The organism is Halobacteriovorax sp. HLS (assembly GCF_004006665.1).
Lineage (GTDB): Bacteria > Bdellovibrionota > Bacteriovoracia > Bacteriovoracales > Bacteriovoracaceae > Halobacteriovorax.
Genome location: NZ_QOCL01000001.1, coordinates 1 through 57671 on the forward strand (window position 1 = coordinate 1; position 57671 = coordinate 57671).

At 35.5% G+C, this 57671-nt stretch carries 63 protein-coding genes; 19 read left to right on the forward strand and 44 right to left on the reverse strand.

The window, feature by feature from the left end:
• Positions 1 to 252: 252 nt before the first annotated feature.
• Positions 253 to 2700 (reverse strand): PilZ domain-containing protein, encoded by a 2448-nt coding sequence (locus DPQ89_RS00005; protein ID WP_127713934.1) that lies wholly within the window; start codon positions 2698 to 2700, stop codon positions 253 to 255.
• A gap of 174 nt (positions 2701 to 2874) precedes the next feature.
• Here DPQ89_RS00005 and DPQ89_RS00010 point away from each other — a divergent pair, with 174 nt between their 5' ends.
• Entirely contained in the window at positions 2875 to 3867 is a 993-nt protein-coding gene (locus DPQ89_RS00010; RefSeq protein WP_127713935.1) for a hypothetical protein, read from the forward strand.
• Here DPQ89_RS00010 and DPQ89_RS00015 read toward each other — a convergent pair.
• The 6 genes from DPQ89_RS00015 to DPQ89_RS00040 all read right to left on the reverse strand — a co-directional run bounded on the left by DPQ89_RS00015 (position 3864) and on the right by DPQ89_RS00040 (position 13492).
• Complete coding sequence (locus DPQ89_RS00015) at positions 3864 to 6575, reverse strand: hypothetical protein (RefSeq protein WP_127713936.1); 2712 nt, start codon at positions 6573 to 6575, stop codon at positions 3864 to 3866. The genes DPQ89_RS00010 and DPQ89_RS00015 overlap by 4 nt on opposite strands.
• Positions 6576 to 6710: 135 nt before the next feature.
• Entirely contained in the window at positions 6711 to 8114 is a 1404-nt protein-coding gene (lpdA, locus tag DPQ89_RS00020) for a dihydrolipoyl dehydrogenase (RefSeq protein ID WP_127713937.1), read from the reverse strand.
• A 19-nt stretch (positions 8115 to 8133) separates the two neighbouring features.
• Positions 8134 to 9354, reverse strand: coding sequence for a 2-oxoglutarate dehydrogenase complex dihydrolipoyllysine-residue succinyltransferase (gene odhB, locus DPQ89_RS00025; RefSeq protein WP_127713938.1), 1221 nt, complete (start codon positions 9352 to 9354; stop codon positions 8134 to 8136).
• A 10-nt stretch (positions 9355 to 9364) separates the two neighbouring features.
• A complete protein-coding gene (locus tag DPQ89_RS00030; protein WP_127713939.1) occupies positions 9365 to 12097 on the reverse strand; it encodes a 2-oxoglutarate dehydrogenase E1 component in 2733 nt (910 codons plus the stop codon).
• 136 nt (positions 12098 to 12233) lie between these two features.
• The gene (nqrM, locus tag DPQ89_RS00035) at positions 12234 to 12470 is read right to left on the reverse strand and encodes a (Na+)-NQR maturation NqrM (RefSeq protein ID WP_127713940.1); all 237 of its coding nucleotides are present in this window, start codon (positions 12468 to 12470) and stop codon (positions 12234 to 12236) included.
• An 8-nt stretch (positions 12471 to 12478) separates the two neighbouring features.
• Positions 12479 to 13492 carry an FAD:protein FMN transferase gene (locus DPQ89_RS00040; RefSeq protein WP_127713941.1) on the reverse strand — a complete coding sequence of 338 codons (1014 nt, stop codon included), beginning with the start codon at positions 13490 to 13492 and terminating at the stop codon, positions 12479 to 12481.
• Between the two features lie 122 nt (positions 13493 to 13614).
• Here DPQ89_RS00040 and DPQ89_RS00045 point away from each other — a divergent pair, with 122 nt between their 5' ends.
• Positions 13615 to 15111, forward strand: a complete 1497-nt coding sequence (locus tag DPQ89_RS00045; RefSeq protein ID WP_164848196.1) for an ATP-binding protein — start codon at positions 13615 to 13617, stop codon at positions 15109 to 15111.
• Here DPQ89_RS00045 and DPQ89_RS00050 read toward each other — a convergent pair.
• The 14 genes from DPQ89_RS00050 to DPQ89_RS00115 form a co-directional block, all read right to left on the reverse strand.
• A complete protein-coding gene (locus tag DPQ89_RS00050) occupies positions 15098 to 15718 on the reverse strand; it encodes a hypothetical protein (protein WP_127713943.1) in 621 nt (206 codons plus the stop codon). The two genes, DPQ89_RS00045 and DPQ89_RS00050, sit on opposite strands and share 14 nt — an antisense overlap.
• 19 nt (positions 15719 to 15737) lie before the next feature.
• On the reverse strand, positions 15738 to 16541 hold the full coding sequence (locus tag DPQ89_RS00055) for a M48 family metallopeptidase (RefSeq protein ID WP_127713944.1): 804 nt from the start codon (positions 16539 to 16541) through the stop codon (positions 15738 to 15740).
• On the reverse strand, positions 16531 to 16983 hold the full coding sequence (locus DPQ89_RS00060) for a YbjQ family protein (RefSeq protein ID WP_127713945.1): 453 nt from the start codon (positions 16981 to 16983) through the stop codon (positions 16531 to 16533). The genes DPQ89_RS00055 and DPQ89_RS00060 overlap by 11 nt, the downstream gene beginning before the upstream one ends.
• Position 16984: 1 nt before the next feature.
• The gene (locus tag DPQ89_RS00065; protein ID WP_127713946.1) at positions 16985 to 17299 is read right to left on the reverse strand and encodes a YbjQ family protein; all 315 of its coding nucleotides are present in this window, start codon (positions 17297 to 17299) and stop codon (positions 16985 to 16987) included.
• Between the two features lie 120 nt (positions 17300 to 17419).
• Positions 17420 to 18130, reverse strand: a complete 711-nt coding sequence (locus DPQ89_RS00070; RefSeq protein ID WP_127713947.1) for a hypothetical protein — start codon at positions 18128 to 18130, stop codon at positions 17420 to 17422.
• Positions 18131 to 18283: 153 nt separating this feature from the next.
• Positions 18284 to 19210: a hypothetical protein gene (locus DPQ89_RS00075; protein ID WP_127713948.1), complete on the reverse strand. Its 927-nt coding sequence runs from the start codon at positions 19208 to 19210 to the stop codon at positions 18284 to 18286.
• Positions 19211 to 19264: 54 nt separating this feature from the next.
• Entirely contained in the window at positions 19265 to 20470 is a 1206-nt protein-coding gene (locus DPQ89_RS00080; RefSeq protein ID WP_127713949.1) for a DEAD/DEAH box helicase, read from the reverse strand.
• Between the two features lie 57 nt (positions 20471 to 20527).
• Positions 20528 to 21754, reverse strand: a complete 1227-nt coding sequence (nqrF, locus tag DPQ89_RS00085; protein ID WP_127713950.1) for an NADH:ubiquinone reductase (Na(+)-transporting) subunit F — start codon at positions 21752 to 21754, stop codon at positions 20528 to 20530.
• A gap of 18 nt (positions 21755 to 21772) precedes the next feature.
• The gene (gene nqrE, locus DPQ89_RS00090; protein WP_127713951.1) at positions 21773 to 22384 is read right to left on the reverse strand and encodes an NADH:ubiquinone reductase (Na(+)-transporting) subunit E; all 612 of its coding nucleotides are present in this window, start codon (positions 22382 to 22384) and stop codon (positions 21773 to 21775) included.
• Entirely contained in the window at positions 22385 to 23005 is a 621-nt protein-coding gene (locus DPQ89_RS00095; protein WP_127713952.1) for an NADH:ubiquinone reductase (Na(+)-transporting) subunit D, read from the reverse strand. It lies immediately after the preceding gene.
• Positions 23005 to 23766, reverse strand: a complete 762-nt coding sequence (locus DPQ89_RS00100) for a Na(+)-translocating NADH-quinone reductase subunit C (protein WP_127713953.1) — start codon at positions 23764 to 23766, stop codon at positions 23005 to 23007. The genes DPQ89_RS00095 and DPQ89_RS00100 overlap by 1 nt, the downstream gene beginning before the upstream one ends.
• Positions 23767 to 23775: 9 nt before the next feature.
• A complete protein-coding gene (locus DPQ89_RS00105; RefSeq protein ID WP_127713954.1) occupies positions 23776 to 24981 on the reverse strand; it encodes an NADH:ubiquinone reductase (Na(+)-transporting) subunit B in 1206 nt (401 codons plus the stop codon).
• Complete coding sequence (locus DPQ89_RS00110; protein ID WP_127713955.1) at positions 24982 to 26322, reverse strand: Na(+)-translocating NADH-quinone reductase subunit A; 1341 nt, start codon at positions 26320 to 26322, stop codon at positions 24982 to 24984.
• Between the two features lie 281 nt (positions 26323 to 26603).
• A complete protein-coding gene (locus DPQ89_RS00115; RefSeq protein WP_127713956.1) occupies positions 26604 to 27083 on the reverse strand; it encodes a YchJ family protein in 480 nt (159 codons plus the stop codon).
• 80 nt (positions 27084 to 27163) lie between these two features.
• Between DPQ89_RS00115 and DPQ89_RS00120 the strand changes: the two genes are divergently transcribed.
• On the forward strand, positions 27164 to 28639 hold the full coding sequence (locus DPQ89_RS00120) for a sensor histidine kinase (protein ID WP_127713957.1): 1476 nt from the start codon (positions 27164 to 27166) through the stop codon (positions 28637 to 28639).
• Here DPQ89_RS00120 and DPQ89_RS00125 read toward each other — a convergent pair.
• The 4 genes from DPQ89_RS00125 to DPQ89_RS00140 are packed head-to-tail and all read right to left on the reverse strand — an operon-like array spanning position 28625 to position 31424.
• Complete coding sequence (locus DPQ89_RS00125; RefSeq protein ID WP_127713958.1) at positions 28625 to 29284, reverse strand: class I SAM-dependent methyltransferase; 660 nt, start codon at positions 29282 to 29284, stop codon at positions 28625 to 28627. The two genes, DPQ89_RS00120 and DPQ89_RS00125, sit on opposite strands and share 15 nt — an antisense overlap.
• Positions 29281 to 30588: an MATE family efflux transporter gene (locus DPQ89_RS00130; protein WP_127713959.1), complete on the reverse strand. Its 1308-nt coding sequence runs from the start codon at positions 30586 to 30588 to the stop codon at positions 29281 to 29283. Before DPQ89_RS00130 ends, DPQ89_RS00125 begins: the two co-directional genes overlap by 4 nt.
• Complete coding sequence (locus DPQ89_RS00135) at positions 30588 to 30938, reverse strand: SirB2 family protein (RefSeq protein ID WP_127713960.1); 351 nt, start codon at positions 30936 to 30938, stop codon at positions 30588 to 30590. Before DPQ89_RS00135 ends, DPQ89_RS00130 begins: the two co-directional genes overlap by 1 nt.
• Complete coding sequence (locus tag DPQ89_RS00140) at positions 30939 to 31424, reverse strand: potassium channel family protein (RefSeq protein WP_164848197.1); 486 nt, start codon at positions 31422 to 31424, stop codon at positions 30939 to 30941.
• A 44-nt stretch (positions 31425 to 31468) separates the two neighbouring features.
• On the opposite strand from DPQ89_RS00140, the gene DPQ89_RS00145 reads away from it, so the two are divergent.
• Positions 31469 to 32209: a hypothetical protein gene (locus DPQ89_RS00145; protein ID WP_127713962.1), complete on the forward strand. Its 741-nt coding sequence runs from the start codon at positions 31469 to 31471 to the stop codon at positions 32207 to 32209.
• A gap of 6 nt (positions 32210 to 32215) precedes the next feature.
• On the opposite strand, the gene DPQ89_RS00150 is transcribed toward DPQ89_RS00145, so the two are convergent.
• Both DPQ89_RS00150 and DPQ89_RS00155 read right to left on the reverse strand, forming a co-directional pair.
• Positions 32216 to 32410, reverse strand: coding sequence for a hypothetical protein (locus DPQ89_RS00150; protein ID WP_127713963.1), 195 nt, complete (start codon positions 32408 to 32410; stop codon positions 32216 to 32218).
• A 7-nt stretch (positions 32411 to 32417) separates the two neighbouring features.
• On the reverse strand, positions 32418 to 35309 hold the full coding sequence (locus DPQ89_RS00155) for a helicase C-terminal domain-containing protein (protein ID WP_127713964.1): 2892 nt from the start codon (positions 35307 to 35309) through the stop codon (positions 32418 to 32420).
• A gap of 98 nt (positions 35310 to 35407) precedes the next feature.
• Between DPQ89_RS00155 and DPQ89_RS00160 the strand changes: the two genes are divergently transcribed.
• Genes DPQ89_RS00160 through DPQ89_RS00175 form a run of 4 tightly spaced genes read left to right on the forward strand, consistent with a single transcriptional unit; the run spans position 35408 to position 36684 of the window.
• On the forward strand, positions 35408 to 35791 hold the full coding sequence (locus tag DPQ89_RS00160) for a hypothetical protein (protein ID WP_127713965.1): 384 nt from the start codon (positions 35408 to 35410) through the stop codon (positions 35789 to 35791).
• A gap of 15 nt (positions 35792 to 35806) precedes the next feature.
• Positions 35807 to 36061, forward strand: coding sequence for a BolA/IbaG family iron-sulfur metabolism protein (locus DPQ89_RS00165; RefSeq protein ID WP_127713966.1), 255 nt, complete (start codon positions 35807 to 35809; stop codon positions 36059 to 36061).
• A gap of 23 nt (positions 36062 to 36084) precedes the next feature.
• A complete protein-coding gene (gene grxD / locus DPQ89_RS00170) occupies positions 36085 to 36477 on the forward strand; it encodes a Grx4 family monothiol glutaredoxin (RefSeq protein WP_127713967.1) in 393 nt (130 codons plus the stop codon).
• On the forward strand, positions 36478 to 36684 hold the full coding sequence (locus DPQ89_RS00175) for a hypothetical protein (protein WP_127713968.1): 207 nt from the start codon (positions 36478 to 36480) through the stop codon (positions 36682 to 36684).
• Between the two features lie 37 nt (positions 36685 to 36721).
• Here the strand turns inward: DPQ89_RS00175 and DPQ89_RS00180 are convergent, their stop codons facing one another.
• From DPQ89_RS00180 to DPQ89_RS00190, 3 genes are all read right to left on the reverse strand, one after another.
• Positions 36722 to 37465, reverse strand: coding sequence for a YebC/PmpR family DNA-binding transcriptional regulator (locus DPQ89_RS00180; RefSeq protein ID WP_127713969.1), 744 nt, complete (start codon positions 37463 to 37465; stop codon positions 36722 to 36724).
• A 66-nt stretch (positions 37466 to 37531) separates the two neighbouring features.
• Complete coding sequence (locus tag DPQ89_RS00185; RefSeq protein WP_127713970.1) at positions 37532 to 37921, reverse strand: response regulator; 390 nt, start codon at positions 37919 to 37921, stop codon at positions 37532 to 37534.
• A gap of 13 nt (positions 37922 to 37934) precedes the next feature.
• A complete protein-coding gene (locus tag DPQ89_RS00190; RefSeq protein WP_127713971.1) occupies positions 37935 to 39188 on the reverse strand; it encodes a CFI-box-CTERM domain-containing protein in 1254 nt (417 codons plus the stop codon).
• An 85-nt stretch (positions 39189 to 39273) separates the two neighbouring features.
• Here DPQ89_RS00190 and DPQ89_RS00195 point away from each other — a divergent pair, with 85 nt between their 5' ends.
• The 5 genes from DPQ89_RS00195 to DPQ89_RS00215 all read left to right on the forward strand — a co-directional run bounded on the left by DPQ89_RS00195 (position 39274) and on the right by DPQ89_RS00215 (position 43514).
• The gene (locus tag DPQ89_RS00195; protein ID WP_127713972.1) at positions 39274 to 39774 is read left to right on the forward strand and encodes a rhodanese-like domain-containing protein; all 501 of its coding nucleotides are present in this window, start codon (positions 39274 to 39276) and stop codon (positions 39772 to 39774) included.
• An 89-nt stretch (positions 39775 to 39863) separates the two neighbouring features.
• Entirely contained in the window at positions 39864 to 40628 is a 765-nt protein-coding gene (locus tag DPQ89_RS00200; protein WP_255411283.1) for an aminotransferase class IV, read from the forward strand.
• Positions 40629 to 41276 carry a hypothetical protein gene (locus DPQ89_RS00205; RefSeq protein WP_127713974.1) on the forward strand — a complete coding sequence of 216 codons (648 nt, stop codon included), beginning with the start codon at positions 40629 to 40631 and terminating at the stop codon, positions 41274 to 41276.
• Positions 41273 to 43033 carry an adenine deaminase gene (gene adeD / locus DPQ89_RS00210; RefSeq protein ID WP_370350387.1) on the forward strand — a complete coding sequence of 587 codons (1761 nt, stop codon included), beginning with the start codon at positions 41273 to 41275 and terminating at the stop codon, positions 43031 to 43033. The genes DPQ89_RS00205 and adeD overlap by 4 nt, the downstream gene beginning before the upstream one ends.
• Entirely contained in the window at positions 43026 to 43514 is a 489-nt protein-coding gene (locus tag DPQ89_RS00215) for a DUF4442 domain-containing protein (protein ID WP_127713976.1), read from the forward strand. Before adeD ends, DPQ89_RS00215 begins: the two co-directional genes overlap by 8 nt.
• A 38-nt stretch (positions 43515 to 43552) precedes the next feature.
• Here the strand turns inward: DPQ89_RS00215 and DPQ89_RS00220 are convergent, their stop codons facing one another.
• Positions 43553 to 44074 (reverse strand): hypothetical protein, encoded by a 522-nt coding sequence (locus DPQ89_RS00220; protein WP_127713977.1) that lies wholly within the window; start codon positions 44072 to 44074, stop codon positions 43553 to 43555.
• Between the two features lie 69 nt (positions 44075 to 44143).
• Positions 44144 to 44524: a hypothetical protein gene (locus DPQ89_RS00225; protein WP_127713978.1), complete on the reverse strand. Its 381-nt coding sequence runs from the start codon at positions 44522 to 44524 to the stop codon at positions 44144 to 44146.
• Positions 44525 to 44791: 267 nt separating this feature from the next.
• On the opposite strand from DPQ89_RS00225, the gene rpsD reads away from it, so the two are divergent.
• Positions 44792 to 45418 (forward strand): 30S ribosomal protein S4, encoded by a 627-nt coding sequence (gene rpsD, locus DPQ89_RS00230; RefSeq protein WP_127713979.1) that lies wholly within the window; start codon positions 44792 to 44794, stop codon positions 45416 to 45418.
• A 57-nt stretch (positions 45419 to 45475) separates the two neighbouring features.
• Here rpsD and DPQ89_RS00235 read toward each other — a convergent pair whose 3' ends face one another.
• From DPQ89_RS00235 to rarD, 3 genes are read right to left on the reverse strand one after another with little or no spacing between them, the layout of a single operon-like run.
• The gene (locus DPQ89_RS00235; RefSeq protein ID WP_127713980.1) at positions 45476 to 46297 is read right to left on the reverse strand and encodes a hypothetical protein; all 822 of its coding nucleotides are present in this window, start codon (positions 46295 to 46297) and stop codon (positions 45476 to 45478) included.
• A gap of 28 nt (positions 46298 to 46325) precedes the next feature.
• Complete coding sequence (locus DPQ89_RS00240) at positions 46326 to 47156, reverse strand: hypothetical protein (protein WP_127713981.1); 831 nt, start codon at positions 47154 to 47156, stop codon at positions 46326 to 46328.
• Entirely contained in the window at positions 47146 to 48039 is an 894-nt protein-coding gene (rarD, locus tag DPQ89_RS00245) for an EamA family transporter RarD (protein ID WP_127713982.1), read from the reverse strand. The genes DPQ89_RS00240 and rarD overlap by 11 nt, the downstream gene beginning before the upstream one ends.
• A 109-nt stretch (positions 48040 to 48148) precedes the next feature.
• Here rarD and DPQ89_RS00250 point away from each other — a divergent pair, with 109 nt between their 5' ends.
• Positions 48149 to 48493 carry a hypothetical protein gene (locus DPQ89_RS00250; protein ID WP_127713983.1) on the forward strand — a complete coding sequence of 115 codons (345 nt, stop codon included), beginning with the start codon at positions 48149 to 48151 and terminating at the stop codon, positions 48491 to 48493.
• Between the two features lie 83 nt (positions 48494 to 48576).
• Positions 48577 to 50025, forward strand: coding sequence for a YiiX/YebB-like N1pC/P60 family cysteine hydrolase (locus DPQ89_RS00255; RefSeq protein ID WP_164848198.1), 1449 nt, complete (start codon positions 48577 to 48579; stop codon positions 50023 to 50025).
• A gap of 26 nt (positions 50026 to 50051) precedes the next feature.
• On the opposite strand, the gene DPQ89_RS00260 is transcribed toward DPQ89_RS00255, so the two are convergent.
• From DPQ89_RS00260 to DPQ89_RS00270, 3 genes are all read right to left on the reverse strand, one after another.
• Positions 50052 to 50642, reverse strand: a complete 591-nt coding sequence (locus tag DPQ89_RS00260) for a hypothetical protein (RefSeq protein WP_127713985.1) — start codon at positions 50640 to 50642, stop codon at positions 50052 to 50054.
• Complete coding sequence (locus DPQ89_RS00265; RefSeq protein WP_127713986.1) at positions 50639 to 51010, reverse strand: hypothetical protein; 372 nt, start codon at positions 51008 to 51010, stop codon at positions 50639 to 50641. The genes DPQ89_RS00260 and DPQ89_RS00265 overlap by 4 nt, the downstream gene beginning before the upstream one ends.
• 116 nt (positions 51011 to 51126) lie before the next feature.
• Complete coding sequence (locus tag DPQ89_RS00270) at positions 51127 to 51393, reverse strand: hypothetical protein (RefSeq protein ID WP_127713987.1); 267 nt, start codon at positions 51391 to 51393, stop codon at positions 51127 to 51129.
• A gap of 202 nt (positions 51394 to 51595) precedes the next feature.
• Between DPQ89_RS00270 and DPQ89_RS00275 the strand changes: the two genes are divergently transcribed.
• Complete coding sequence (locus DPQ89_RS00275) at positions 51596 to 51826, forward strand: hypothetical protein (RefSeq protein WP_127713988.1); 231 nt, start codon at positions 51596 to 51598, stop codon at positions 51824 to 51826.
• Here the strand turns inward: DPQ89_RS00275 and dtd are convergent, their stop codons facing one another.
• Both dtd and DPQ89_RS00285 read right to left on the reverse strand, forming a co-directional pair.
• Complete coding sequence (gene dtd / locus DPQ89_RS00280) at positions 51827 to 52261, reverse strand: D-aminoacyl-tRNA deacylase (protein WP_127713989.1); 435 nt, start codon at positions 52259 to 52261, stop codon at positions 51827 to 51829.
• A gap of 2 nt (positions 52262 to 52263) precedes the next feature.
• Positions 52264 to 53223 carry an FHA domain-containing protein gene (locus DPQ89_RS00285; RefSeq protein ID WP_127713990.1) on the reverse strand — a complete coding sequence of 320 codons (960 nt, stop codon included), beginning with the start codon at positions 53221 to 53223 and terminating at the stop codon, positions 52264 to 52266.
• A 185-nt stretch (positions 53224 to 53408) separates the two neighbouring features.
• Here DPQ89_RS00285 and DPQ89_RS00290 point away from each other — a divergent pair, with 185 nt between their 5' ends.
• Both DPQ89_RS00290 and DPQ89_RS00295 read left to right on the forward strand, forming a co-directional pair.
• On the forward strand, positions 53409 to 54395 hold the full coding sequence (locus DPQ89_RS00290) for a FecR domain-containing protein (protein WP_164848199.1): 987 nt from the start codon (positions 53409 to 53411) through the stop codon (positions 54393 to 54395).
• Complete coding sequence (locus tag DPQ89_RS00295) at positions 54385 to 54627, forward strand: hypothetical protein (RefSeq protein WP_127713992.1); 243 nt, start codon at positions 54385 to 54387, stop codon at positions 54625 to 54627. Before DPQ89_RS00290 ends, DPQ89_RS00295 begins: the two co-directional genes overlap by 11 nt.
• Here DPQ89_RS00295 and DPQ89_RS00300 read toward each other — a convergent pair.
• The 4 genes from DPQ89_RS00300 to DPQ89_RS00315 form a co-directional block, all read right to left on the reverse strand.
• Positions 54617 to 55384: a hypothetical protein gene (locus DPQ89_RS00300; RefSeq protein WP_127713993.1), complete on the reverse strand. Its 768-nt coding sequence runs from the start codon at positions 55382 to 55384 to the stop codon at positions 54617 to 54619. The genes DPQ89_RS00295 and DPQ89_RS00300 overlap by 11 nt on opposite strands.
• Positions 55385 to 55475: 91 nt before the next feature.
• Positions 55476 to 56537, reverse strand: a complete 1062-nt coding sequence (locus tag DPQ89_RS00305) for an ABC transporter ATP-binding protein (RefSeq protein ID WP_127713994.1) — start codon at positions 56535 to 56537, stop codon at positions 55476 to 55478.
• Complete coding sequence (locus tag DPQ89_RS00310; RefSeq protein ID WP_127713995.1) at positions 56534 to 57010, reverse strand: YbaK/EbsC family protein; 477 nt, start codon at positions 57008 to 57010, stop codon at positions 56534 to 56536. Before DPQ89_RS00310 ends, DPQ89_RS00305 begins: the two co-directional genes overlap by 4 nt.
• 39 nt (positions 57011 to 57049) lie before the next feature.
• Positions 57050 to 57604, reverse strand: coding sequence for a response regulator (locus DPQ89_RS00315; RefSeq protein ID WP_164848200.1), 555 nt, complete (start codon positions 57602 to 57604; stop codon positions 57050 to 57052).
• Positions 57605 to 57671 lie beyond the last annotated feature (67 nt).

Below are 57671 nucleotides of genomic sequence, written 5' to 3' on the forward strand. Positions count from 1 at the left end.
TCTAGTTTTGGTAATAGTAAAAATTTAGTAAGCTCATTACTGGGCATGAATAATTCCTTTGTTACTAATTAGTTGTGGTAAACCAATTATAAACGATTGAATTTTCATGCCTGTTCTTTAGACTTGTGACGCAGAGAAAACACCATTAAGTGTGTTCATCCTTAAATTATTCTTAGTTTGGTAAGTACTTCTATTTTTTTAACGGAGAATGGAGTCGCGATATTGTTGGGTATATAAAGTAGCGATTCTAACCTAAGCGCTCTTCTTACTTCTATTTAAGTAAGTATTAACGTAATTAAGGATATCTTCTTTGGCAGCTTCAGGCAGATCAATAAACATCAGCCCTATACCTTTTGGTCTTGATTCGGAAACATTCATAATCTGAGCAACACAATTAAATGGTCTATCTATTGCTCCAGCAGGAAAGAGCACTCTTCCCTTATTCTTTACTTTTAAGTCATCACTCTTTACATTTGAGAGTTCGATAAATATTCCACCGGAGCTGATACTAGTACAGTATCCCTTAAACTCATTTCCACCCATCTCAAAAGTTATTAACTCATAATAAGGAACTCGGACAGAGTTTCTCTTAATAAAGAATCTACGATTCTCATCTTCACCGTGAGTGAAAACTCTTGTGGATAGTTCAAAAATATCTGCACAATTCTTAAACCCGTCCCCGGCCTTCTTTACTCTCGTTGTAGGAGTAATCTCCCCTTTTTCTTTCATATCGTAAACAACTGAGAAAGGATGTGGACCTGACTTCATTCCATCTTCAAACTGAACAGTCCAGATCGCATCATTTTCAACTTCGTAAGAGTCTCCAATCAATCTATTAAGCTCATCTTGACTAGAGCTAGAGTCATCTTCAGAGCTACTCTTTACAGACTCGAGTTCAATTTTACTTTCTGACTCTTTTATCTGTTCTAAGTTCTTAGCAAGCTCAAGAGCACGCTTCTTTTCCTTTTCCGCTTGTGACTTATAATCAAGCATCTGGTTAACAAGCTCATCAACCTCTTTTTGCGATTGAACAAGTCCAACTTGTTTTTCATCAGCAAGAGAGCTTAATTTTGAGCTTTGGGCCTGAATCTTCTGTATGGCCTTATTATTCTTTTCAAATAATTTCTTATACTCATCTTTATATGCACTAGAGCGCTTTTCAAGCTCCTCTATTTGAGCGATTAATTTTTGATTTATATTCTTATATTCTTTAATCTCACCTTGCTGAGCTTCAACTCTCTTAGCAAGATCCATTCTCTGTTCAGAAAGTTTCTTAATTTGAGCGCCTAACAGCTCCTTTTCTTTCACATAATTTCTATTAAGAGTTCTTAATTTCTCAACTTCTAGATTATCAATCTCAGTAATTGTGTTCGTAGAACCAGATTGCTGATCATTAATAAGGTTCTTTATCTTGTCATCTTTAAAAGCAAGCATTTGCTCATAATTTTCTACAGACTTTTCAAATCGATCTTTGAGTTCAATAAATTTCGCATCATTTTTCACAGCATCAGTAGTCGGTCTTGAAACTGTGTTAATTAAAGCATCGGACTTCTCATAAGACTTTTCTAACTCAGATTCTAGAGAACTAATTCGTGCTTTAAGTTCACGCTTGTCATTTCCAAGTTCACTAATCTTTACTTGATACCTGCGCTCTAAATCAGTAACTTTTTCTCTATAAAGTTCTTTATCTTCACCGCAAGAGGATGAGAAAGTAGCAATTTTATCCTTATAGAAGTCCTCTTTTTCAAGGAGCTCGCTCTTAAGTGTATTAATCTTCTTATTTAAAGAGATATCTTTTGCAGCAAGCTCTTTATCAAAATCTGCTACTTTCTTTTTAAGGTAGCTGTCTTTTTCATCTAATTCAGCATTTAAAAATTCTATTTTCTTATTTAGTTTTTCAATCTCAAGTTCAGAAGAACCATTTCCAACTGGGCCTTGAATAAAGTAACTAAATGCTTGTTCAAGAACTTTGTCCTTAATTGTATCTTTTTCTTTATGAGAGTTTTGATTATTGAATACATCTTTTAGGTCTTGATATTTTTCTTTTTCTACTCTGAGTGCAAACTTTAAGGATTCAATTTTATAAAGTAAAGACTGAACTTGCATCTTTGATTTAGATGATTCTTCTATATTCTCTTTAAAGTCTTGCCTGTATTGTTCTAACTCTCTATTTGATTTATCAACAGTATCGTTAAGCTCTACTTCTTTTTGCAAGAGTTCATTTTCAAGAGCATTAACTCTATGTTCACTTTTTTGAATATTTGATTTTAACTCATAAAGTAAGTTCTCTAAATCGCCATTCAATTCTTTGTTCACTTGATTTTCGGAATCTAGTTTAGAAATCACTTCATTAAGCTCAACGATAGTACTTTCTAGTTGCATTCTTTCTTTATTATTTTTAACCGAATCATCAGAGTTCTCTAATTGTTCTTTTCGAGACTGAATCTTATTTAAATGATTTAGCAAGTAAAGATAATCACCATTACTAACATCGTAACTAAAGTCTTCAGGTAGTTTATGTGGTGGAATAAATGTAGGTTCATCAAAATTTTCAGAAGCAGAAAATTTGTATCCCGTGTGAACAAGAACATCAATTGCTCTTACTTGGATCCATTGCTTCTTTCTTAACTCGAAGACGTACGAGTTCGCCTGTAGAGTCTTTGACTCTAAAAGAGAAACAATCTCAAAGATATCCAACATCTTTAAGACTTTATTGTCTGTCTGAATTAAGTAAAATTTTGCGATATACTCCTCCAAATAGTATGATCTCAATGTATTTATCGGTATTTGGCACGAGAAACTCAATAGATCGCGTGAAAGTTAATTGCTCAGATAAGTCTCCCAAGCGACCGAAATCATAGGAATCTTTAATTTATGAACAAAAATAACTCATTTTTTTTACAAATTAATAAGCTTAAAGATAAAGAATTTAACGAATTCTGTGACCAATACTTCAATTTTTTACCATCCAAAATCGAGGCCCAGCTTCGCCCCTCAATTGATCAAAGCTCGACTTATGCTGGAGAGAAATTAGAAGATTCTGCACTGAGCACAAGTTGGTATGACTATTATAAAATGATTCTCTTACTTGAAGATAATAGAAAAACAATGGTTGATCTTGGAAGTGCATATTCAAAAGGGTCTATTCTCTGTCATGCTCTTGGATTACAATCAATTAGTTCAATTGAAGTTATAGAACAAAGAGTTGCTTACTCTAAAGGAATTTTAAAAGAATTATCACTAGAGAATAGTTTAATACATCACGAGAATGCACTAACTATGGACCTCTCTCAGTATGATATTTACTTTATCTATCAGCCCGTATCTAATTTCTTAACGTCTCTCTTGGATAAGATTTGCCTTAATACTAAAAAAGTTATCTGGGCAATCGAGTCTCACGGAGATCTTATTTCCAGACTTGAGCTAGACACACGACTTGAAAATGAATCTAAATTAATGGATTTAAATTCACCAAGACATCTTCCCTATTTATTTCAATTTCATATCTGTCATAGTAATAGTAATCAATTAGTCGATATGGAAAGAAGATTATTTGAAGCAAAGTATATTACAATTGAAACTGATCTTTATCGATTTGGAAAAATTAGATGGTGTGTAAAGGTAAAAAACATAGACATAGATTATTTAAATAATGTTCAAAATATCATAATTAATGAGAAGAGATTTTCAGGTCTTGACTTACAAAACAAGATAATTGAAATAAATCCAACATTAAGTGAACAACAAATATATTATCTAGATCAGGAATATCTTACTTTTGAAGGCAAAGAGCAAAAAATACTTAAACATATTCTTTACCCTAAGAATTATGTAGAGCTACTTAGCTCAGGCCTTGTAAAGACCTAAGCCGCCTTTTTCTTTCTATAGTTTTGAAGAAGAGTAACATTCTCTTTTAAAGTACTTACTTCATCTTTTAAATTTTCAATAACTCTATTCTTTTCGTTAATTTCTGAAAACTTTCTAGAGTTCTTTACTGATAATTCATCAATTAAAGACAAATACTTATCTTTAGTCTGACTCAGTTCCTTTAAAATCATGATCTGTTGCTCATGGTCCTCTTTCAAGTTTCGAGATTGACCAGTAAGTCCACCATAGGCCTTCTTCGCCTCATCGAGTTGCTCTCTTTTAAGCGCAATCTCATCCCTTATTTTCTTTACATCAATAGTTGAAGTAATGATCTCTGTATTCGAGTTTTTGAAATGATTTGTGAGACTATCAATTTCATTAGTAAGATCTCTTTCAACTTGTATGAGTTTCTTATGGTCACTTCTTTTCTTTTCAACAAGAGTTTTCCTAGTCTCAATTTGCTCAACAAGCTTATTCTTTTGAGATTCCAATTCAGCAATAATCTTTGATTCATTTCTAAATTTAGCATCACTAATAGTAAACTCTTTATTTAGAAGTGTATTCTTTTCAGTGAGCCTTACAAGATCATTTTGTAATTCACTCTTTTGTCTCTCTACTTTAAGTGTATCAGTTTCGATATTTCTACGTGCAACATAGAGCCGCTCATTTTCTTGCGTAAGCTCTTCTTTTTTATTCTTAGTTGCAATTAGTTCTTCTTCTAGCTGAGTTTTAAACGCTTGAATTTCTTCAATTCTTTGATTAACTTCTCTTACATCTCTTTCACAGTTAGTAACGATCTCCTTCTCACTATAAAGAGAAGAATCTAAACTAGAAACTTGCCCAGTTGCCTTAACAACTTGTTCCTCAAGAGCTAATTTCTCATCTAATAAGGAAATCTTTCTATTCTTCAGTTCTGTAATATTTTGTGTTCTCAGAGTAATTTTATTTGTTAAATTAACAAGATGGTCTTCTGAGGTAGTAATATAAGTACTAAGCTCTCTCTTTTTAGATATAAGTCCTTTGAGTTCGTAAACTTTCTTTGCTAGCTCTGACTCTGTCTTCGCTAATAGTGTTCCAAGGTCTTCTTTCTTTGTTTTTAGTTGAGCGACACTATTACTCTGTCTCAAGAAGTCAGCATCAGCTTTTGATAATTCATCTACCCTTTGCTCATAAGTCGCTGAGTGACGATGAATATCAACTCTTAGTGCTGAGATTTTCTCTAAACTGATCTCTCTTTGTTCAGTAGCATTAGATATTCTATTTTCAAGAGATAAGTTCTCTTTTTTCAAGTCTTCTAATTGCTCCCTAAATGCCTTGATCTCAGCTTGGTAGTTCTTCGTATCAAAATTAAGTCCACTAAGTCGTCTCTCAAGAGCTGTGCTATGCACTTTTAGCTCTTCAATCTCACCTAGGATGACTTCACTATCTCTTTCATACTCGTAGTTACTTGTCTCTAAAGAAGCTATTTTTGACTTTTTAATCTCAAAAACTTTCTGTAACTTTTCGATTTCTCTTTTTCTATTTATAGATAATTCTTTTAGAGAACTATTTTTGCTGGCCTCTAAATTACATTTTTCCTGTAATCTAGAAATTTTTGAATCATAATTAGAAATAAGTTCTGTCTTAGATTCTAATTCAGCCTCGAGTTCTAATCTTGTCTGATCAAGACCAATATAGAGAGATTCATATTCTTGGTACTCAGAAGCAAGTTTCTTACGACTCTCACTTAAGCTAATACTCTTATTTTCTAAAAGCGAGATATTTTCTCTTATTGATAAACTCTTCTCTTTGAGTTTGACCAGATTTTCTTTTTCACATTCAAGCTCTAGCTCAAGTGTTATGACTTCTTGGGAGAGACTTTCTTTCTTCTTAGCAAGCTGTAAAATCTCTTCATTTAATAATTCATTTTCATTATTCTGATTTGATATTTGTTTATTCTTAAATTCTATATCATTTCTAACTGAAGAAATGGTCTCTTTATTTACAATAATTTTCTTTTTTAAATCCTCAATAAGACCTTGATTGGCACTCATTAATGAGATCAGATCATTTCTATCTCTATGAGCACTAGCAAGACTTTGTGCCACTTCACTAGCATTTTTAGAAATATTCTTTAGTGTTTCATCTAAATGATCTCTAGTACCTTCAAGACGAACAAGTTCATTGGTAATACTATCATTCTCAATAGTGAGATCGATACTCTCGCTCTTGCTCTTCTCAATCTGTGAAGTAAGCTCACTTATTTCTCTTTTGATAGAAGTTAGCTTTTCTCTAACCTCAACATTCTTATCTTTTTCAATGTCGATTGTATTTTTTAGCTCTATACCTTTTTCTTGCAACTCAGTAATTGATTTTTTTGACTCAATAAAGATATCCAAGTCACTCTTTCTAGATTTCTTTAGATTCTTAATCTCTGAACTATCTTCTGATATTGATCTTCTAACTATATTGCGATCATTTTCTTGATTTTTCTCAAACTCTTTTTCTATAGAGCTCTGCTCTTTAACTTCAACTTCTTCAACAACAAGATTTTCAAATTTTTCTTTATTAAATTTAGGTGGAACGAGAGAAATAGGACAAGTATTTTGAACTTCTTTAACTCCTTCTATAACTGGAGGATAAATATCTCTTTGGATATCGGCTAGACTTTCATCTGAAGCTGATAGTTCTTTGAGCTTATTTTTTAAATTAAATTTACTATTACTCATATTGTCCTCTGACATAAACTAATTCAGTTAGCTTATCGAGAAAAATGAGAGAAATTTTGAATAATGAAAGGGATTATTACTTGAGAGGATAATTTTTCCGACTAGAGGCCGAGATAATCTCTCGGCCATTCAAGTCTATATGTGAAGAGCTCTGTCTTCAGTTGCCGCGAGGCAAGCTTCTTTAAAGCTTTCTGTATAAGTCGGATGAGCATGACAAATACGAGCTATATCTTCTGCAGATGCACGATACTCCATTGCCACAACGGCTTCTCCGATGAGATCAGCACAACGAGGCCCTATCATATGAACACCAAGAATCTCATCCGTCTCCTTATGCGCAAGTACTTTAATAAGTCCATCAGACTCATTCCCTGCTCTAGCACGACCAGAAGCCTTAAAAGGAAACGAACCTTTTTTATATGGTACTTTATTCGCTTTTAATTGCTCTTCAGTTTGTCCAACACTTGATACTTCTGGCCAAGTATAGACAACCCCTGGAATAAGATCGTAGTTTAGATGAGGTTTTTGGCCTGCCAATAGTTCAGCAACATAAACACCTTCCTCTTCCGCCTTATGTGCTAGCATTACACCTTTAGTAACATCTCCAATTGCGAAAATATTATCAACATTTGTTCTTAAATGTTCATCTGTAATCACTTGTCCACGATCGCTTATGGCCACTCCTGCATTTTCCAGACCTAGACCGTCTGTAAATGGTCTTCTTCCTACTGCAACAAGGCAGTAATCAGCATCAAGTTCAACTACACTTTGATCTTTATTCTTAGTCGCAGTGATTTTAACATTCTTTCCTTTGGCCTCAACAGCTGTTACACCATGACCAGTTAGAAACTCCATGCCCTGCTTCTTTAAAACTCTTTGTAAATTCTTACCTAAATCACCATCCATCATACCAATGATAGTATCCGCATACTCAACCACTGAAACTTTAGATCCTAAACGCAGAAAAACTTGTCCCATTTCTAGACCAATAACTCCTCCACCAATTACCACTAAGTGCTTAGGAACTTCTTCTAACTTTAAAGCTTCTGTTGAAGTAATCACTCTTTTCTTGTCGATATTAATAAAAGGAAGACTAGAGGGCTTTGAACCTGTGGCAAGAACTATATTTTTAGTCTTTATCTCTTCTTGCCCTGACTCACCCTTGATAATAACTGTATTCTTATCTTTTAGAGAGCCATGACCTTTAAAAACTTCAATCTTATTTTTCTTCATAAGAAAATCAATTCCACCGCAAGTGTCAGCAACAACTTTAGCAACTCTTGCACCCATTTTCTTAATATCAAGCTTTATTTTTCCAGTATCAATACCGTGATCAACAAAGTGATGAGAGGCATCGTAGAATCTCTCACTAGACTCTAGCCATGCTTTTGAAGGAATACATCCAACATTAAGGCAAGTTCCACCTAAAGTGTTATATTTCTCAATAATGGCCGTCTTAAAACCTAATTGTGCCATTCTTATTGCACAAACATATCCGCCAGGTCCTGAGCCAATTATAGTAACATCAAATTCTTTCATTCTAACTCCTAAAACTCTATTAGATATCTAGTAACATTCTTGAAGGATCTTCAATGAGCTCTTTTACAGTTTTTAAGAACGTCACTGATTCTTTTCCATCTACAATTCTATGATCATAAGACAGCGCCAAGTACATCACAGGATGAATAACAACTTCACCATTGATTGCGACAGGTCTTTCAACAATATTGTGCATTCCTAAGATAGCTGATTGTGGAATATTTATAATTGGAGTTGATAACATTGATCCAAATACCCCACCATTAGTAATAGTGAAAGTACCACCAGACATTTCATCAACAGTCAGTTTTCCATCTCTCCCCTTAAGAGCAAGACGTCTAATTTCTTTTTCTATTTGCGCTAAAGACATACTCTCTGCATTCTCTACAACTGGAACAACAAGCCCTTTTGGAGTAGAAACGGCAATTCCAACATCTGCATAATCATGATAAACAATAGAGTCACCATCAATCTGAGCATTTACCCCAGGAACTTCCTTAAGGGCCATTGTTACGGCCTTAGTAAAGAAAGACATAAATCCTAATCCGATGTCATGCTTTTCTTTAAAGGCTTCTTTATACTTATTTCTTAACTCCATTACATAGAACATATCAACTTCATTGAAAGTCGTAAGCATTGCTGTAGAGTTCTTTGCTTCCGTTAAACGTGCAGCAATCGTTTTTCTAAGACGAGTCATTTTTTCAACTCTCTTATTTCTACTTACACCACCTGAGAGTTCAACTTTACTCATTTCCTGTGCTGGGGCAGAAGCTGCTTTAGCAGGTGCAGAGCTTGCTCCAAGAGCATCAGTTTTCGTTATACGTCCATCCTTTCCACTGCCTGAAACAGAAGAAGCATCAACACCTTTTTCATCTAAAATTTTCTTCGCAGCAGGAGAAGGATAATTCTTATCTCCACCACTGGCGGCATTTGTCGCAGCAGGTACCGCCTCAGTAGCTGGTGCGGACTCTTGTGCTTTTGGAGTATCTCCTGCCGGAGCAGCAGCACTTGTATCTAATGTCGCAATCACGGCACCAATTTCAAGGTCTGTCCCCTCTTCTACTGTTATTTTAAGAACCCCGCTTGATTCGGCCGGAAGCTCAACTGTTGCTTTATCTGACTCTATCTCACAAAGGATATCACCCTCTTCAACGTAGTCACCATCTGCTTTTACCCAAGCAGCTAGAGTAACTTCTGTAATTGATTCTCCAATACTTGGAATTTTTATTTCAATACTCATAATTAAACCCTTATTTGGCAAAAGCCTTATCTAAAATTACTTCTTGTTCTTTATTATGTACTGCTGCATATCCTGTAGCAGGAGATGCACTTGATTTTCTAGAGATACAAGTTAGATCACTAAACATCTCTCTCCATCTCATTAAGAAAGTCCACGCCCCCATATTCATCGGCTCTTCTTGTACCCACACTTGCTTAGCACCTTTATACTTCTTTAAGACTTTTTCAAGTTGCTTAACAGGAAGTGGATAAAGTTGTTCAAGTCTAACGATGGCGACGTCTTTTCTCTTATCATTTTGCTGCTTTTCAAGTAGATCGTAATAAACCTTTCCTGAACATAGCAGAACTTTTTTAACATCTTTAGCTTTAACCCAAGAGTCATCAATAATCTCCTGCAATCCACCTTTAGAAAAATCATCAACGGATGAAACACATAGAGGATGTCTAAGTAGAGACTTAGGAGTAAACACGATTAGTGGCTTTCTAAACTCCCATTTCAACTGTCTTCTCAGAGCGTGAAACATATTTGCAGGCGTTGTAAAATTACAAACAACCATATTATTTTCTGCACATAATTGTAGGTATCTCTCTGGTCGACACGAAGAATGCTCAGGTCCTGAACCTTCATATCCATGAGGAAGAAGCATGACAATATTACTCATTCTCTGCCACTTACTCTCACCTGCTGAGATAAACTGATCTAAAACAATTTGAGCACCATTTGAAAAGTCACCAAATTGTGCTTCCCAAATATTCAGCGCTCTTGGAGTTGCTTGAGAGTAACCATATTCAAATGCTAATACTGCATACTCTGAAAGTAATGAGTTATATATACTTATCTTACCTTTAGCATTTTCAATGTGAGCAAGTCCGCAGTGAGCAGAGTTAGTCTTCTCATCAAAAACCTTTGCATGTCTATGAGAGAAAGTTCCTCTAATTACATCTTGACCAGTAAAACGAATATTAGCATCTTCTGAGAGCAAAGTTCCATAAGCAAGAAGTTCAGCTAAGGCCCAGTCTATCTTGTCGGCCTTAAACATAGCAGGTCTACTATCAAGAATCTTCTGTGCCTTTCTTAATGTTTTAAAACCCTCTGGTGTAGAAGATACGGCCTTGAGAACTTTTTCTAAATTTGCTTTAGAAACTTTAGTTGCAGGTGAAGACTCAAAGTCTTCATCTTTAGCCCATCTAAGATTTTTCCATTCTTTATGAGGTCCGCTAGACTTCTTAGGAAGTGCATCTTGTTTAACATTATTAAATCTATCGGCCAAAAGAGACTTAAACTTATCTTGCATCTCTTTAGCCAGTTCCTTATTTAAAGACCCACTTTCAAGAAGTCTCTCTAAGTATAACTCTCTTGGATTTTTAACTTTCGCAATCAAACCGTACAAGTGAGGCTGAGTATACTTAGGCTCATCACCTTCATTGTGACCATGCTTACGGTAGCAAACCATATCTATAAAAATATCTTTTTTAAATTTCTGTCTAAACTCAACAGCAAACTCACATGCATAAACAACATGCTCAGGGTAATCACCGTTAACGTGAATAATTGGAATATCTAATGTTTTTGCAACAGAAGTAGAATAGTTAGAAGATCTTGCGTCAGTAAAATCAGTTGTAAAACCGATTTGATTATTTATAACAAAGTGAATTGTCCCACCAGTTCTATAAGCAGGAAGTTCTGACATCTGAAGAGTTTCATAAACAATCCCTTGTCCAGCAACGGCCGCGTCTCCGTGAATAACGACAGGGATAACTTTTGACTCATCAGATTCATATGCGATATCAACCTGGGCCCTAGTGTAACCAGTAACCACAGGAGAAACTGTCTCAAGATGCGAAGGGTTAGGAAGAATTTTTAAAGTAATATCTTTGCCGCAAGTTGACTCTTTAACAGATGTAAATCCCATATGGTATTTAACATCCCCATCACCCATTCCTTGCTTTTGCTCTAAAGAGCTCCCTTCAAATTCAGAAAATACATACTCATAAGTCTTACCAATAATATTTGTAAGAACATTAAGACGACCTCTATGGGCCATTCCAAAAACAACCTCTTTAGCACCAAGCTCACTCGATCTATTTATTATCGCATCAAGACCTGGAATAGTAGATTCTCCACCTTCTAGTGAAAATCTTTTTTGTCCTGTGTACTTCGTTTGTAAAAAGTTTTCGAAAACATTAGCTTCGTTTAACTTTTCCAATATTCTCTTTTTCTTCTCAATTGGATAATCTACAACTAGAGAGCCAGTCTCAAACTTCTCTCTTACCCAACGTCTAATCTCTGTGTCATTACTGTGCATATACTCGATGCCCATCTTCCCACAATATAGACTCTCCATTTTATGGATAATATCTTTTAGCTTGCATGGACCAAGACCCACAAAGTCTCCACAAATGAAAACCTCTTCTAAGTCTTTCGCATTAAGGTCATATTCTGAAAGACCAATCTGAGCATTACGATCTCTTCTTTTACGAATAGGGTTCGTATCTGAAAGTAAGTGCCCTCTCGCTCTATACGATTGGATCAGTCTAAAAACATTAAACTCTTTTCGTAGTCTCGATTCATCGAAGTCTCCTCCTCCACCTGGAGTAGCTCCTGCGGCAAATTCAAAACCTTCGAAAAACTTTTGCCAAGACTCATCAACAGAGGTTGGCTCTTGTTTGTAATCATCGTAAAGATTGTCAATAAATGAAATGTCTGAAGCAGACAGATGTGTGAAGTCAATTGGGTTAGCCATAATTAAAATCCGTTTTTTTTACCCGAGAATTTTTATCAAAATTTATAATTTTATTAATATATTACTATGTTAGCAGTTCGTGAAGTTTCTTTTTCAAAAGGGCAAATACTATCCCTTAACAAAAGAAAACCTAAAATCAGCTGATGCTAAGTTTAACACTTGAGTCTTTTACTTCAAGCTTTACACAGTCTTCTTTGTGCTCTGAAGTCTTGTCGCACTCGTCCTTTTTATCGCAAAACGAACAATCCTCGCCCATCAGCTTTCCTAGACCACCACAAGAACCTTTTAGCTTTCTATTGCTAAAGATCACCCCAACTGCCATTCCTGCAATCGCCGCCATCATTACAATTAACGACACTAAAAACATTTTCATAAGTTCACCTATAAATTTAATTTTCTAAATTCTGTGGTCTGTGCAACAGCAAAAGTACTCATAGAATCTAGTTTATATATAAAGTATGCTGCTATATTTAATTTTTCCGCAATTTCAAATCCCTTCTCATAACCCATGGCCATAAGAGCTGTGGCCCAAGCATCAGCATTCATACAGGACTTACTATCAACGACACTAACACTGGCAAGGGTGTGAGAAACAGGCCTTCCAGTTCTATAATCAATAGTGTGAGAGTAAGTCTTATTCTTCTGTTTGAAAAAATTTCTATAGTTTCCACTTGTGGCCATGGCATGAGAGTTAAGATTAACAAGTCGTTGATATGAATTCTTGCCCTCTTTTTGCGATGGTGATTCTATCGCAATCACCCAAGGTTTACCTGCCTTTGAGCCTCTCGTTCTTACTTCTCCACCAATTTCAACCATGTAATTATTGATTCCCTTACTCTCAAGTAAAGTAGCAATCTTATCAACACCATAACCCTTGGCCAAAGAAGAAAGGTCTACATAAACTGAACCAATACTCTTTTTCCAAGCTTGCTTTTTTAAATCTACTTCAAGCTTATCTAGCCCAACGCTTCTGAGCTTCTTTTCGATTTCGATATCACTCGGAACCTGACGCTGACCACTTGGTCCAAAGCCCCATAAGTTCACAAGTGGACCTATGGTTGGGTCGTAGACCCCATCAGTCTCCCTTCCAACCTTGAGAGCGTGATCTACAACTAGGAGCAACTCTTTTGAAGCTCCTACCCACTCTGTACTAGCACTAGAGTTAAACAGAGAAATTTCTGAATCTGCAATATAAGTAGACATGATCTTATTAAGAGAAATAAGTGTACGATCTGTAGCGAGTTTCAACTCAGCACTATGATCTTTACCACTAAAACTGTACTTAATATGATAAGTGGTTCCCATGGTCTTACCTTCATATTTCAACAACTTAGGTTCATTGGAACAAGAAATAAAGCACACAAGGGCCCATAGGATTAACAGATTAACTTTCATATTTGCTTATTATCAAATTTCTGACTGTTTAGCTATGTAAAATCAAGATTTAAAGAATATACAGAAAAGGATTTGTATAAATAAAAAATATGTGGTCTAACATGATAACGCGGAGAAAACTAATGACGAATGTGGATAATCAAGAAAAGTTATTATTCTTTCTAAATCACCTTGAAGAGTATGTTTTCGAACTTGATCGAAATGGTAAAGTCATTTTTGTAAGTAAGCACTTTGATGATTCAATACTAAAGATCACTGGCTCTTCTCTACATCGCCACCTTCCACCCGAGTCACAACTAGAATTCTTTAAGGCGCTAGATCAATCCTCGACATCTCTTAAGCAAACGAATTTTAACTTTCAAAAAGGATTGTGCCACTACAATATGGCCTTGATTCCAATTCTAGACTCAGACCATATTCTATGTGTCGTAAGAAATATTACTGAGCTATTCAAGCTACAAGAAAATGCACTCAAAGATGAAGCAAGACTCTTAGACGCAGCAGTATTAAATAAGATATCATTTTGGGAATATGAATTTAAAAATAGCCAGTTCCACACATCCGTTGAATTAAATCGAATATTAGACTTACCTGAAAACTTCAAGATACCTTCGGATGATATTCTAAAGTTCATCTCAGCATCGACCTATGCTCAGTATTTAGTTAAATTTGAAGAATGTATCCGGGAAGGAAGTTTTGAGCTCAGCCATGAAGTCACAACTTATAAGAACGAGATCAGATATCTAAAAGTTGTTGGTCGAGTTATTAAAGACAATAAAGGTGTACCTTTATCGATTGTTGGCTCTGCCCTTGATATAACAGATCAGAAAAAAGAGGTTGAAAGCAGATGTGAACTAGATAAAATGGCATCAATTGGAAAATTAGCAGGTAGTATTGGTCACGAAATTAACAATCCTTTGGCTATCATTTCTGGCTTCTCTCAAAAACTCATGAGGCTTTCAAATGAAAATAATATAGATCCAGAAAAGATTAAATACTATGCTAAGAAAATTGAAGATACGACATATAGAGTGAAGAAAATTGTAGATTCATTATCAAAAGTTTCAAGAAATACGCGAGACGAAAATGATCTTAAACAAATAGCTCTTTCTACTGTTATCGAAGACGCATTAATCTTATGTCAAGAAAAGTTTAAATCTGAAGGAATTAGAATACTATCCAATCATTTAACCAAAGATATTGCACTACAAACTAATCCAATTGAAATAACACAAATCTTTCTAAACTTACTAACAAATGCCTATGATGCAATCTATGATTTAGATGAAAGATGGGTAAAGATAATCATAGAAGATAATTATGATTCAGTTTTGATAAGAGTTATCGACTCTGGAAAAGGGATCAGTAACGAGCTAAGTAAGAAAATTCTTGAACCTTTCTTTACGACGAAGCCGATAGGAAAAGGTACAGGACTAGGCCTAAGTATTAGTCGTAATATCATTGAAAAGAATAATGGCTCTATTGAAATCTCTACCTACAAGGGCAATACAAGTTTTGAAATAATACTCCCAACAAAGCAAGCAGAACTAAATGAGGTGTTGCTTACAGGAGGTTACATTCCTTCACGTGAACCAAATTTTGAACCTAGGATTCAGTAAGAATTACGGCCAAGAGTCCATCTCTATACTCGACTTTTCCACCAATCCTAAGTGCGGCTTTATTATGTTCATCGATTTGAACTTCACTTAGCTTAAAATTACATTCTATAGTTAAGTACGAACTTGAGTCTTTCTCAACTTTCTTAACAATAACTTCTTCATTATTTATTGCTGAAAAAACGTTTTTAAAAAGTGGTTTAAGAACATTCTTAAAGAAATACTCTTCATCTACTGTTATCTCATCATCCTCAGAAAGAACACTAAGAGTAAGATCATTCATCAGTATTTCCTGACCAAGGTAGAAAGATAGAAAGCTCTTTACTTTTTTTAGCGTTATTTTATTCTTAGTTCCAAGCTCTACAAATTCATCTCGCGCCTTCTTGTAATTATCAATATACTCAATAACTCTATCGAGAGATTCTTCTATACTTTCAAGAGACTCTTTATAATTTGGACTCTTAGCTTCAAGGGCCTTTTGAACTTCAAAGAAAGCGATCGTAACTGGACTAGATAAATCATGTATTGTTTTAGAAAGAAGCTTGGTTCTTTCTTCGAGAAGAGTTCTTAATTGTTTATTCTCTTGTTTTAATTTCTCTATATCATTCAAATTACGCTCCTATGTGCACCTACTCTTCCAATGAAAAAACGGTTATTTCATTCTTTTCATCTTTATATTTCTTCGCCTGTTGTTCAAAAAGATCTATTCTCTCTTGTGTCGCAGGATGACCTGATAGAAATTTTGCTATACTAGGATATTTATTCTCGATTTTTTCAACATTTCTAAAAAAGGTCAAGGCCCCGTCAAGATGACCATATCTGTTAATCATTAGTTCTATTGCATATTGATCAGCTTCCGTTTCATGATCTCTAGAAACTTTCATCATTCCTAGGAAAAAAACTTTTTCAATTAAGTCTTTCATTGATGGTGTAACAAAATTAAGAATAGAAATAGTAATTATAGGACCAATTCCCTGAAGGTGATGCCTCATTTTATAGTGCCCTAATTCATGAGCAAGGACTAGTGCCAAAGAGTTTTCGGTTTCGATATTTCGAAGCAACTCATCGTAAATTGTAATTCTTCCCCCAATGGATGCCATAGCATTTTGATCTTTAGAAGAGACAATTCTTATTTGGAACTTCTTCTGTTTCATATCAGAGACTTCGATTAAGGAATTTAATAAAGATTGAATATTCTCTTCTTTCTTAGATTGCTTATAGTTCAAATTAAACATATTAAACATCTTATTATGAAGAGTTGACTCTAGTGGATCACTGAAAGAATTAATAATTACAGACGATAGGATACTTATAGTAAAAACAGTAATTAAAATAATAAGTACTGTGCCAAAAAGGTATTTAAAAAAACCAACGAGATCATTTCCCTCAGAGATATTATTGTCTCTTTCAGTATTTGCAGGATTATACTTCATTTACTTTTATGGCCGTTCCATATGCTAAGACTTCAACGCTTCCGACCCCTTTATTCTGCGTTCCTTTTGAAATTGATGATGTTTCAACCTTCACATTAAGAATCATAGAATAACCCTTAGCATCTTTTTTCATTCTAAGTAGAGCTTCTCTACGAGCTCTATCAACTAAAGACTCATAACTTCTAAGACGTCCACCAAAGAGAGATTGAATTCCTGCATACATTAACTTGAAATAATCTATTGAAACAACTGTACTACCCATAACTAATTTTTGATCTTGAATTAAATCATTTGAAATAGGAGGACTCTTAAAACTAACTGCTACAGTATTACGATACTTTTTCTCTCTTGTTCTAATGGACTTATAGTGCTTTTTCTCATTAGAGATTCCAAAGAAATAACCAAGACCAAGCAGAACAGAGAATACAACTAATTGTTCCAAACTATTCTACCTTAACTGCTGTACCATAGCAGTATAACTCAGCGGCCCCTTGGGCCACAGATGAAGTTGAAAAACGAATATTGACGATAGCATTTGCACCTACCTCTTTAGCAGATTCAATCATTCGATTCATAGCTTCTGCTCTTGATTCTTGCAACAATTCACTATAGCCCTTCAACTCTCCCCCAACAATATTCTTTAAACCCGCCATAAAGTCACGCCCAATATGCTTTGCTCTAACGGTAGAGCCTGTGACTAAACCATAATACTCAGTTATGTTTTTTCCTGGAATAGTTTCAATATTAGAAATAAGCATTAGAACTCCTTAAATATGTAATAAAAGGATATAGAACTTTTGAGAGAGAGAATAGATAGAAATTATTGCATTAAAAGTAAAAGGCCTACTAAAATGTAGGCCAAAATTGGGTTCTTAGTCTTAGTCACATTCAATTGGTTGAAAATGTTTCTCCATTGGTATTCTTCTTTTGAACGAACTCTTAGGATTAGCAACAAAGCCAACTTTACTCATATTGATGTCTAAGTAACCATCACAATTATCTTCAGTATCTAGCGACATCATTCCAAAAGCGAGTTCTTCAATTTTATTATCTTCATGAATTATTTTCTTTTTTCCAAAAGAGAACTTACAAAGAGAAAGAGTGACGTTATAACCAATAATCTTTCTTCCATTTTGAACTCTTTCTACCATTAGGATATCTCCTTCGTAGCTCTTACCAAGAAAAGGTCTCTTAGAACTAGACTCTCCTTTCTTGCCTTCATTTGGTAAATTCATCATAAATACCATGCCCGCGGCCTCTATATCAGAGTTCATAGGATCAGCAGCGACAAAGTAAGTTTGATTCTCTTTTAACCTTCCTTTAAATTTCATATCACTTTCACCAAAGAATTCTCCACATTGATGCTTCTGCTTCATTGCTTCGAATAAGGCCATATTCCCTACTTCTTTAGGTAGAACAGATTTAATTTTTGTTAATGACTTAGATAATTCGTCTGATGAATTCTCAAGTTCACTTTCACAATTTGCACAATCAACAGAAGCTATTTCTCGACTATTTTCAAAGAAAATATTTTGGCTTAAAGAAACAAAAGAGATTGCTAGCAAGAGCATAAGTTTTAAAGAATTCATAATTAACTCCAATTTGTATTTGATTACTAATAAGCAAGATGAATACCAAGTCTACATTAGGAATTTTGAGCACTTACAGGCCAAATAAATGTTCTATATATGACAGTGACTAAACTTTAGACATAATGAATTTATTTCTCACTTTTGCTAAGACTAAAAGAAGTAAGTCGCGATAATTGATAATTCATCACTTAGAAAGTAATTGTGTAGCAGACCTGCAGAGAGGTCATTTCTAAAGTTATACTGAAAGGCCAAGAATTGATTCTTCTTTTCTTCTTCTTGTGTATTTATAACACCCTCTCCTAAATTCACTTCAGGTAAAGGACCATTTTCAATCCTTACCCCAAAAGAAAAGGTCGTTTTCTTATATACAAGTGAGCTAGAAAATATTTCTATTTTATCCGTATAATTTGTTCGATTATCAAAAACGGTATAATCAATATTAAATATTCCAAGACTTAAACCAACTGAGTAAGAGTCAACTATAAATACAATAGGAGTTGAAACTCCTCTCCCACTATCAATATCTATACCTTCATCTTTATACTTAGAATAAGCAAAATTTAGGGGTCCTAAACTAGCAGATAAGGCCCCTCCAAAATGGAAATTACCTGAGCTACTAATATATTTTGAAACAGCTCCTATATTCAAAGAGAAAAGCTTACTACTTTTCTTACTTAACAGTGAGAGACCAGCACCAAAGGTGTACTTTTCAAAATCATAACTTTGCAAGGCAACTTTTCTATCAACATATGAGTAGTATTCTTCTTTAGAACTATTTCCAAAGAAAGTATCATCAGTATTAGAACTAGAAGCACCACCTCCTACTCTTCCATTACCTGAAACGATACTTAAATCCAATCCACTCCAAACAATTCCTTCTACTCCAAAGCCTTCCACAGAGCCAAGAGATGATGGCGAAGAAAATGATCGACTAGAGCTAGGTTGACTAGAACCAATACTAGAATTGATACTACTTCCATTATCACAGCTATTAAAAGAAAAGTACTTACACGGGTCATATGCTGCAAAAGAGCAAAAACTATATATAGAGAATATAAAGAGACTAAGAAACTTCACTATCTAATTATACAGAAGTTTACTTAGTTGTCTTTAGAGAAAAAAGAGACTTAGCTAAAAGCGCTTTCTCTTAGGCTTTTTCTTCTTCTTAGAATGAGGGTCCTGACTCGAAAGCTCGGCAAAGAATGGATGATCATTAATAACCGGTATACTCTCTCCAATCTTTTTTTCAATACTCGCGAGTAGTTTAACTTCAGATGACACACAAAAGGAAATTGCAATCCCTGCTCCTCCTGCCCTTGCTGTTCGCCCTATTCGATGAACATAATTACTAACCTCTTCAGGAAGAGCGTAATTAATAACATGAGTAATTCCCGAAATATCAATTCCTCTGGCGGCAACATCTGTAGCGACCAACAAGCGGAACTCTCCAGACTTAAAAGACTCTAGAACAATCTCTCTTTGACGTTGGGATTTATTACTATGAATTGAGTCACAACTAATTCCATGTTTCAGTAATTCTTCCACTAAAATATCTGCTCCAATTTTAGTCTTACAAAAGAGGAGAACTTTTGAGAGTTCCTCATTCTCAAGTAAATGAAGAAGTAAGTTTAATTTATCCTTTTTGACTAAAGTATAAAGACGTTGCTCAATCTTTTTTACAACAGTCGACTCAATGTCAACCTTCACCTTAACTGGATCTCGCAATAAATCTTTAGAGAGTTTCTCAATGGTTTTTGGCATTGTGGCCGAGAACATTAGCGTCTGCTTTTTTATTGGAAGATGAGAAATGATAATATTCACATCATGTAAAAAACCCATATCTAACATCATATCCGCTTCATCTAAAACGAAAGTTTCAACTTCATCTAAACTCAATGTATTAGATTCTATAAGATCAATAAGTCGACCTGGAGTTGCCACTAAGATATCGACTCCCTCCCTTAGCATTTCAACTTGATTAGCTCTTCTAGAACCTCCAAACACGACCAGAGAGCTAACGCCTTCTAAACTACCTATGTCTTGAATAAACTGCTCAATTTGGGAGGCAAGTTCACGAGTAGGAGTTAAAATAAGGGCCCTAACATGATGCCTAGAAACCTCCACAGGTCTTCTAATTATTTTATCAATAATCGGAAGACAAAAAGCTGCTGTCTTACCTGAGCCAGTCTTGGCTATACCTAATAGATCGCGCCCCTCTAGTAGAGGAGGAATTGCTTTTAGTTGAATTGGAGACGGTTTTACAAAACCAGCATCTTCGATTGCTTCTAAAACAGAAGGAAGTAGCTTAAGTGAGTCAAATTTCTTGGAGTCTTTCATTACGTTCTCTTAAACAAAAAAGGGCCGCTATAGCGGCCCTTTACGATTAAAACTTTATTATCCACCAAAGTCATCAAGCATAATATCTTCTCTTTCAACCCCAAGGTCAAGGAGCATGTCAATTACACAAGCATTCATAATTGGAGGACCACAAAGGTAGTACTCACAATCTTCTGGTGCTGGATGATCTTTTAGGTATTCATCATGTAATACTTGATGAATAAATCCTTTATAACCTTCCCAATTATCTTCTGGAAGTGCATCTGAAAGAGCACAATGCCACTTGAAGTTTTCATTTTCGGCCTGTAGACCGTCAAAGTCCTCAACATAGAACATTTCTCTCTTAGAACGAGCTCCATACCAGAAAGTAATCTTACGATCTGTCTTAAGTCTTTTGAGCTGATCAAATAAGTGCGAACGCATTGGCGCCATACCTGCACCACCACCAACAAAGACCATCTCTTTTTTCGTATCACGAGCAAAGAATTCTCCAAATGGTCCAGAGATTGTTACCTTATCGCCTGGCTTACAACCAAAGATATAAGATGACATCTTACCTGGAGGAGTTCCTTTAGGAGCTCTTGGAGGTGGAGAAGCAATACGAACGTTCAGCATTATCATCCCTTCTTCTTCAGGATAGTTTGCCATTGAGTACGCTCTAATAGTCTCATCAGGAACAGTTGAGATATTATCCCAAACTTTGAAAGTATCCCAATCACCTCTGTACTCTTCTTCAATATCGAAGTCTTTATAATCAATTGTTAAACCTGGAGGTCTTTCAATTTGAATAAATCCACCAGCTCTAAAAGGAACTGACTCACCTTCTGGAAGATCGAGAACAAATTCTTTAATAAAAGTCGCAACGTTATGGTTAGACCTAACTGTACATTCCCACTTCTTAACACCAAAAACTTCATCCTCTACTTCGATGTCCATATCTTCTTTAATTGAGACCTGACACGCTAGACGACAACCATCTTTAGCTTCTCTCTTTGTAATGTGAGAAAGTTCTGTTTCGAGAATCTCTCCCCCACCTTTATGTACATGAACTTTACATTGTCCACATGTTCCACCACCACCACAGGCAGATGAAACAAAAAGTTTCTGATCAGCTAGGGCGTTAAGTAGCTTCCCACCAGCAGGGATCTCAACTGTTTTTTCACCGTTTATCGATAGCTTGATATTTCCACTACTAACTAGTTTAGACTTTGCAAAAAGAATAACTAGCACAAGTGCCAAGACTACGACGGTAAACATTAATACGCCTAAAATAATTTCATTCATAATTATTCCTATATCCTATTAAAGTTGAATACCAGAGAATGAAAGGAAACCTAGTGCCATTAAACCAACAGTAATGAAGGTAATCCCTAGTCCTTTTAATCCATCAGGTACGTCGCTATATCTCATTTTTTCTCTAATTCCTGCTAGAGCTGCAATTGCTAGGGCCCAACCAATACCTGAACCTAAACCGTAAACAACACTTTCAGAGAAATTATAATCTCTCTCAACCATAAATAGTGATCCACCCATGATCGCACAGTTAACTGTAATCAGTGGTAAGAAGATCCCTAGCGCAGTATAAAGAGCTGGAAAAAATTTATCTAAAGTCATCTCTAGGATCTGAACCATCGCTGCGATAACTCCGATATAAGAAATAAGACCTAGAAAAGATAGATCTACACCCTCTATACCAGCCCATTGAAGAGCATTATCCTTTAAAAGATAAGTATAAAGAAGGTTGTTAATTGGAACTGTAATTGTTTGAACAACAACAACCGCTACCCCTAAACCGAGGGAAGTTTTAACTTTCTTAGATACTGCTAAGAAAGTACACATACCTAGGAAGAAAGATAGAGCTAAGTTTTCAACAAAAATAGATTTAATAAATAAACTTAAATAATGTTCTAACATCTAGTTCTCCTTTTCCACTTGATCAGTTTTCCAAGTTCTAAGGGCCCAGATAAATAGACCAATTAGGAAAAATGCACTTGGAGCAAGTAGCGCCATACCATTAGTTTGGTAGAATCCACCATTTCCAACTGTTGGAAGAATTGTGTATCCAAGAAGTTTTCCACTTCCTAGTAATTCTCTAAAAAATGCAACAAATAATAAAACAACACTATACCCAATCCCGTTTCCAAGACCGTCTACAAAAGACATAATAGGTGTATTCTTCATTGCATATGCTTCAGCACGCCCCATAACGATACAGTTTGTAATAATTAGCCCGATGTATACAGACATAGACTTAGCTACATCATAAACGAAGGCCTTTAAAAGCTGATCTGTTACAATAACGAGTGACGCAATAACAGTCATCATTACGATGATACGAATACTAGAAGGAACATGGTTTCTAATAATAGAAACAAAGAATCCTGAAAATGCTGTAACTAAAGTCACGGCTAAACACATTACAAATGCAGTCTCTAATTTTGTAGTAACAGCAAGTGCAGAACAAATCCCAAGGATCTGTAGTGCAATTGGGTTATCTTCAAATAGAGGTTTAAAGAAAGTTTTCTTAAGGCTCATTATTGAATCCCCCCATCTCTGAACTTCGCTAAGAATGGACCAAATCCATTTTCACCAAGCCAGTACTTAATAGTTCCAGAAACACCATTTGCAGTAAGAGTTGCTCCAGAGAGACCATCAATTTCAGTCTCAGTCTTTGCAGCACCCTTAACAACTTTTAATACTGGCTCGAAGTTCTCATCAAGAATCTTCTTTCCGGTCCAACTCGCTTTCCAAGTAGGATTATCAATCTCACCACCAAGACCAGGAGTCTCGCCGTGAGCATAGTAACCGATACCTTTAACTGTAGTTGTTGATGGCTCTAATACTAGAAAACCATACATTGTAGACCAAAGCCCTTTTCCATGAACCGGAAGAACGATCATTTTCGTTTCTCCTGCTTCTTTTACCAAGTAGGCTTTCGCGATCTTTGCTCTCATCTTAATACCGCCAAAATCATCAGCAGATTCAATCATTAAGTTTTGCTTAGGATCTTTTGCTGCTTTCTTTTGGTCGTAATTTTCAATATCACCTTCAACAATATCACCTGTTGCAAGATCAACTAATAATGGAGTTACATTTGAATACGCAGAGTCAATCTCCTCTTTCGTTGCAGTAGAGTTAACCATACCTGCAGCAACTAGAAGATTCTTCTTAACGTCAAGTTTCTTATTGGCCTCTTGAAGTGGCTTTAACTTTACTGCTGCACCAGATACGAGAACTGAACAAACAATACAAAGAAGGAAAGCGACTAGAAGCGTTTTACCTGTTTCACCTTTCATAACTTCTCCTTATGCCTTGATACGAGCTTGTCTTCTCTTGATATCACCATTAACAACAAACCAGTCGATTAGTGGTGCAAAACAATTTGAGAAAAGAATCGCAAGCATTACACCTTCCGGGAATGCTGGGTTAATAACACGAACAAGGATAGCCATTAGACCAATGAGGGCCCCATAGAAATATTGTCCTTTAAAAGTCATAGCGGCAGAAACAGGATCAGTTGCCATAAAGACAAGACCAAAAGCAAATCCACCAAGCACGATGTGCCAGTGAGGAGGAAGAGCAAACATTGGGTTTGTATCTGAACCAATTACATTTAGCATAAATGCAAATGCCATAGCTGAAATAAGCATAGAGAGCATAATTCTCCAAGAACCAATTCCAGAAACAATAAGGATGATCGCTCCTAGTAAACAAGCAAGAGTTGAAGTCTCACCCATTGAACCAGGCATAAATCCATAGAATGCATCCATCCAAGAAGTTGTAATAGCACTTACACCACCAGTTGCAGCTTGACCAAGAGCTGTTGCTCCAGTGAAACCATCAACGGCCGTCCAAACTGCATCACCTGAGATTTCTCCAGGATAAGCAAAGAATAGAAATGCTCTAGCTGTAAGAGCTGGGTTTAAAAAGTTCTTCCCAGTTCCACCAAATACTTCCTTTCCAAATACAACACCAAAAGAGATCCCTACAGCAACCTGCCATAGAGGAATTGTTGGAGGTAAAATAAGTGGAAATAAAAGTCCTGTTACTAGGAAACCTTCATTAATTTCATGCTTTCTAACCGTTGCAAAGATAACTTCCCAGAAACCACCAGCAATATTCGTCACCAAAAAGACTGGCAGTAAAAATAGTAGTCCATAAACAAAGTTTGAAATGCAATTTGCTGGATCAAAACCAAGACCTAAAGTGGCCATGATCATGCCTCTCCAAGAATCTACAGATGTAATCCCATTAGCAGCTAGTGCTAAATTTGCTTGTAATCCAGTATTGTATGCACCCATAAGCAAACAGAATGTCAGGGCCATTGCAACTGTTGTCATTGTTCTTTTTAGATCAATACCATCACGTACGTGAACAGAACCTCTGCTCACTTCACCAGGAGTATAAATAAAAGTGTCTATCATTTCATACATTGGATAGAACTTTTCTAATTTACCACCTTTAACGAAGTGATGATGTTGAGAATCTAGAAAACCTCTTAAAGCCTTCATTTAACCTTCCTTCTCAATAGTAGTTAAATTCTCTCTTAGAATTGGACCGAAGTCCTTCTTTCCAACACTAGCAAAAGTACATAGTGCTAAATCTTCTTCATCTAACTCAAGGCAACCAAGTTGTTGTGCTAGATCAGTGTCTCTAGTAAGTAGAGATCTAATCAGTTGAGTTGGAAGAACATCAAGAGGAACAAGTTTTTCATACATTCCTACTGGAACCATTGCTCTTAAAGAACCATGAGTAGTTGTATTCATATCAAATCTCTTAGAAGACCCAAATAGAGAAGAAACAAAAGTTCTCTTTATAGAAAACTTATTAAGTCCTGGCATTTGCCAACCTAAGAACTCTCTCTCTCTTCCTTCAGCAAGAATCGAAACTTGATTATGGTAACGTCCTAAGTAAAGAAATGAATCCTCTACTTTACGTCCATTTAAAACAGAACCAGAAATAATTCTTAATTCTCCATCACCAGTTTCACTAGCAACTAAATCAAGAATATGAGCACCCATTGTTGTTGTTAAAAGTCTTGGGTTCTTCGCCTTTGGTCCTGCAACAGAGATAACTCTGTCAGTCCAAAGTTTTCCTGTTGTAAATAATTTACCAACAGCAATTACGTCTTGGTAATTTGCGTGCCATACAGCTTTATCTGCATGAACAGGACTTAGAAAATGAATATGAGTTCCAACTAATCCAGCAGGATGAGGACCAGAGAATTCTTCAGTAACAACATTTGCTGGAGCCTGGACCTTTGATCCAGCCGCTTTACAAACATAAGTCTTTCCTTCTGTTAATTTAGAAAGAACTTCGACACCTGTTTTAAAGTCATCAGCGTACTGTCCAATAACTTGGTCTGGGTTTGCAGCTAAAGGATTGGTATCCATTGCATTGATAAATACTGCGCTTGGCTTATCAGAAAGAAGTGCAACCTTAGAAAAAGGTCTCATTCTTAAAGCTGTCCATAGTCCAGACTCAACTAGAAGATTCTTTACATCATCAAAAGTAAGCTCACTTACATTCTTTGACTTAAAGCTTGAAAATTCTAATTGATCGTGACCTGAAACTTCAATCACAATAGTTTGAAACGCTCTTTTTGCGCCTCTGTTAATCTCTACAACCTTTCCATTTGCCGGAGAAGTGTAAAGAAGCCCTTCGTTCTTCTTGCATTCAAAAAGAACTTGTCCAATTTTAACAGTGTCACCAATCTGAACCTTCATAGAAGGTTTCATCCCAACATAGTCAGGACCTGTGATCGCAACTCTCTTAACTTGTGGACCAGCTTCGATTGTCTGCTTAGGAGCTCCACTAATAGGAACATCTAAACCTTTCTTAATACGAATCATAGTAATACTAATCCCGTTTAAACGTTAATATGTTTATTTCATTACAAAAATATAAATTTACTTATGCTGTTTATACTAAAGATATCGCAATATGTAACTAGTTCATAATAAAGAAATAAGTATTTTAATGCGACACATAGCGCCTAAATAATAACTTAAGATATTGATGAAAAAGAAAAAGAACTATGAAGAAATGAAAACTCCAAAGTCCTTTATTAGAGGGGCCTAGAAACTAAAACCCCTCAAAGGAATCTACGCAACTTTTGATTCGTTACATAATTTTATAGACAACACTTCTTATGTTTCTTTCCACTACCACATGGACATGGGTCATTTCTACCGACCTTAGGTCCAGCTCGCTTTACTTGATCTCTAATGACATCACCTTCAACAAAGTACCAATCACCATCTTCCTTGGCAAAGCTAGACCTTTCGTGGTGAACAACTTCCTTATCTCCAACAACATATGTTGCTTTAAACTCAACAATCCCCTGCTCATCTTGTTCAAGACCAGCTTCAGTGTCGATAATATCAATATTTTTCCAATCACTTTCTTTAGACCAAATCTCAATCTCATCTCTATTGAGCTGATCTCTGCTAGCGCTATCTTGAGTTGAAATTAAATAATCAATTTGCTCTTTTGCAAAAGCACAATATCTTGATCTCATTAGCTGCTCTGCAGTTTTCGCCTTTGAGGCTCCCTTATGTAATGGTTCACAACAATCTGAATAATCTTTTCCTACTCCACAAGGACAACTCATAATAATTCTCTCCTAAATAACAGACTAGCTTTGTTATTTTAAATTTCTAATACTTCATTTTTATATACCGAAAAAGTTTTATGCAAAAGGAAAAAAACTATTTAGATAAACTTAGACTGACTCACTTGGCCAAGAATAATATAAATTCTATGGTTGGCCTAACCATCTCAACTATACTTATTTTTATCATTCTATTAGATCACTTACCACGAACTTTAGGTTTAAGTTACCTTACAATTTCTTTAGCACAATCTTTGGGACGTCTATATTACTATGCTAATTTTCTTAAAAAATTAAAATCTGTAGAAGAAGTTAACGAGAAAAGAACGGAACTAATTTTCGCAATTCTCTCTACTCTTTCGGCCTTAACATATAGCTGTTTTTCTATTTCCTTCTTTTCATACTTAAGCCAAATTCATCAGCTCTTTCTATTGGTCATCGCTACAGGTATGGTTGCAATAACTTTTAACTCAAACGCTTCTTCTTCAAAAGTTTTTGTTCCCTACTCTATTTTTACACTGCTTCCTTTCTTTATTTGGTATGCTCTTCAATTCACAACGCCTGAGAGCTATATATCAGTTTTCATCATTATCTTCTGTGTCATTATTATTAAATCTTCTAAGTCAGTGAATCACTATATCGTTACAGCATTTGAGGCCCGACAAAATAATGAACACTTATTGTTAAACCTTAAAAAGCGTAAGAAAGCTCTAGAGGATACGAATCAGAGTTTAAAAAAACATATTGATGATAATGAGAAGCTCAAAAAGAAGTTAATCGAGCAAGAAAGTTTGGCCGCAGTAAGTGTACTCTCTTCAGGCTTGGCCCATGAAATACGAAACCCACTTAATATTATCATTAACTCCTCTGCTATTTTAAAGGAAATTATTGAAGAGTTAGATACTAAGAAAGTTAACTTCGAACAAGATGATAACTTTGATATAGAAGAAGCTATGCAAGATGCTAAAACAAGTATCGAGTATATCCTAGCAGAAGGTCACAAGGCCAACACGATAGTCTCTCAACTGATTTCAACATCTGCTGGTCATAAGAAATCTAATAGTGAACGTTTCAGTATTAATGAGCTAATAGAAGAAGTCGCCTTAACCATTGAGATTGCCATGAAGAGTAAGTTTCTTGAAGCTAACGCATCCGTTAGCGTCAGCCTAAGTCCACTTGCCGACGAATACCATGGTCACAAGAGTGAACTAGGGAAAGTTCTATACAACACTCTCTACAACTCAATTGAATCACTTCAAGAAAAATATGAAAATGATCCGACTCACTTTTCTCCAGTGATAAAAATCAATAGCGAAATCAAAGACGACTCAATAGAGATAGAATTATATGATAATGGAATAGGTGTAAAAGAAGAAAACCTCTCAAAGGTCTTCACTCCCTTTTACACAACCAAGCCTACAAATAAAGCGACAGGTCTAGGAATGAGTTCATCTTATGAAATTATAAATAATCTCTATAAGGGAAGTATGAAATTAGAATCCAAACAAGGCCAATTTGCAAAAGTTATTATAACCCTGCCCTTAGAATCGAAATAGTAAGTCAGTAAAGAAGGTATCTTCCTCTTTAAAGAACTCTTTACTCTCTAAAACTCTTGTTGAAACGAAGGTAAAGCTCTTCTTTAATTCTCGCTGATACCAGCTCCTAGATCTTCTTATCGCATACTCATCTTTAAATTCTAGGTCTTCGATCTGGCGATTAAGCTCTTTATCAGTCGGAACAGAGAAATAGAGATACTTTACTCGTTTTGCCAAAATTGGAATAACAGCTCTCACCTCTTCATCACTTAGGTATTGAAAAACTGAAGTGCAAATACCAAGATCAAAGTGCTTAGAAAACTTAGGGTTTTCGCACCAGCTTACAAGGTCTGTATTAATTAGGTTTAGTTTTGTCGACTCAACAGGTGAAATACCTCTTTTTAGAACTAACTCGAAAGGATACTTCGAAGGCTCAATTCCCATTGCTCTATAAGGAATAAACTCCTTTAATGTTGCCTGCAATAAATGTCCTAATCCAAAGCCTAAATCGACGATACTACTTATATCAATAAAATCTAAATCAAATAATGCCTTCATATACTTAGCATGATTTTCAGCATTACCTATTCCATCCATTTCATCAGGATTGGAGTAATTTACATCCCAATACTCTTTAGAAAATCCATCTTTTCCAACTTCTTTCAATTCAAATCCCCTATTGACTTTGTACCAAAATACCCCATAAATAAACGATAGACTCCCAATGAGATCATACCTAACCATATGGCGACAAAACTATTATAATAAATAGAAAAAAGAATAAACGGTAAGTATGAGACAAAGAAAGCAATAAACATTTGCTTGCGAAGAAAACTGAATCTCTCAAGGCCAAATAATAATCCATCATAGATATATGAAACAGCAAGTAGCATTTGAGATAAAGCTATATAAGGCCAAACTGTTCTTATCTGAGCAAATACGAGTTCGTCATTAGAAAAGATATTCCACAGCTGATCAGAAAATACAAAGTAGATCAATGTAAAAGAAAGGCCAATTACAGCGGACAATAGAAGAATCTGCTTTTTAAGATCTTGATACTTACTTTCGCTGCCTTCTCCTTTGAATTTTGCTGCCATGATATTCGCAGTTATCGCAACTCCATCAATCAAAAAGGAGGAGATAAGCCATAATTCAAGTATAATTTGATGAGCAGCAAGCCCTTCAGCACCAAGTCTCGAGGCACATTTAGTACTTAGGAAAAAGCAACTTGTTAAAATCATCGAGCGACAAAACATATTAAAAGAGTTCTTTCCAAAATGAATCCACTGAGCTTTATTGAGTCGAGCTTCAAAGAATTTCTCTCTAATGAATTCCTCTCTAAAAATTAAAGCTAAACCTATGATCATTGATAATAGTCCGGCCAAAACGGTTCCCCATGCTACAGAAGAAATTCCAAGTTCTGTGAAATTTAATAAGTACCAAGAACTAGAAATATTCACGATGGTTGTAAGAAAAATGAGATAAAAGCTCTCCTTAACTCTGGAAAGACCTCTGAGAATAGAAATTGAAGTAAAAGAAATAATTAAAAATGTTTGCCCTAAAAGACGAATATTAAAATAATCTTCAACCAGAGGGAGCAGTTCATCGGTAGCACCAGTGAATAGAAAAAGTGGAATTCTAAAGATATACAATCCAATACTTGAGAGTACACCAATAATAAAAGAAAGTAGTAAGGCCACCTTTATTTTTTGAACAACAATATTGTGATCATTACGAGCAAAAGACTCACTTACGGCTTGAGTTGAAGTATGAATGAGAAAGTTAAAAACCCATGTAAAAGAGCTTAGAAGAATCACCCCAATAGAGAGTGCTGCTAGCCAGTGTGTATCCCTATTGCCTATTAGGGCCGAGTCAACCACACCAGAGATAGGCTCTAGTAATGAGCCCAAGATACTAGGAATAGAAAAAAAGAAAAGCCCACCAAAAGTGAGCTCGACTTTATCCTTCACTAGAAAGGCTTATTTACAGCAATATATGTTGCAAGGAAGAATAGGAAGATATATCCCCAAAATAGTTTAGGCTTTAAAGAAGCCGACAATCTCTTGGCAAAAACTGGTCCTGTAATTGAGATAATTAGCCAGATTACGATCTTAGCAACAACCCATGCAGGAAATCCATCGCCATGACTATTTCCTAATCTAGCAAGTAATCCCATACCTGCAACAAGAATTAGAAAACTTGAGATACCTGAAACAATTTTAATATGCTTAGGTTGAGTTGAGTAATAACCAATTGCAAGTCCAGCAACTGTAACGATGATAGCAAGTACGTGAAGTACCTTATAAACTTCATAAGACATTTAATTTTCCTTTTTTTGTTTATCTTTCTTAAATTGTTTTTCTAATCTATTTAAAGTATTTCTAATTTCTTCAATAGAGAGCTCGAGATTCTCTTCATCTTGCTCAATATTTCTCATTCCAGATCGGATATGCCTAACTTCACCTTTTAGCCTTCCAATATCTCTTCCTAGAAGAGCATTTGCAAAAAGTGCCGTATAAGTAGCAAATATTCCAGTCCCTAAGAGCATAAGGAAGATACCGATAATCTTACCAAAGTAAGTCATAGGTACAATATCCCCATAGCCAACAGTTGTTACAGTAGCAAAGGCCCACCATACAGCATCTAAATACTCAGTCATTAATGGATTAACATCAGTTTCTAAGTGAAAAACTACAGTAGAAAAAACAATAATTACAGTGTTTCCTAGAATTGTTAAAGCAATAAATTCTTTCGAGCTAATTAGTTGAATTAGTCTTGAATGGATCGAAATTCTCTTTCTGGACACAATTACACTCTTTTATTATTTTAAAACTAAGCTAGAATAATAGTATGAGTAACTCCGACAATGCAAAAAGAAAAGGAACTAAGATATATCGCGGCGCATACAAGTTTATGCGAAATGGTAATGTCTATTCCGAAGAAACGTTTGAAGTCTTCAAAGAAAAGAATGACTCTGGGATGCTCTTTTCGTCTCAGCTGATTTCTAGAGTATCAACCGGAGAGCTTCTAAATATTACAGTTGATTACAAAATTAACAAAGACTATCTACCGACTATGGTTATGGTTAATAAAGTACTTGGTAATGAGAATGTTGTTGAAACCTATGTATTCAATAGCAAAAGAAATATTATTACCTACTCATTTGAAAATAGTAAAGGCAGCAAATCGGTAGAGCTTAACACTTCGCCAAAATTCTATATATCTACACCATCCATTGCAACCGCTATGCTCTATCTCAGATCTAAGAAGTTCGATGGAACTGGAAAGAATTACTTCAATGTTCTTTCTAGTTCAAACCAATGGACATTTGAAGAAGATCCTACTTTTAATTCTATAGCAGTTGAGAGGCTTACCCTAACTAGCGAGAACCGAAATGTAGAAGGTGCTTCAGTGCAAGGGGTCGAATACAAAATTGAACAGCATATTGAAGCAGACGACCAGGGTCCTTCTCCTTCAATAAAATGTTTTGTCAGCCAGCACGTCACCATCCCCTATTTCCTAGACGATGGTGCGGGAACAAAGATTGAAGTTAAATATCTAAACGATCTCTCAGAAAGAGATCTAGACTAAGTTTAACTACAGCTTACACTTTAAGTAGAACTTAATATTTGAAAAGCCCTCTGCTCCAAACCATTCAACATATTGACAATAAATTGCTTTATGTAGGGCCGTATCTTGATAATCGTAGAGTAATTCCTCACCAAGTGGCGTTGAAATAAAAGGAATAATTATTAAGAACATTACAATAATAGTTAAAGGTATTTTTATCATTTCAATCTCACTTTATTACGAAATCTCTAATCCCATCACAGGCATCATTTAAGTTAGTTCTCTGAAGTTTATAAGGTTCCATTAACTTTAATAACTTCTCCATAGTACGACCCTTCCAATTTCTTATTCTCGAGTCTACAACTATAACTCCTCCGATATCACTTTCTGTTCGAAGTAGTCTACCTAATTTTTGATGGAGGGAGCGTGTTCTATGAGCAAGATAGTAATCGGTAAATTCATTACCAAGATTAGATTCATAGAAATCTCTTCTGTCTTGAATGACGAGGTCCATTCTTAAATCAGGAATTTTATCTACAAAAACAAATTGAAGCGCATCTCCTGGAATATCAATACCTTCACCAAAAGACTCCATTCCAAGTAGTATTCCAGAGGTCGAGTTCTTAAAGTCTTCAACAACATTATTTCCCATTCCCTGTATAAAGAGCGGTAACTCTCCTTCAAACTTCTCCAAAAGAATTTCTCTAGCGACTTCAAATCGAGATCTGGCCGAAAAGAGGAGTAAACTTCTACCACCCAAGTCACGAATAAGCTTAGATATTTTCTCCAGAGTTTGTGGCACAAAGTTCTGATCCCAGATTGGTAAAGTGTCATCACAAAGATAAACTTTTGTCTTATTTTCATAGTCAAAAGTTGGAGGTAAGAAGAAACCTCCCTTAAATCTTTTTTCAGGAGATAGGTATGAATACCCTGTGGCCCACTCAATCCCCTTAGCACCCTGATCACCTTTTGCATTTCCTAAGGTCGCACTGGTGAAAACAACAGAGTCAGAAATTTCTAAAAGCCCATCGTGAAGAACCTTGCCAACATTTACCGGAGAGGCACTCACACAAAATCCCCTATCTCCATGATACTTTATTGAACGTGTATAGCCCGGTTTCATTTGAGGTTCACCCAGAGCAATCTCTAAAGCTTTTTGTATATCTTCAAGGCCTCCCACAAATTTTTCAAAACGAGTAAAGGCCACAATTTGATTCTCATCAGTCAACTCTTTAACATCCCATCTTGAGTGGTATGGAAGTAGAAATAAGTTGAGATCACTAATAATAAATCTAATTGAATCCAGATGATTAAAAATTGCTAGGGATAATTCATCACCCCTTTTCTTATCAACCATTGGTGATTCATTCCAGAAAATATCCGTATACTTAGGACGCTTTTTAAAAAAGCTCTCTACAATGGTAGGAAGTCCCTGCAGATGATCGGCCAAGCTTTGCTGAGCGTCTTGCGCTCGCGCCCTAATTTGAGTGATTACAGCAGTGCTCTCCCCTTCAACTTTTTCATTTTGTGCTAGGAGATAAAAAAGAGAACCAATCCCCTGAGAATGAACTAATGTCTTATTCAAAGAAAAGAGATCATCTTGTGTCACTTCGAAAGTGAAAGCACTTGTAGTCTCACCTTCAACTTTATGTGCTTCATCTACTACAACATACTGTGGTCGTGGAAAGCTTCTAGGCCATGAGAACATCAGAGCATGATTTCCAACAATGATATCAGCGTCCTTGGCCTCTCTTAAACCTTTTATATATGAGCAATCACTTTTAAACGGACAACTCTGTCCTGTGCATGACCTAAAGTCTACTGTTACGTCCTTTTCTTTAGATTCAAACTCTTTAAACTTCATCTTTATGACAAAGGGAAGATCCCCTCTTGTAATTTGGTCATCTACATGTGCTCTAGAGTTATGAAAGAAAACAAGATCGAAGAACATATCCGTAAATTTTGCTTCAAAATCCTTGGTGCCTGTAAGTAAGTCCTCCTCCTCAATCGACTGGCGAAAGAGAAGTTCACACAAATGATTACCAGAGCCGACCAACTGGCGAACCTTTAATTCAGAATCATCTAGTCCAAGCAATTTTCTAAGTTGCGGAACATCTTTAGAGACGGCCTGATGCTGAAGTGTTTTTGTTCCAGTTGCGACGAGTACCTGCTTTTGTTCTTGCAGAGAAAATAATGTCGCAGGAATCATATAACCTAAGGTTTTTCCAGTTCCTGTTGGGGCTTGAACCAAAGAGTGAACTTTATTCTTAAAAGACTGCCCCACTTTTAAGGCCAATGTTTCCTGTGACTCTCGGTATCTATAAAATGGCGTTTTCTTCTTTATTGAGTCCACATCTCGGAAAATCGACTTTAAATTTTCACCACTAAAGTCTAGGGAGAAAAGTTTCTCACCTGCTTCAACTTTTTCATTAACTGGGTGAAGAGCATCCCATGCTATCGAGATATGTTTTTCTAAGTCTAACTCAACAGTTTTCGCAAGAGACTCCAACTCTTCATCTTCGAGACAGAAAAAATTGTAATACCAATAATCTGTAAGGTTATACTTTTTAAAGAGGTTTTCCGCAGTCATAGTAAGGGTTCTGTCCCTACGAACAACACCAACGGTTATTAGCATAACTTTTAGAAGATCGACTGAGTCCTGAAAACCTCTATGTTCTTCATGATCAGCAATACCCCAATCACAGATAAAGTTCTCAAGCTTTAAAGAAGACATTTGAGGGAACATTAGAGATAGAAAGAATAAGCTATCTTCATAGGTTTCTCTTCCAGTCCCATCGTCTATTTTATTGAAATGCTCAGCTAAGAATGATTTTTCAAAGCCTGCATTGTGAGCAATTAAATGGTGTCCAAATAATTCCATCACCTCAGGCTCAACTTGCTTCCAACTGGGGGCATTTTTTAACATTTTAGAATCAATACCAGTTAGCTTCTTTATGAATTGAGAGAGATTTCCCTCATATTGAACAAGTGAACTGTAGCTTCTCACTAACTCGACCCCATCGAACTGTAGGAAACCTACATCTATGATCTGATCGTAACTAGGGTCAATTCCTGTTGTTTCAATATCTATTACGGCCCATTTTCCTAGAGGGTGTGTCATTAATAGTCTCCAAAAAATAATCTAAACTTAAAGTGTGTTGTATTGGCAATATCCTATTTTTATTCTAATCTGGTAAGCTAATATGACAAGGATTCCCTATGAGCTCGGCAGTTATTTTTCAAATACAGTCATTTTTAATCATGTCTCTTATGATCTTAGGTGTTTATCACAGAAAAGATAGAAAGAAGCATGTTAAAATAATGTCTAGCGCAATAATTTGGGATGTCCTACTCATACTTCAAATTGAACTCACGCGAAGCGCAATTGTTAAGGCCTCCAAGGTTATGACAAATCCTTTGCTACTTAAAGTTCACCTCTTCTTTGCGATTGGCTCCGTCATACTGTATGTACTTATGGTGTTATCAGGTAGAAAGCTTCTCAAAGGAGATAATTCTGTTAGACAAAAGCACAAATGGTTGGGAAGAACGACTTTATTTTTTAGAATAATGACATTCATTACTAGCTTTTGGGCAGCATCATAAGAAAGGAAAAATAAAATGGATTTTCAATTACTAGTAGAGCTTATTCAATCAAATATTGAAGATGCTAAAGTTCAAGTAACTGACCTAACTGGAACAAAAGATCACCTGGGTCTCTTAGTTGTAAGTGACGCCTTTGAAGGTAAAATGCTTATAGCTCAACATCAAATGATAATGGATATTTTAAAAGAAAAGCTTAAACAAGAAATACATGCAGTACAAATAAAGACCATGACTCATGCTCAGGCCAATGAGCGTGGAATTGAAATATAATATAACTTACAGGAGTTAATACGATGAGTGATAATAACCCATTCAATATTCTAGGTTCAGACAAAGTTCCTCAAGAAGGTGGAACACAGGTTCAAGAAGAAAATGCGCAAGGACAACTTAATGACAGAATTAATGCATTAATCAAATCTAGCGATATTTTCGTATTTATGAAAGGAAATGCTTCAATGCCACAATGTGGTTTTTCGGCAAACACTGTAGCAATACTAGATTCATTAAATGTTAAGTATAATACTTTTGATATTCTTTCTGATCAGGATATCAGACAAGGTGTTAAGGAATTTTCTAACTGGCCAACTTACCCACAGATTTACCTAAAAGGACAACTTCTTGGTGGGAATGATATTCTAACTGAAATGTATCACTCAGGTGAACTAGCTACAGTACTTGGGGCTTAAGTGAAGAATTTGGACGATATTTCTGAGTGGACTCCTAAGAAACTTAGAACACTTAGAAATAATTTAAATAATAGGCTAAGCTCATTTAAAGCATCTGCCGACAATGCTAAACCATTGCAGCAGAGTCATATGTTGTATGGAATGGATGAGCAAGAGTGCTCAGAACTTTTAAAGAAAGTTACGACACTTCTAAAAAACGCTAAATAAGAAAAAGGCCTAATTCATTAGGCCTTTTTTATACTAACTAATTTTCTTCTTCATCTTCTATTTCGATATTATGATAGACCTTTTGTACGTCATCATTATCTTCAAGAACATCGATTAGTTTATTAAAAGTTACGAGATCTTCAGCTGAAAGTGTTTTAGTTGTTGTAGGAAGCCTCTGTAATCCAGCCTCTTGTGCCTCAATTTCAAGCTCAGCTAACTTAGCTGACACAGAACCAAAGTCTTCCATTGCCGTTGTTACAACAGTGTACTGCTCGTCATCGAAGTCAACATCTTCTGCACCACCGTCAATGACTTCTAACATAAAGTCATCTTCACTCATTTTAATTTGTTCTTTCTCAATAAGAAAAACACCTTTATGGTCAAAAATAAATTGCAGACAACCGTCCTTTCCAAGGGAGCCATTATACTTATTAAAAGCGGCCCTAACTGAAGAGACTGTTCTCGTATTATTATCAGTGGCCGTCTCTATAAAAACGGCTGAACCATCAGGGCCATAGCCTTCAAAAGTTGATTCAACATAATCCTCGCCACCTTCTCCAGACGCTTTCTTAATGGCCCGATCAATTGTATCTTTTGGCAAGTTTTGACCGCGAGCATTTTGAAGAGCAAGCCTAAGTCTTGGATTTGCATCAGGGTCTGGTCCAGAGCCTTTTACTGCAACTGTAATTTCTTTTATAAGTTTAGTGAAGATCTTACCGCGTTTCTTGTCTTGAGCACCTTTACGGTGTCTAATATTGGCCCATTTACTATGACCTGCCATAATAGCTCCTTTCATTTTAAAGAATGATTCTAACAGAGCTTTTACAAAACGAAAATACTTAGGAATTTACTTTCTAGGAGAGAGATTAAGGTCTAATTCAATTTCATTTATCAGATCATCAAGATCAAATGGTTTAGAAAAGAATTTCTTAGCACCAGCGTTTAGTGCATCTTGAATAGAGATATCTGCCTGACCTGATACAAAGAAGAATTCTGGACGATCTTTCATATCAATCAATTGGACGGCATCTAATACGGCCATTCCGTTGCCATTAGGCATTTTATAATCTGAAACAATAATATCAATCGGCTTAGAACGAATAAGTTCAATTGCGTCATTTCCACACTCTGCAGTGAGTGTCTTATAACCATAATAGATAAACTCTTCTTCCATTAATTCTAGGATATCAGGCTCATCATCTACTATTAAAACTGTGATATTATTTCGTTCTTGCATAAGTAAACTTATTTTACTTAATTATCTGACTTTTGGAAACACTTAACTTAAGAAATCTTACGAGAAGAATAAAAGCAAAAAGATAGACGCCATAATTCAAGATAAAATAAAGAAAAAATGCCGCAAGGCGTATGGATGCTTGTAAGACAGGATGTTCTAGAATAAATGGGACGTATTTTGGAGCTGTGGCATAGTAGTAATCAACCAATAATCTGCCAACTCTATATTTCATAAGGTAGCTATCTCTGATATAGCGGAAGTAATCTAAGACATAGTGCTGCTTCATGAACCCGGCCGAAATAAAGTAGCATTGGTTCTTCTCCAAAAATTCAGCAATAGATAAAGGCTGGGCCTCTAAAGTATCTGCAAAGAATGTGAAAAATCCAAACTTATCTCTTACTGCAATTGTAGTATGATAAGTCCTTTCGTTTGTTAGGTTTTTTAAATCAAAGTAGCCACTCGTATTCACTGGTATCTCATCATCAGTTGTCAAAAGCTCTTTGGACGAATTTAAATCAGAGAATTTTGGCGAACCAGACTGAGTAACTGTATTATCATAGGCTACAACATCTCTAAAATAGGTCTGTATTGAAGGTACTGTATAAGTATATCTAAGTCTCTTATCCCCGATCGTTGCTTGAGTGAGCACAGGTTGGATAGAAGGTGCAGAAGTGTAAACCGCGCCACTAATTTTCAATTCAATAAAGATACCATCAGTTCCAGATGTAGGATCAGGAAGGTCTGTATCTATTCCAGACTCAGATAAAAAGAGATAAAGAGTCGTAGTTTTAACTGAAGTTAGTGTCGTACAATCAACTAGGGCCGAAGCACAAATCGTACTCATTGAAAAACTCGAAACCACACCATCACAAGTTGACGAACCGCCACAGCCAACACTCGATCTTCCAACATAAATATAATCTGTCCCAGATGGGTCATCAGCGTAAAGAGTTGGGTAGACGGTATTGCCAGTAGAGTTAACAATATTAATCGTTATATTCAGCGGCGAGCTAGAAGCCGCTGTCGGTAAAGAAGTTCCGAGAATATGATTATCTGTTTGAGTTGTACCCCCACTGATAGGTACATAGAGCTTTAATGGAGCACTGGTACTAGTCCCATCGCCGCCTATCGTATTGTAAACATCATAAATATTAGCAATATTAACAAGAGGTGTCGTGGTGTCAGATAATCTAACAGTACTAGCAAAGCTGATAGTAGCGAAAAGAAATAGTATTAATAGAGCAAGTATTTTTTGAGTTTTAAACATCTTAATTATTATCTCAATAATTAACGAGAATCGTCAAATTAATTGAACTTGTCAGCATAAGCTAAGCATGGAATATTTCTAAGTTATGAAACATTATTTAATCCTGTTAACTATTCTTTGTTTAACTGCCTGCATTGGACCCGAAGAGGCGAAAGATAAGTCCTTGGTTGTCTCATCAATGGCCGATGGAGTTGAAAAGCAATTTCCACAAATTAAACACCTTCCAATTGAAGAGTTTTTAAAGCTAGAAAAAGCCAGTTATGTGCTAGTAGATGTTCGCTCCCCTAATGAGTTAAAAACAAGCACTCTACCAAACTCTATTACTAAGGCCGAGTTTGAAGCTAATATTGACCAATATAAGAATAAATTAGTCGTGAGCTATTGCACCATTGGTTACAGAAGTTCAAAGTATGCTATCCATCTTCAAAATAAAGGCTTTAAAGCAGTAAACTTAAAAGAGAGTATTCTTGGCTGGGTTATGAAGGGACAAAAGGTTTACAGTAAAGACATAGAAACGAATAAAGTTCACGTTTATAGTGACGCTTGGAATTTACTTCCTAAAGGATACATAGGAGTCTACAAATAGAAGCTCTAGTTAATATTAATGGATTAATTACAACTGCTGAACAAGCGAAGATCTCTGTTTTTGATCGTGGTTTTCTCTATGGAGACTCAATCTATGAAGTCACTCAAACCTTTAATAAGAAAATTTTTAAACTTGAAGAGCACTTAGATAGGCTGTGGTTTAGTGCAAGTAAACTAGGTATGCCAATAACTCTTTCTAGAGAAGAAATAACTCTACAAATACAAAGGGTGGTAGATGCCACTGATGCTCAGAATATCTATATAAGAATTGTTCTCACTCGAGGAGAAGGAGAAATAGGACTCGACCCTGCTCTTGCAACCAATAATAACCTAATTATTATTACTAAAGCTTTAGCAGCGAACCCTACGTGGTGGTATGAGAAAGGAGTGCATATGGTTGTTGCACAAATTCTTAGAAATTCAGTAAATGCCGTGGACCCAAATATTAAGTCAGGAAATTACTTGAATAATGTTCTCGCCATAAGTGAGGCCAAGAACAAGGGCGCATTTGACGCTATTATGTTAAATGCTAAAGGACAAATAACTGAAGCAACCACTTCCAATATTTGGATTGTCAAAGACAATATCTTATTCACTCCTCCAATTGAGACTGGTCTGCTTGGAGGGATTACACGAAAGTCACTTATTGAAATAGCAAGAGACCATGGTTACGTCGTCAAAGAGGAAAACTTCAATGCCGATCAGTTAAAGGCTGCTGATGAATGCTTTTTAACAAGTACTACTAAGATGATTGTACCGATTACAAAAATCGATAACGAATTCATTGCTAATGGGCAACCTGGAACGACAACACAGAAGTTACTTAAACTCTACAAAGAAACATTTGGAATATAAATGGAATCAGAAACTCAGAAAAAGACGAATCGCTTAATTGAAATCCTACGTGAAGGAAAATACCGACGTGATAGGGCCCCATTGATCATTTTCATAATACTATTTATGATCTCTGCCTTAACTTATATGAAGTTTCAAATGCGTGAAAAAGAAAATCAAAAATACTTTATTTCAAGAGGAAGCTACTTCGATATAAAAGATATTCAAAAGGCAAAAGAGTTAAATATTGACCTAGCTCAACTAGGAGAACAAAGAAATCATATTCTCTATTATATTTTTACAGAACTCTATGATTTAGAAGTGCTGAATCAACTTCAAAAAAGTGGAATTAATTTCTTTGCAACTAATATAAAGTCTTACAACGCTCTTGAACAAGTACTGATGTACTCTACTTTAGGACCATCTTCTATTAATATCATCTCAAAAAATATCGCCACTCTAGTTGAGCTAAAGCTAGAAATTAAAGAGGCCACAATTCGAGAGCTATCTAAGAAGTGTGAGCAGTATGCGATGAGTTGTGTAAATATGGCCATATATTTCAAGATTATAAAACAGGAAGAACATACAAAGAGCTATGCTAAAAGAGCATGCTACCAATCAGAAAAGTCAAAATATTGCGAAGTCGTCAAAGACTATATAAAGGAATAAATATGTTACAGCAAAAGAACACTCAACAGTTATCAAGAGAAGAGCTCAAACATGTACTAAGCGTTGCTCGAGGAGATGGTGAGATTGATATTCTCATAAAGAATGTAAAGATTCTTGATCTTGTTAACGGAGAAGTTAATGAAAGCGCTATTGCAATTGCAGGAAAGACAATTGCAGGAACTGGTCTGGAGTATTTAGATCAAAAAGCGAAGCGAATAATTGATGCTAAAGGGGCAACTGCTGTTCCTGGTTTTATAGATGGTCACCTACATATTGAATCCTCAATGATGCATCCTTTTGAATTTGAAAGACTGACTCTTCCCCTTGGAACGACCACAGCGATTTGTGACCCTCATGAAATAACAAATGTTATGGGTGATAAAGGGTTTAGCTGGTTTTTACGTTGTAGTGAACTTATGAATCAAAACCTATTTGTACAAGTTAGCTCATGCGTCCCTGCCCTACCTGGCTTCGAAACGAATGGAGGGCCATTCCCGCTAGAGAAAATGAAAAAGTATAAAGAGCATAAGAATGTTCTAGGTCTTGCCGAAATGATGAATTTTCCCGGCGTTATTAATGCTTTCGATGATGTTCTAGATAAAGTAGAAGAGTTCCAAGAACTTAACTTAGATGGACACTGCCCCCTATTACAAGGAAAGGAGCTTAACGCATATATCGCAGCAGGGATTCAAAATTGCCATGAGACCATCACTCAAGAAGAGGGAAAAGAAAAGCTCTCTAAAGGAATGTCTCTTATTATAAGAGAAGGAAGTGTTGCCAAAAACTTAAAAACACTGGCCCCTCTAGTAAATGACTTTAACTCTTGCCAATGTCTACTTTGTACAGACGATAGAAACCCGTATGAAATCTTTAATGAAGGACATATCAATTACCTTATAAAGAAAATGATTAATGAGATAGGAATAGCTCCTCATGTTGCTTATCGACTAAGTTCATTTTCTGCAGCTAAACACTTTGGTCTCAAGAGATTGGGACTCATTGCTCCTGGACGCCAGGCAGATATTGTACTCATTCAAGACTTAAAGAAAGTAGATATTCAAGATGTGTTCATGAAAGGTGTTCCTGTTAAGGAGTTAAATCTTCCAGACCAAATTCAGCAAAAGCTGGATCAATCGGCTCCTCCAATCGAAAATACGATGAAAAGAGCTCCACTTAGTGCAGAAGAAATAAAGTTCAATATCACTGCAGGAACATATAACGTAATCGAAATTGTTAAAGATGAAATCATTACTAATCATTTAAAAATAAAGCATGATGGAAAGAGTTTTGACTCAGATGATATTAGGCTTATTTCTGTAATTGAAAGATATGGAAAAAATATTAAACCTGCTCTAGGACTTGTAAAAGGTTCTGGGCTTAAATCTGGAGCAATAGCTTCCTCTGTCGCTCATGACTCTCACAATATAATTGTTATCGGAGAGAATGAGGAACAAATGACCATAGCAGCTAATAAGCTTATCGAAATGGGTGGTGGTTTCTGTGTTGTGGACAATAATAAAGTTACAGCAAGTCTAGCTCTACCTATCGCAGGCCTTCTAAGTCTTGAAAATGCTGAAGTCATTACAGAAGGTATTATTGAACTTAAAAAGGCATGTCAGGATATTGGAGTTCACTTAAATGAGCCATTTATCCAAATGGCATTCTTAGCGCTTCCGGTTATCCCAAGCCTAAAGATCACAGACAAAGGACTTGTAGATGTTACGAAGTTTGAATTTATAAACTTAAAAGATGATTAAAAGAATAACTCCTAAGACAGTTTTAAAGTATATCCGCTGGTGGCCACCTTTGCTCGCCAGTGGAATAGCCGTTGAATCTTTTAATGATGATTTGAGTATTGTTACCGTTAGAATGAAACAACACTTTTTTAATACGAACTATGTTGGCTCTCACTACGGCGGCTCTATCTTTAGCATGACTGATCCTTTTTGTATGTTCATGCTGCTACATAAACTTAAAAAAGATCATATTATCTGGGATCAGGGCGCAAGTATTGAGTTTGTAAATCCGGCCAAAGGCACTATTCGCGCGACTTTTAAAATTAGTGATGAAAGAGTTAGAGAAATAGAACAAAATTGTCTTAATAACTTTAGCCATCGACCAATTTTTGATGTTGAGGTTATAGATGAAAATGGACAAGTAGTTGCGAGAGTGAATAAAACTCTCTACATTCGAAGAAAAGATGCAAAGAAGAGATTTCCTAAGAAAGTAAATACCTAAGCAGATCAACCTTGATTGATCTGCCTAAATTAATTTAATTATTGTAATTTTTCATTTAAAAAGTGTAAGAGAAGCTCTTCTTTATCCATTTTTAATTTGTGATCCTTTAAGTACTTACTCAGCTTCTCTTCTAACAATCTTGCTGAAGCTAATTTCCTAATTTCTTCTTTTTCTTCATGACTAAAGCCTTTAGTCATAACGAATGAAAAAATATCTTTAATATCAACTTCATTTCCGAGGTCTTCAATTGTTGCCATAACAAGTTCGGCCTCTTCTGTTTCAGTCTTAGAAAAATTTATTGTATATTTTCTTATAACCTTGTGCTCCTGAGGAGTATCCATTACTTTTGTGGCCTTAGCAGCTTTAGTAGTCTTCTTAACCTTCTTTGGTGCTGCTTTTTTAAAAGGAGCAATCATTTTTAAACCTTGCTTTTCAACATCTTCCATGTCGTCATCTAAAACTGTTTGAGAAAACTCAAAATTACCGTCCTCATCCATTCCAATGATTCCGATGGCCTCTAAATTTTGTTTGGTTTCAGTATTTATAGATTGAAAGTTCATAGACACTCCTTGTCTTAGAAAGAATTAAAAAATTGTTAATGATTTATTTTAACAGGAGTAGGAAAAATTTCAATTATTAATAGAGACATCAAAAGATAATTTAATATCTACATGAGTTATCGCGGCCAATATTTTTTCCACATGTATTGTAGCTTCATCACTCCAGTGTAAATTATCACTAGAATAAAAGACTGCAACCTCGTGACAAACTAAGTCGCCAAACTTCTTTTCAAATGAAGAAGCTTCAACTTTCAAAATCTTACATATACTTTTTAAAGCTTTTAAAAACTCTTCTTCATCAGACTCATCTAAGTGAAACCCGTAAGTCACACAGACATTAGAGTCTGACTTCTCTAATAAGTTCTGTACAGGAAAGGTATCAAGCAACTCGTCGCTGATACCTTCTAAACCGAGATGTGTTGTGAGTAATTGTTTCTGTATATTCATCATCTAAAGACTTTCCTTCGCACTATATTCTATACAATATATTGAGTTTATTCAGCTAGAAAAACTTCTTCATTCAAAAAATAAGTTTTCACGAGGTAAGTATCTGTTTTTATATAAAGCTTTTTGGTAAATATCTGAAATGTTAATTGACAACTAAGAGTAGATTGGATAAAAACATCGAACACGTATCCCAGAAAATGACGCAGGGTCTTAAACTTAAGATGTGATACGTGAAGGCCATGTGCCCTCGTCAATAATAAGGAGTCTGATATGGCAAAAGCAACTACGGGAAAATCTCGTTTTAAAATTCAAAGAGCTCTAGGGCTTGAACTTCCAGGTCTTGGTAAAGCTGGAGCACTAGAAAGAAGGCCATACGGTCCAGGTGTTCACGGAAACAGAAGAAAGAAAGTTTCTGACTATGCTGTTCGTCTTAAAGAAAAGCAAAAATTAGTTTACCACTACGGACTACGTGAAAAACAACTAGTTAGTTATGTTAAGCAAGCTAAGAAAATTAAAACAAGAGCATGGATGGATACACTTATCCTTAACCTAGAGTCTAGACTTAACAATGTTATCTTTAGATTAAACTGGGCACCATCAATGGCTGCAGCTTCTCAAATGGTTGCTCACGGTCAAGTTCTTGTAAATGGTAAGAAAGTTGATAAGTCTTCATTCGTAGTTAAAAAAGGTGATGTACTTACTCTATCTGACAAAGGTTATGCGAATCAAATTTATAAAGGTTCTGTAGAGTCTCCAAGAATGGCAACTGTTCCAGCATGTTTCAATATTGAAGCAGATAAGAAGAAAGCAACTATGATTGATGCTCCTCTTACTTCTGACATTCCATTCGAATTCGAGCAACAGCTTGTGATCGAATATTACTGGAAAGTAAAATAATTTATAATTCAATTTATAGATATAATTAAGGCTCCTTTTAGGAGCCTTTTTTTTTGCCTATTGAGGATCACCTTTATTGAGACGTGTCTTGGGTAGTAAGATTGAATGAGGCTTAACCGTAACTTTCTCACCTACAATCACATCTCCCATAATCGAGGCCTTCAGCCCTACCGTAGCTCCCTTCTTTATAACAACAGGAGCAATAACTAGAAATCCCCCCTGTGCATAATGAGCAAAGAGAGTGGCAGAACCACCGATAGTAACATTATCTTCAAGAGTAATTAGACAAGGGTCAGAAATATTGCTGGTATTGATCATTACTCCCTTACCTACTTTCATTCCCATCATCTTATAAAAGAGAACATTTAGTGGCGTTGGAGTCACAAGATCTAAGAAGGTATATCTAACAAGTTGAACTAGAGCATTGTGATAGTACCAAGGCAGTGACTTCAAAGAGTACCAATTCCCTCTCCATGGTTCTAATTTTAAAAATAAGATTTTATTAAACATCGGGACAACAAAAATAATGCTCACTCCGTAGAGGAAGTATCCCATTCCGATGGCCATAGACATTAAAAATGAATGTCCTAGTAAATTAAAGTCATGCGAGAATTGATACACACTAGAAACTAGCAAGTATGCAGGAGTTATCGCAAGGCCTAAAGAAGTAATGCAGACGATAGTGATTGGGGCCATACTGAGTATGAAAGCAAGGCCTTTAAAGGATCTTAGTAAAGACTCAATAATTCCAGCAACTCCTTTTAACTCGGAACGATTAGATTTTAAATCTACTCTTGATGATTTCTTAGGTGAGCTCGTGTCTTGAAGATGTGGAGTATCTTCAAGGTCTTGGTGGTCTTCATTCTTATGTTTTTTCATAGGAATAATTATACCATAATTTAGATTTTTATCGCTTTCTTAATTTCGTAGAGCTAAGACTTTTAAACTCATGATCTCCTAGAAAAATCACATTAAGCTGTGGGTTGTGCTCCTTAGCTTGTACTGTTACTGCTTCAAGACTCTCTAAAGAGTGATCTCTAGATAGTACATAAATATTTGATAAATTTAATAAGAGCTCTTCAATGTCAATCCATTTGAACAAAGCTTTATAATTGTCATCTCCCATTAAAAATGAGCAATCAGTAGATACGAGTCTTCGAATCCAGTGGGAAGTGGGATTTGGTTGCTCGAGACCAAAAAAACCTGGAAAGATACTATAATTCGTTTTTTCAAATTTACGGCAAATCTCTAGATAACTCTTATAATAACATCTTGCTAAGCTTCTGTCTTTCCAAGGGCTACTATCAGGTACAATTACAATATTTTTGGCAGGGCACTTTCTTAAACATTCACTATGACCTTCATGCCATGGATTAAATGTTCCACCATAAAAAGTAATTTCTTCTTTATTAAAGTGACCTTTCTTAAATAAACTTGGAATAGTTAGGTGGCCTTCATCAAATAGTCCCCACAATTTACCTAAGGCCTCACAGACAATAGCGCCATCACTACCTTCAAATTCTTCAATCGCTATTAAATCAAGCCATTGATAATCAGAGTGTTTAATCTTTGTTTTTGAAGTCGCATAAAAGCACTTAAGTCCTTGCCTCTCAGATAGTGGTATCATTTCCTCATGTGCAATAGAAGGTAGGGCGATAGAACTAGATTTGGAATCTTTTTTAACAAGAATCTCTAGAGACTTTTCACTTTGATATAAAAGCACGAGTTTATGTTTCAATTAACTCTCCTCTTTTATTTCTTGAATTAAATTGAAGAAGGTCAGTCGTATAAATAATTAGCGCAATCCAAATAAAGAAAAAGGCGAATAAGTGTGTTTGGGAAAAGTTTTCGCCGTAGAAGAAAACAGCAAGAATAAATTGTAATGACGGGGCAATATATTGTAAAAGTCCAATTGAAGTGAGAGGTATTTTCTTAACCGCCATATTAAAAGCAAGCAAGGGAGTCAAAGTCACAATTCCAGCAAGCATGGCCATAAATTTTTCGTAATGACCAATATCAAAGAAAACAACTCTTCCTAGATTGAAGCGATATAATAAAAGAAGGCCGACAGGGATTAGGCAAAAACACATTTCGAAGAAGAGTCCTTCAAGGGATGGTATTCCTATCTTCTTTCTGATGAGACCATAAAGTCCAAAGCTACTTGCTAGGACAATAGAGATCTCGGGTCTGCCTACTCCATTTGTAAGGAGAATAATAAGTCCAATAGTGGCCAAGAAGACGGCGACCTTCTGCTTAGCTCTAAGTTGTTCCTTTAAAATAAAGACCCCTAAAGCGACATTGACTAAAGGGTTTATAAAATAGCCTATGCTTGCTTCAAGCACATGCCCATTGCCAACGGCCCATACAAAAACAAACCAATTAACAAAAATAAGGATTGAGGTTGAAAGTAGACCAATACGTTTAGCTTTAGTATCGAGACAACTCTTAAGCTTCTGAGTAGGCCATTTAAAAGAAAATATTATTAGTAATGTGAGAATGCCCCATATGATTCTGTGACCGAGGAGCTCATAAGAGTCAATACTACTTAACTCTTTCCAGTAAATAGCAACAACGCCCCAAAAAGAGAAAGCAAAAATACCTTGTATATAACCTTTATTCATAAGGAGTTTATACCAAGTTTCCTCCTACAATGTCATCAAGGACTAGTTCACAATATTTTGTTTACAATCTGGCCGAGCATGCTAACTTATAACATGACTAGGAAGTAAGATGAGATTCAAAACACAGGTCGAAAATATTGATCTAACAATTGAGATTTACAAAGACCCTGACTACAAGGCAACCAATCCACTCGCAAGATTCTCCATGCAAGACCTTGATGAACTTAAAGAAGGAACAGTCCATATTTACTCTTTAACCGTCCTTAGCACAAAGGGTGATGAAACAATGTCCCACTACACTACCGGAATCTTGCTAAGTGCTGACGAATCGGACATTCAAGATGAGCTGCAGGAGATATTAGAGGACTTTGGTATTGTAGATCACGTCCTAAAACACTGGGAGCTCAATAATTCTAGTAACTTAAGACCGTCTTGGGCATTGACACCTGAGTAAAAATTACATTTTCCCTACATCGCTAGGCCGCTGTACTCTATATTTATATGAATACTAATAATTAAAAGGTTCATATGAATTTCATGAAATTACTTATCCTATTTCTACTGTGCTTTAGAGTCTCTGCTACTGAATTTCAAAAATTTGAGAAACATCTCGAATATATAAGAACTCATAACTACTCGAGTATTAATAAGAAGCATTTCGCAATTTATCAGCACACCCTAAATCTAGGAAGTTACTCCCTAGACTATTTAAATACGAGACAAAATGGGAATGGACTCTTTCTTGAGCTAATTAAAGAGAGCTGGAGAAGTTATATTAAAATAACAAAAGAGCTTCAAGCGGATCACAATTTACTAAAAGTTAGTGAGTTAACTGGTGAACAGGCCTTGAACCAATTATTCATTATTGAGAGAACACAATCTCTATACAATACATATATGGATAATAAGCAAACGAGGGTTATTCTTAAAGATCAATCATTAGTACTAGAAAATAAGCTGAAATCCTTTTTAGAAACTACACTAAGTTCAAAGGTAAGAGATCGCATAAACTCTATCATCAAAATTGTTGAGAGAAATGAAGTTGAAAATAAATTCGAATCAATTATTTTTACGAAGTACAGTAATAAAGAAGCTCTAAATTCATTTGCAAATCTTGATGCTCACGTCAGTGACTTCTTTAGCAGGCTCTTAACAATATCAACGAACTCATTGAGCTATTCATTTGGAGCAATAGCTGGCCCTATTGAATGGGGAGATGGTGGACAACTAAGAAATGATCGAGCAGCTATAGATAAAATCTACCAGGAATTGAAACCATTAGATATTATCTTTGAGAAAAAAGCCTATAAGCTTACAGACTACACAATTCCGGGATACTGGGGACATAATGCAGTTTGGCTAGGAACTAAAGAGCAATTAATTGAATTAGGAATTTGGGAAAGCAAGGAGCTTGACCCCTTCAGAGATAGAATCGAAAATGGTCAATCGATTTTCGAAATGAGAAAATGGGGTATAACTTTTGCTAATTATGAAAAGTGGATAAATATGGATGCCTACGCCTCTATAAGAGTAAAAGGGATCTTAGAAAAATCTAAAGAAGATTTGCTTAAAATCTTTAGAATTTTTGGCGAGCAGATGGATAAGTCCTATGACTTTGGATTTAATGCTGATACATCATTTAAAATAACTTGCTCAGAAGTAATATACTTGGCCTATGGTGACTATAATTGGCCTACAGAGAGAATTTTTGGAAGAAATACTATTAGTCCAAATGGTATGGCCGAGGCTATTTTTTATAAGAACTCCCCTTATCAATTTGTCTCTTACGTTACAGGAGATGAAGATAAAGGAGCGACATTTCACTCAAAGGAATACTTTGCAAATCTTATGGGTTTTAATGCTAAAAAAGATGGTTCTTTTAAAAAGAGATATAACGAGTGCAGACTAAAATACAAGAGGATTAGAAGAGGTTCTATAAAACTTATCAATCATTGTATTAAGAAAGAAAAATATCTTTCTCTATAAAAAAAGGACTCGAAAGAGTCCTTGAATTAAAAACAACGACCTTCGTACTCGTATACTTTTTGATAATATCTTTCATCACCATCAAAGTCTGCGACAATAGTTTCTGAGCCCGGAACAAGAAAAGAAACCTCTAGATATTTAGAAATAATATCATAGTGGAACTGAACATCTTTCCATCCATTACGTCTACGATACTGAGTTCTACATACCCTTCTTCCATTAGCATCAACTTCACAAACTGTGTATGGTTCATCCCAAGTACAAGATTCTCTATCTCTTATAGTATCACCGTGCTCAACTTCAGTTCTTATATCACCTGCAATATCATAAGGCTGATTAACTTGAGCACTAGTTAAGTTAATCTGTCCATTATCAGTTGGGATCTTTACACCTCTAGGGATTTTAAACTCGTAAGTTATTCCTTCAACAATAAGTCTTATTCTCTTTTTTGACTTTAACTTAACTTTGGACTCGAGATAACTACCTTGTTCAATAACGACAGTTTTTCCCTTTGAGTCTTTTAAACTGATATTATCTAATGCTGAAAAATTTCCCGTAAGAGTGTCACAAGAAGTAAATAGAGCTAAAGCTGAAATAAGAATTAATAATTTTTTCATTGATGTGCTCTTCTGATAATAGCATTACAGCTAGCTGAAATAGTTGGGCCATTATTTAAAGGTCCTGTGAAGATCTGTGAAGAAAACTCACCGACTCTGCAATTATATCTACAATCGAACCTTCTCGTTGCAAGCAGAGCTCTACCATTTGGCCCACGATACCAAATATTATATGTATAATTAATAACTCGAATTGGCCTTCTTGCATCATTCCAGATTTCACACTGAAGTGTAGGTCCATAGTGAACAATTCCTTCGACTAGATCATTACGAGTTGGAGGATGACCTGGGTGTTCTTCTTGGCCTGCAAATAGACTCAATGAAGATAGTGTCGCCATAATAAACACTAATAGTTTTAAAGATTGCATTATCAAACTCCCTTTTGATTTAAATGAATATCTTTAATTATTGTAATTTTATTGGAATAAGCAAATGAAAAAAAACTGTAAAAGCCTCACTTTTGATAAGTGAGGCATGAATATATTTACTGACACTGTCCTTTATGCATGAATCTCTCTTTCATCTTCGAAGCATCTTTTTTACTATACCAATGCTTACCGTAGGCCTTTCCATTCACTGAAAGCCTATACCAAGACTTATTTCTTGGATGACTCTCTAGAACACATGATGGTGACTGACTCGAAGCAATTTCTCTTTGTGCCAGTGCATGTGAATTTGCTGCAATCTCAGTCTTGGTCGCACATGATGCAAATAACATTGATATAAACGTTAGTGTTACTAATTTATTCATTATCTCCCCAATGTTTTAGCGCAATTAGCATATCGGTAAGACAATCTAAATGCTTGAGTCAAAAACTCACCTAACAACCATAAGTCACTGAAATGTTTAAGAAAAAAGATCAAGATGACATAAAATAACCTATTTTTTCGTGACCTTTTTAATATTTTCAAGTACATATATAAATACAAATATTTATTTCGGAGAAAACTCGATGAGTGAACAGACTAAAATTTATAAAACTTCAATTGTTCCTGAAAATGGACATCTTGTGTTAGCGAGAAAGAATGAGACGATAGCTACTTCTCTTCAAATTGAAATTGTTCACATTGCTATTTTCGCACTGGTTTTGTTTTGTATGTTTATCGGTATCTGGAAGGCCGCTGGGAAAGCAGAAAGAGATGCTGAAAACAAGGCAAGTGCATCAGGTCTAAATCATAAATAATTAAAAATCTAGATGAAATGTAACAGGGCCATCATTTGTAATGGAAACTTCCATTAGTTCACCGAAGGCCCCAGTCTCTACAGTAACACTTTGCTTCAACCTTTCACAGAACTCTATAAATAACTTCTCGGCCATATCAGGTGCCATAGAATTATCAAAACTAGGTCTATTGCCTTTTTTTCCATTCCAAGAGAGTGTAAATTGACTAATTGCTAGAACTTCTCCGCTTGATTCAATTATATTCTTATTCATCTTTAAATTTTCATCTGGAAAGATTCTAAGGGCCAAAATTTTCTCAATAGATTTATCAAGAACTATTTCTGTATCGTCTTTTTCAAAACAAACTAAGAGCACAAGCCCATTTTTTATTGAACCTACGACAGAGTCGCCTACTTTTACAGAAGATGCTTTTGATCTTTGAACAACAATCTTCAAGGTTATGCGGCCTTATTCTTCTTAGGACCGCCAAGAGCTAGAGAATAATTTTCTTGAAGTTTTTTATAATTTTCTTTTGCTTGCTCATACTCGTTTTTAATTGCTTCTTTTTTCTGCTCTATGGACATGGAGTTCTTCGAGTCGATTTCAGCTTTGAGCTCTTTTTCTTGCTCTTCGAAACTTTTTAAGTCATCAAAAACTATATGTAAGTGTTTGGTTTGCAAAATACTTTGATTAATTATGGCAATTTGCTTATTCCAACTTTCTATCTTTTGCTTAGCCTCATTAATAGACTCATTTAATTCACTTATAGAGAATTCAAAATTTTGTAGATCTTTTTCGATAACCTCTTTATTGTCATACTTGGCGATACTTAATTGCTCTTTTGAATTTAAAATCTTATCTGTTAGTTCATCATAACTTTTCTTAAGACTATTTAAATCATCCCCTTCTTCTACAAGAAGTGCCATCTGTTTTTCGAGTTCATCAATTTTAGCTTTAGCACTTTTAAGTTCAGAAACCTTAGTCTTCTTTTGGCCTCCCAAAGAAACTCCACCTACAACTTCAAGGGAACTAGACTTAAAAAGATCGTCTGCGCAATCGGCAGTTGAACTTATCTGTAAAGTTGAGGTCACTTCAGGAACACTAAAGTCATCAATAGCTTCATAGAAGAAAATAAATTTCTGATCTCCAAACTTTAGATGATCTTTTATTGAAATTTTTGTCTCGATTTTTGCTTCAAGAACTTCACCATTTAACTTAGTCTTATTAGAAGATTCTAGGTCAGTGACATAGACTTCATTGGCCTTAATAGATACCTTAAAGTGCATACCACTAACTCTATGATCTACAACAGAAATGTCACAGTCTTTATTTCGACCTACAACCATTCCGTCAACTAGCTCTGTTACTGATTTCTTCTTTGTATCGTAAAAAAATGGGACATCACCTGACACTTTCATTCTCCTAATAATATTCTTACAAATATTATCGGATAAATGAGTATGAAATATTAATTAAATCTATAACTTATTAAAAAAGCGTGTCTTTTTTTAAAAATAGGCGAAAGAATTTCGTGGCTATATACGTAATAGATTTTTAATATTTTCTAGGTAGAATACAGATAAACAAAAAGAATGGAGATCACGTGAGCTTTGCTATTAAGAGTTTATTATTACTTGTATTTGCGTCTCATATATTTGCGGCGACTGGACCTATAGGCAGTGTTACGAAGTTAAAGGGAGAGATCTCTCTAACCCGAAATCAAGAAATAAAGACTGTGAATAAACAATCTGAAATATTTGAAAAAGATATCATAGAAACTTCTAAGAGCTCATTTATTAAAATACTATTTAAAGATAAGACTACTCTCCTAATTGGTCCAACAAGTAAAATCATTGTTGAAAAGTTTCCTGCGAGTACGGCCGGAATCATTAACTTGATGAAAGGAAGCTTTAGAGTAAAAGTTAATAAGAAAGTCCCGAATGAAGACTCGATATTATTTAAAACGAATCAAGTGAGTCTTGCCATAAGAGGTACCGAGTTTTTGACGAATACTTATTTAGTAAAAGCAAAGAGCGTCACTGACACTGCACTATTAGAGGGTGTCATAGACACAACAGTTACTAATATCAAACCATTCACCCTTGAGGCTGGACAAGTTTTCAATACCTCTCAATTGGCAGCTGGTGGAGCTCTAGGTGAACTTAGTCAAGAACAGCTAGAGCTTTTATTAAAAAATGAAGATTTATTTCTTCCAAAGATTCAAAATTTAGACGGTAGTTTTAATGATATTAATGACTCCATTAAATCAATCAGTAGTCAGCTCTCCCCCCCTACAAGTATATTACCGGCTACGGCCTTGGCGGGCGCTGCGCTCGGAGTACTCTTAACTAGTGATAATGAACAAAAGAAAAAAACTGAGACTCCCATCCCAACAAAAGTTTCCAAGAAAGATGAAGAGCTTGATCTCAAAAAACTTCCTTGGAGTATCAGAGATGCGATTCTAAAGGATAAAGAGTACAAGAAAGAGAATATTTGTTTCTATTGGTTTTTTAAGAGGATTCCAGGTGGAGGTGAAGAAGAGCTCTTTAGAAGAGAGAGAGATTGTGAGGAGTATGAATATGAATTATAAGAATCTAGCAATTTTAATTATGCTTGCCATAGTTACCAGCTGTGGTAGTGCGAAGTTTGTACCAACAACTGATAAATGTTCTTTAGAAAAGCATTGGAAAGAAGCAATCTATCAAGTAAGAATTAATGATGAAAAGATAAACACTCACTGGTATTTAAAAAAAGATGCTAAAGAAATTATGAAATCATTAGCATCTAAGAATAAATGTATGTCACAAGATATTACTGAATAAAGATAGAATTGATGGAGAGAACATTTTTCTCTTCACCACCAAAAGCTTGTCCATCACTTGTACTAAAGTTATAAGAAGTCTTCAAATGCCACGCCGTTGGAGGAACCTCAGAAGCAAAAGTTACGCTAAAGTCACCACTTATAGAGTTTGCAAACTTATCTACTTTAATATTTTTTAAGTTCAAACCAGACACGGCCTCAATATCAGCTTCTATATAGTAAGTTAGATTCCATGTGATTAGTCCATTCACTAAGGCCTTAGTCATTCTAACAGGCCTAATCGTATCAAAGGGCATTGGTGAGTTTTCATCCCCTAATTGGTCAAGGTATAATAAAATAGTAGGAGTGATATAAAGCCCTAGAGCATCTCCAGTAGATGAGTGGTTCGCTCTTAGGTTACATACTCCTGGTTCTTCAGTAGAATTTTCACCAAGTGTAAAATTAATAAGCTCTCTACTTATATCAAATGTCTCGGCCTCTCTATTCCATATGGTTGTATAAATAATTGAATCATAAATATAGTGACAAATAAGATCAGAGTTATGAGACTCTTCAATTTCACCTTCAGGATAGATGACAACATCTTTTTGGTTTCTTGTTGTTGGTTGCCAGTTTTCCCAAGAAGCAGATAGCTCGCTACGTAAAGTATTAATATCTTCCAAGTTTTCAACAAAGGCAATTGGAGGGTTTTCAGCAGCTGAGTCCCCTTTGCAAGAAACTACAAGTATAGATAAGCATAGAATGAGTAAGAACTTCATAAATCCTCTTTAGTTAAATAAGAAAGTTTAACGCTATCAAAGAGGATTCTAATTTTAAAGTAATTATTTTTATAGACCTGTATACTGAGAGTTATATTTTAATCAACGAACTCTGCGACGCATCAACAGTAAAGCTAATACTCTTTTTAAGAGAGCTAACCTCCGAGTTTGCAACAATCATTCTAAATTTCTCAATACCACCGACCTGTAGCCAAGCTTCATGAAAGGCACCAAGATGAGTCAAACGCTTAATTTTACCTCTTAAAGGCGATTGTTGATCAATATGAACATTTTCTGGTCTAATCAACATATACGCGAAGTCTCCTACTCTAAGGCCGCTCTCCACGTTTAGAATAGGAAATATACCTAGCTTATTTTCATGAATAAAATGCTCATCAGTTTTATCAATAATCTTTCCTGCCATGAGATTAACACTACCAGAAAACTTGGCCACCCAAGCGTCTACTGGTTTTAGATAAATATCTCGAGCTGTAGAGAACTGCTTAACTCGACCTTCGTTGAGAACAAGTATTTTATCAGAATGTGAAAAGGCATCCTCTAGGTCATGGGTAACAATAAGAGCTGAAATACTTCTTTCCCTTAATATTTCAACTAACTCTTCTTTTAATTCATTTCTGAGGACTTTATCAAGATTAGCAAAAGGTTCATCTAAGATGAGAAGCCTTGGTTGTGTAACTAAGGCCTTAGCCATTTCAACTCTCCCCTTCTGTCCGGTAGAGAGTTCATGAGGAAATTTTTCGTCTTTATATTGAAGGCCGAACACCTCAATCATATCTCTTATTCTATGGTGGCGCTTTTCCTCATTCTCCTCATCTAGATTCTTTCCAATATTTTGGAAAACACTAAGTGTTGAATCGAGAGATAGTTCCTGTGGAACATAGGAGATTTTCTTTAACAAATCTGTATTCTTCTCTTGCGTACTTACTAGTCGCTTGTCTAGGAAAGTAACTTCTCCTTTTTCAAACTCCAGTAGTCCTGCGATAATTTTTACGATAGTACTTTTTCCCGTTCCACTAGGGCCAATGATACTAATAATCTCATTCTTCTTCACTTCAAAACTAATGTGATCCACAACAGCAATAGACTTCGTGTCATAACTTTTGAAAATATTGTCGACTTTAAGAAATGTCATAAATTATCTGTCCTCGAAAATTCACAGAATTGACCATCTACAACTTTGAGATAATCCTCAGTCTTTAATATAATTGAAGTTGTTAATAGACCAGCATTAAAAGCAATTTTATCGTTTGCTTTAATAGACTCATCAATAAATAAATCGAAATCTTGAACAGGTCTTCCCAAAGGAGGAAGAGCACCCTTTTCAACACTACACAGATCCATTAACTCCCCAGCTGTTGCAAACCTTAGCTTACTAGAGTTTAGAATCTTTCTAACCTTATTCGAGTCAACTTGAAGCTTAGCAGAAATCACGAAAAGTTTGAAGCCCACCTTATCTTTAAAAAGAAGAGTCTTCCCACCAATGGCAAGATCTTCTCCGCGAAGTCTAGCAGAGTCTTCACAAGTGCTCGCAGCTTCATGCTCTCGAATTGTAAACGGAATCGAATTTTGCTTAAGAAATTGAATTATACGGGCCTTGAGTTCCATGGAGATTTTTTTACACAAGTCCCTCGAAAGTGTAAAGAGTCAGTCTAAGTTGAGATCAAAATCAATTGATCCTTTGATGAAGCTCTCTCCTACAGAAGTATAACGTTCTTTGGAGATTGAATTAACAAATTCGAAAACTTGTTCAATAGTTTCTTCTCTAACATTCTCATCTTGTAAAAATAGTTTTATTTGATTAAACATTGTTCTTTTAAATTGAATAAAGTTCTTTACTCTTAAAAGGCAGATCTTTAACTGATCTTCACTAAAAGGCTTTTCAAAGAAATCAAAAGCCCCGAGCCTCATAGTATTAACAAGAGTTTCACGATCACCAAAAGCTGAGATCATAATGATAATTGGCTCTTTCTTTATCTGACGAGTGTACCTAATGAGATCAACTCCATTCATTCTGGGCATCTTCATATCTGTAAGTACTAAATCTGGTCCATGCTCTTTGATTAAATCAACTGCCTCTAAACCATCCGCAGCAAAGAAGAATTCAATATTTTCTCCTTCGAAAACACTACTTACTTCGTTCTCAAGAATCTCTCTAATTTCCGTTTCATCATCTGCAATTAATACTTTAAAAGTTTCCATGGCCATTCCTTTATTTTCATTTAACTTTTCGGTCTAGTAATTAGAATAGCTTATTCAAGTTTACATA

Coding starts and splice junctions, on each gene's coding strand:
- DPQ89_RS00285 (WP_127713990.1), bottom strand. CDS start 53,223: ATGAAAGTGTCAGGTGATGTCCCATTTTTTTACGATACAAAGAAGAAA.
- rpsD (WP_127713979.1), top strand. CDS start 44,792: ATGGCAAAAGCAACTACGGGAAAATCTCGTTTTAAAATTCAAAGAGCT.
- DPQ89_RS00265 (WP_127713986.1), bottom strand. CDS start 51,010: ATGCAATCTTTAAAACTATTAGTGTTTATTATGGCGACACTATCTTCA.
- DPQ89_RS00040 (WP_127713941.1), bottom strand. CDS start 13,492: ATGAAAGTTAATCTGTTAATCCTATGGGCCCTTGTGTGCTTTATTTCT.
- DPQ89_RS00005 (WP_127713934.1), bottom strand. CDS start 2,700: ATGTTGGATATCTTTGAGATTGTTTCTCTTTTAGAGTCAAAGACTCTA.
- DPQ89_RS00110 (WP_127713955.1), bottom strand. CDS start 26,322: ATGATTCGTATTAAGAAAGGTTTAGATGTTCCTATTAGTGGAGCTCCT.
- DPQ89_RS00070 (WP_127713947.1), bottom strand. CDS start 18,130: ATGAATTCTTTAAAACTTATGCTCTTGCTAGCAATCTCTTTTGTTTCT.
- DPQ89_RS00100 (WP_127713953.1), bottom strand. CDS start 23,766: ATGAAAGGTGAAACAGGTAAAACGCTTCTAGTCGCTTTCCTTCTTTGT.
- DPQ89_RS00080 (WP_127713949.1), bottom strand. CDS start 20,470: ATGAAAGACTCCAAGAAATTTGACTCACTTAAGCTACTTCCTTCTGTT.
- DPQ89_RS00045 (WP_164848196.1), top strand. CDS start 13,615: ATGACGAATGTGGATAATCAAGAAAAGTTATTATTCTTTCTAAATCAC.
- DPQ89_RS00305 (WP_127713994.1), bottom strand. CDS start 56,537: ATGACATTTCTTAAAGTCGACAATATTTTCAAAAGTTATGACACGAAG.
- DPQ89_RS00250 (WP_127713983.1), top strand. CDS start 48,149: ATGAGATTCAAAACACAGGTCGAAAATATTGATCTAACAATTGAGATT.
- nqrE (WP_127713951.1), bottom strand. CDS start 22,384: ATGTTAGAACATTATTTAAGTTTATTTATTAAATCTATTTTTGTTGAA.
- DPQ89_RS00155 (WP_127713964.1), bottom strand. CDS start 35,309: ATGACACACCCTCTAGGAAAATGGGCCGTAATAGATATTGAAACAACA.
- DPQ89_RS00260 (WP_127713985.1), bottom strand. CDS start 50,642: ATGAAAAAATTATTAATTCTTATTTCAGCTTTAGCTCTATTTACTTCT.
- DPQ89_RS00150 (WP_127713963.1), bottom strand. CDS start 32,410: ATGATAAAAATACCTTTAACTATTATTGTAATGTTCTTAATAATTATT.
- DPQ89_RS00270 (WP_127713987.1), bottom strand. CDS start 51,393: ATGAATAAATTAGTAACACTAACGTTTATATCAATGTTATTTGCATCA.
- odhB (WP_127713938.1), bottom strand. CDS start 9,354: ATGAGTATTGAAATAAAAATTCCAAGTATTGGAGAATCAATTACAGAA.
- DPQ89_RS00295 (WP_127713992.1), top strand. CDS start 54,385: ATGAATTATAAGAATCTAGCAATTTTAATTATGCTTGCCATAGTTACC.
- DPQ89_RS00030 (WP_127713939.1), bottom strand. CDS start 12,097: ATGGCTAACCCAATTGACTTCACACATCTGTCTGCTTCAGACATTTCA.
- DPQ89_RS00310 (WP_127713995.1), bottom strand. CDS start 57,010: ATGGAACTCAAGGCCCGTATAATTCAATTTCTTAAGCAAAATTCGATT.
- DPQ89_RS00235 (WP_127713980.1), bottom strand. CDS start 46,297: ATGAAAAAACATAAGAATGAAGACCACCAAGACCTTGAAGATACTCCA.
- DPQ89_RS00220 (WP_127713977.1), bottom strand. CDS start 44,074: ATGAACTTTCAATCTATAAATACTGAAACCAAACAAAATTTAGAGGCC.
- DPQ89_RS00255 (WP_164848198.1), top strand. CDS start 48,577: ATGAAATTACTTATCCTATTTCTACTGTGCTTTAGAGTCTCTGCTACT.
- DPQ89_RS00215 (WP_127713976.1), top strand. CDS start 43,026: ATGATTAAAAGAATAACTCCTAAGACAGTTTTAAAGTATATCCGCTGG.
- DPQ89_RS00015 (WP_127713936.1), bottom strand. CDS start 6,575: ATGAGTAATAGTAAATTTAATTTAAAAAATAAGCTCAAAGAACTATCA.
- rarD (WP_127713982.1), bottom strand. CDS start 48,039: ATGAATAAAGGTTATATACAAGGTATTTTTGCTTTCTCTTTTTGGGGC.
- DPQ89_RS00160 (WP_127713965.1), top strand. CDS start 35,408: ATGAGCTCGGCAGTTATTTTTCAAATACAGTCATTTTTAATCATGTCT.
- DPQ89_RS00105 (WP_127713954.1), bottom strand. CDS start 24,981: ATGAAGGCTTTAAGAGGTTTTCTAGATTCTCAACATCATCACTTCGTT.
- DPQ89_RS00300 (WP_127713993.1), bottom strand. CDS start 55,384: ATGAAGTTCTTACTCATTCTATGCTTATCTATACTTGTAGTTTCTTGC.
- DPQ89_RS00165 (WP_127713966.1), top strand. CDS start 35,807: ATGGATTTTCAATTACTAGTAGAGCTTATTCAATCAAATATTGAAGAT.
- nqrM (WP_127713940.1), bottom strand. CDS start 12,470: ATGAAAATGTTTTTAGTGTCGTTAATTGTAATGATGGCGGCGATTGCA.
- DPQ89_RS00095 (WP_127713952.1), bottom strand. CDS start 23,005: ATGAGCCTTAAGAAAACTTTCTTTAAACCTCTATTTGAAGATAACCCA.
- DPQ89_RS00275 (WP_127713988.1), top strand. CDS start 51,596: ATGAGTGAACAGACTAAAATTTATAAAACTTCAATTGTTCCTGAAAAT.
- DPQ89_RS00135 (WP_127713960.1), bottom strand. CDS start 30,938: ATGTCTTATGAAGTTTATAAGGTACTTCACGTACTTGCTATCATCGTT.
- DPQ89_RS00055 (WP_127713944.1), bottom strand. CDS start 16,541: ATGAAGTATAATCCTGCAAATACTGAAAGAGACAATAATATCTCTGAG.
- DPQ89_RS00315 (WP_164848200.1), bottom strand. CDS start 57,604: ATGGAAACTTTTAAAGTATTAATTGCAGATGATGAAACGGAAATTAGA.
- grxD (WP_127713967.1), top strand. CDS start 36,085: ATGAGTGATAATAACCCATTCAATATTCTAGGTTCAGACAAAGTTCCT.
- DPQ89_RS00195 (WP_127713972.1), top strand. CDS start 39,274: ATGAAACATTATTTAATCCTGTTAACTATTCTTTGTTTAACTGCCTGC.
- DPQ89_RS00190 (WP_127713971.1), bottom strand. CDS start 39,188: ATGTTTAAAACTCAAAAAATACTTGCTCTATTAATACTATTTCTTTTC.
- DPQ89_RS00225 (WP_127713978.1), bottom strand. CDS start 44,524: ATGATGAATATACAGAAACAATTACTCACAACACATCTCGGTTTAGAA.
- DPQ89_RS00010 (WP_127713935.1), top strand. CDS start 2,875: ATGAACAAAAATAACTCATTTTTTTTACAAATTAATAAGCTTAAAGAT.
- DPQ89_RS00185 (WP_127713970.1), bottom strand. CDS start 37,921: ATGCAAGAACGAAATAATATCACAGTTTTAATAGTAGATGATGAGCCT.
- DPQ89_RS00145 (WP_127713962.1), top strand. CDS start 31,469: ATGAGTAACTCCGACAATGCAAAAAGAAAAGGAACTAAGATATATCGC.
- DPQ89_RS00180 (WP_127713969.1), bottom strand. CDS start 37,465: ATGGCAGGTCATAGTAAATGGGCCAATATTAGACACCGTAAAGGTGCT.
- nqrF (WP_127713950.1), bottom strand. CDS start 21,754: ATGAATGAAATTATTTTAGGCGTATTAATGTTTACCGTCGTAGTCTTG.
- DPQ89_RS00065 (WP_127713946.1), bottom strand. CDS start 17,299: ATGCTTATTTCTAATATTGAAACTATTCCAGGAAAAAACATAACTGAG.
- lpdA (WP_127713937.1), bottom strand. CDS start 8,114: ATGAAAGAATTTGATGTTACTATAATTGGCTCAGGACCTGGCGGATAT.
- DPQ89_RS00205 (WP_127713974.1), top strand. CDS start 40,629: ATGGAATCAGAAACTCAGAAAAAGACGAATCGCTTAATTGAAATCCTA.
- DPQ89_RS00115 (WP_127713956.1), bottom strand. CDS start 27,083: ATGAGTTGTCCTTGTGGAGTAGGAAAAGATTATTCAGATTGTTGTGAA.
- DPQ89_RS00120 (WP_127713957.1), top strand. CDS start 27,164: ATGCAAAAGGAAAAAAACTATTTAGATAAACTTAGACTGACTCACTTG.